This window comes from Ruegeria sp. YTSC004 (assembly GCF_059609805.1).
In genome coordinates, this window is sequence record NZ_JBXWMJ010000010.1 from 1 (window position 1) to 57,671 (window position 57,671).

The following is a 57,671-nucleotide window of genomic DNA, read 5'->3' on the forward strand; positions in this document are numbered from 1 at the left end:
GGCGCGGTGGCGGCTTGCAGCTTGATCCGCAATCCATGCAGACAACAGCCAAGCTATCGGTGCCAGAGGTCTTTGCAAGGTGTTGTCACGTTAACCTCCTGCCCACCAAAGAATGCTGATAATCAGATTTCAAGCTGCTCGAGTAAAGGACAATTCCGACAAATGTTACATTGGATGGCAGGAGAAGAATGATGGCTTCGGTGGGTCCGCGGCGCAGATTGCGCTGATACACCGAATCGTGGCGGAAATACGCAATTGGCTGAGGGCGTTTTAGTCAAACCGGAGCAACCGTAGTCGCTCAGTTTTCACGGCCCAAAGAATACGCGGGCGCTGCCAAAACCACCGCTCATCGATTGCGCAGCATCCTGTGTGATTGGATCGCGTCAATGTCGGGTTGTCGTTGTAGGTGGACATGGCGGATCGGAGGTTCAGTCATGGAGACACCAAACTTACCTGCCATTCGGGCACTTCGCCCAGTCTGTAGCAAAGGACGTGTCCTTGGTAAAAAAGCGCCCACTGAAACCAAAACATCCGAGTTCGCCTTGAGCTTGCTGGCACCCATCGCGATCTTGCACTCTGCAACATGGCAATCGACAGCAAGCTTCGCGGCTGTGATCTGGTGAAGATGAAGGGGTCGTTGTCATGTCATCGGGGCAGACCAAGGAACGCGCTTCAGTACTGCAAAGTAAGACACAGAAACCTGTGCGCTTCGAGATATCCGAGGGCACCCGTGCCTCTGTTCAGAAATGGATGAAAGATGAACTCATGATCCGTTCGGAATACCTTTGGCCTGGCAGAATCCACATCTGAACGCGTCAATATGCGCGGATTGTTCGAGACTGGGTCTCATCGACCGGCCTTATAGCAAGCGCATACGGAAGCCACTTAATGAGGCGCTCAAAAATCACCCAAACCTACAAGAAGACCGGCAACCTCAGAGCGCTTCAGCACTTGCTGGGCCATACCAAGATGGACGGTACAATCCAGTACCTCGGCGTCGAACTCGAGGGTGTCTTGGCTATCGCTGAAGCCATTGAGACTAGTGCCAATAGGTTGCATTCGTAGGCGGCCCAGACTGGACGAGCGAAGGTGCGCATATTGATTCCACGTGTTTGATCCGGCTTTAAGAGTGGATTCCACTTACTCGAGTTCTCAGGTAATACGAAACTATGGATATCGTAGTCGTTACGACCATCATCACTTCTCTTTTTGTTGTCATCGGCGTGGCGGAACCGCTGGCCGCGCGAATGCGCCTGCCTTACAGCGTTATCCTCGCCGTCCTGGGGATAGTGATCGGGCTTGGCGCGACGTTCTTTCTCGACACAGACCTGACGGATGCATTGAACCCGGGGGCGCAGGCGATCATAGATCTGCCGATCCGGTCAGACGTCTTCCTCTATGTTTTCCTGCCCACGCTGCTCTTTCAGGCGACACTCGGCATGAACCTGCGCAGGATGCTGGATGACTGGATGCCCATCCTGATGATGGCCGTTGTGGCAGTGATTGTCGCGACCCTCTCTATTGGCTATGCGCTGAGTTGGGCAAGTGCGCTGCCGCTGGCCGCCTGCCTGTTGATCGGCGCCATTGTGTCAACAACGGATCCCTCGGCAGTTGTCAGTATATTCCGGTCGATTTCGGCACCGCGCAGGCTGTCACGAATAATCGAGGGCGAAAGCCTTCTTAACGATGCTGCTGCTGTGGCTCTGTTCGGGTTATTCATGAGCTTTGTCATGCTCGGAAGACCCAATCCATTGCTAAGTGAAGCCGTGGGGCAGTTTCCGCTGTTGATCGCAGGCGGAGCACTCACTGGTTGGCTCATGGCGCGCATGGCGGTTTGGACGATGGCTTTTGTCGACCGCTGGGAAATGGCGCAGATTTCCATTTCCATCGCGCTGCCATACCTTGCCTATATCGTTGCAGAACAAAGCGTTGGGGCTTCGGGTGTCATTGCGGTGGTGGCTGCGGGGCTTACGCTCAACCTCACAGGCCCTGGTCGTTTGTCACCGGTCGCCTGGACAAATCTGCAAGAGGTTTGGGACCTTCTGGCACACTGGGCCGGCGCGCTGATTTTTATTCTTGCCGCATTGCTGATACCGCGATTGCTGGAAGAGGTGCGACCGTCTGATTTTGGCTTGCTAGTTGTGGTGGTTTTGGCCGCCATGTTCGCGCGGGCGGCAATTCTGTTCGGGTTGTTACCATTGCTGACAGCAATTGGACTATCGCCCGCTGTTGAACGCCCCTATCGCACCGCAATACTGTGGGGTGGGCTGCGTGGTGCCGTGACGCTGGCCCTGGCTCTGGCAGTCACCGAAAGCACACACATCCCGCTTGAGACGAAGCGCCTGGTCGGCATTCTGGCCACTGGCTTTACCCTGTTTACACTGATTGTTCAGGGTACAACCTTGCGCATGGTGATCACAAAACTGGGGCTCGACAGGCTTTCTCCGCTTGATACCGCCCTGTCGCGTCAGGTGGTCGCCGTCGCCTTGCAATCGGTTCGCGAGGACGTGTCCCGCACAGCAGAAAACTATAACCTGACGCACGATATCGTCAGGAACGAAGCCAAACAGTTTAGTGAACGCCTGGACGAGGCGGTAAAGGCCGCCGAGGACAGCGCGCAGATCCTTGATCGTGACCGGGTCACGCTTGGTCTTATTGCGCTGGCCGGTGCAGAGCGGGACTCTGTATTGGCCAGGATGCGGGAACGCACCATGTCATCGGTTCTGAGTGAGAAGATTTTGTCCGATGCGGATCGGCTCATTGAAGGCGCACGGACTGGCGGACGGATCGGCTATCAGCGCGCATCAAATCGGTCGGTCGTTTACGGCAGATCTTTTCGGATCGCCGTGTTTCTGCACAACCGGCTTCGAATTTCGTTCCCACTCACGCGTATCACAACGGACAGGTTCGAAAGATTGCTCATGCAACGTCTGATCCTGCAGGACCTAGATGGGTTCGTCCGCGGCCGCATCCGCCGGATCCATGGCCGCCGGGTTGCGGAATTGCTGGATGAAGTGTTGGCGCGTCGATCCGAGGCGGTTAAGACGGCGCTTGAAGGCCTGCGACTGCAATTTCCCGGTTATGCCGAAAAGCTAGAGCGACGATTCATCCAGCGAACCGCGTTGCGCCTTGAAGAACGTGAATACGCGGTCATGCGCGAAGACGGCCTTGTGGGCGAAGAACTTTATTCTGTTTTGATGCAGGAAGTGGCGACAAGACGTACGTTAACTGAAGGGCGTCCGAAGTTGGACATCACTCTTAAAGGACGGGATCTGGTCAGGCAGTTCCCACTGTTTTCCGATCTCGACAAGTCTTCGCTTAGGAAACTCAGCCGGGCGCTGCGGACCCGATATGCCAACGCGGGTGATACCATCATTTCCAAAGACGAATTCGCCCAGAGTGTATTCTTCATTGCTTCCGGGGCGGTGGAAGTGGAACTCGGCCGGCACACCTCGCGGCTGGGTCGTGGTGAAATGTTCGGGCAATTGGCCATGTTATTGAAACGGCCGCGTCGCGTAAACGTGCGGGCATTGGCACCGTCGACGCTGCTTATGCTCGACGAGGCAAGTTTCCGACGCTTGCTGCGGCGAAGCAAGGCCATGCGAAACTCTGTCAAGATGAGCGCTGACAAGCGCATGATCGACCCCGCGGTGTTGGATCTGGATGAGGCCGAGGTATCCCCTGAAAAAGGGACCAAATCTTGAGAGGCTCTCAATTGGAAGGGAGCCGCGAAATCAAAAGTGCTGGTTCATGGACACCAATCGGGTTCTGTTTTGTTGAGTGTCTACACTTGTCAGAGACTTGTTCACTCGAAAAAACCGACACTACCCTCAACAATTCGTACATTCAGCGGCAGCTCGCAGCCCGGAGCGGAAGTTGGCAACGACCAATCACCGAAGACATAGAAAATGGGCGTCGCCTACTCTGCCAATCCAGCTTGGCGCAGACCAGAGGCAATGTGTTCCCAATCTGACAAATTGCGCCACATTGGTTGAAAGCCACCGGCCAGAGCAATCAACGTGTTTTCCGGAACTGCCATCCCGCGGCTTGAAAACTCCTGACGGCGGTGTCGAACAAAGGCTTGCAACGAGGACTCCGCCTCTTTTTGTCGGCCCGAGTGCGCGTAGGCTGCCACTAGAAACGCAACAGCCAATGAGTTCAGCCGTGCTTCGCCAATCAGCTTGCTGACAGCGTCATCATATCGACCCAAAAAGAAATATACCTGTCCGATAATCCAATCGAGAGAAGGCGGGTGCAGGGGGTCAAGTCGCATGGCCTCGACAACTATTCCATGGGCCTTTTCATGCTGCCCCAACAACAGAAACCCATATCCGCACCAGGCCATCGATTCCGCTTCATTTTCGATCAATGACAGTGTCTTTTGAAACTGCGTATCGGCCTGATCCCAGAGGCCCGCGCATAGGTACGCATATCCAAGTTGGTCTTGAATATAGACGTCCTTGTTGTCCAAAGCCGCGCCCTGACGCGCGATTTCCAATGCCTGGGAGGGGGCATCGGCGTCGGCAAGACCGAGCCAAAGGTCGACGACATAGGTGTCGGCCAGATACATATAGATCCGCGCGTAATTGGGATCGATGGCCAGCGCTTTTTCAAAATATCCCTTGGCGGTGGCGTTGTCGGCGGCGTTCAACCCATCTCGGAGTGCTTTCCCTCGCAGCAAGAGTTCATATGCCTTCATCTTGTCTGTGGGCTTGTTCAAGACATTGTTGGCCACGTCGCTTTGAACGCGACCGGGAAGAACCGCGACGACGCTTTGGGTCACCTCATCCTGAACCGCAAAGATGTCTTCCAGTTCGCGGTCATAACGCTCAGCCCAGATATGTTTTCCAGAGTCAGCCGCGATCAGCTGAGCCGAAATGCGCACTCTGTTACCGACTTTTCGAACACTGCCTTCGACAAGGTATTGTACCCCCAACTTTGCCGCGATTTCACCAATCTCCAGATCTGAGTCCCGAAACCGAAACGACGAATTGCGCGCGACCACAAACAAGGTCCGAAAGCGGGACAGTCCGGTAATGATGTCTTCGGAAATACCGTCACTGAAAAACTGCTGCTCAGCATTGCCGCTTACGTTTGAAAACGGCAAAACCGCGACTGAGGGCTTATCCCGTCCAGTTTGATTTGACTCGTATTTTTTAGAACCTTCATGTGACAAATGGTATATTTTGACGGGCTTTGTTATGTTTTTGAGGTGCTGGGAACCGCCATCTTCAAAGGTTTCTTCAATCAGGTTTCCCAGGCTTTCATAAACTATAGAAGAGATGCAAACACCGCCCACTTTTGCTGCGGCTTCCAGGCGCGACGCCAGATTGACACCGTGCCCATAGACATCGCCCTCATCAACAATCACGTCGCCCAGATGCACTCCGATGCGCAGTTTTATCGCTGAGTTTTGAACCGTCAGTTCTTTCTGGATCTCGATGGCACACCGAACAGCATCCACGACTGAGGGAAACTCAACCAATGTGCCATCCCCAATCAACTTGATCACCCGGCCTTTGTATTGGCTGACTTTGGGATCAAAAACACATTCGCGATGGGTCTTGAGGTGCATCAAAGTGGCATCTTCGTCTTCGATCATCATCGAAGAGTATGCAACAACGTCAGCGGCGAGTATGGCGGCGAGTCTGCGTTCCAAAAATGACACCTTTGGTTGGGAGGTCATATTCAACTTTGGAAAAGATCATAACAACACCTTTCTGGGAACATCGCGCAAATACAGATTGCCGAGGTTTTTAGCGGATGGAGTGGGTGGCTCTTGCTCCACCGGCGTCGCGATGCGCCATACTACAGTTGTCTTGGACTGCTCGGAAAGGAGCAACCCAATGACGGTTAAAACAGCTGGACTGGATCTGGCCAAGGACGTGTTCCAGGTTCATGGAATTTCGGCCGCTGGCCGCAAGATATTTAACAAGCAGATCAGGCGCCCGAAGCTGCTTGCGTTTTTCGAGACACTTCCGCGCTGTGTTGTCGGCATGGAAGCCTGCGGCTCCGCCCACTATTGGGGCCGTGAACTCAGCAGGCTGGGCCATGACGTCCGCCTGATGCCAGCAGCCTATGTAAAACCCTATGTAAAGCGCGGCAAGACCGACGCCGCTGATGCCGATGCCCGGCGCCTGATGCGCATGCCGGGCGTCGGCCCTATTATCGCCTCCACCATCGTGGCGATCATCGGAAGTGCTAAGCAATTCAGGACCGGCCGCGACCTTGCAGCCTGGCTGGGGCTGACCCCGCTCAACAAATCCAGCGGCGGAAAGGAAAAGTTAGGCAAGATCACTAAGAAAGGCGACCGATACATCCGAAAACTCCTGATCACCGGCATGACGTCACGGGCGCTGATGGGCAGGAAGCATCCAGAGCGCCTGGATAATCTGGGTGATGCTGACAAAACAACAGGAATACCGGCAGCCGTCCGCCTGACCAGGCCGACCAGCCCAGAGATGCAAGGCATTTGATGTGATGATGCGGACCTAAGTCAACCAAAGGCCAGGACACTTCGACCAACGTCGCGACCCAAACTGAGGTCATTTAGTGGCACTTTTTCCCTTGTATTGCCCAATGGCTTGCAGGCGCGGCGAATGTCGGCAAAGTCCGCGTGTCGGGAATTGAAGAGCCTCGTTGTGAGCGGCCTATTGGGTCGTTTCTCGCCGCTGCATGTTGCAATACTACCGTTTCATTGTGTTAGCTGGTTAATGGCAACGCTGTTGGAACTTGGCAGTCGGTTCAATTCTGCGAAACATGCTTTACAAACATGCGCATATTTGACGCGCATATTTCATAGCGATAAAGTGCGTGCATAGGGAGAGCAATACAATGAACGCTCAAACGCGAAAGCCCACGAATCTGTCGCTCGATAGCGCGTTACTGTCTGAGGCCAAAGCGCTGAAGGTAAATCTGTCCCGCGCGGCCGAGGAGGGCGTGCGCGCCGCAGTCATCGCAGCAAAGTCTGAGCGTTGGAAAGCCGAAAATGCTGCAGCACTCAGAAGTTCTAATTCATATGTTGAGCGGCATGGTCTTCCGCTGGAACGTTACAGGCAGTTCTGATGCCAAAATACGACGTCTACCCTAATCCATCCGGCGATGGCTACCTTCTGGATGTCCAGACCGACCTCCTAAGCGATCTGAATACGCGTGTTGTTGTGCCGCTGCTACCGAAGTCAAACGCACCAAAACCAGCGGCACGTCTCAATCCGGTTTTTGACATTGATGGTGGGTCAGTCGTTATGGTCACACAATTCATGGCCGCAGTACCGGTTGGAATCCTCAAGTCCCAAGTATGCGACTTGAGTGACGAGTTCGATCAGATCACTGTCGCGACCGATATGCTGATGCAGGGATTCTAGCACGGTGTGACCTCAATGTTGGTCAAGTTCTCTGATCGCCACCGTTCAATTTCGAAGATGGCTGCAGCGAGCTGCACCAGATTCAAATGCCTCATACTCGGTAAAGGACGGGGCCGCATTTGCGGTTTTTAGGAATTTAGCCTCCTTGAGTTAAGATTGTGGCAGCAGGTGTCGGTACTTGGCAACTCGTTTATCAGAGACCGCCAAAGCCGGTCGGAGAAGGAATTATCAAGGATGTTCAGTCAGTTTTGATCTGTAGCCCGGGGAATGCCGGACGTCCTTTCAAAGCCTTGTTTCATAGGAGTCAACGGTGAGTTTCCAAGAAAAAAATAGACTCAATAGTCTCCTGATGTCATTTTGAGATTGTGGGCGGCATGTCTATTTTAGCATGTACTGGTTTTCCCAACCGGATTTTAGAGGGGGTATTGAGTGTGATGTGCCGCCCCACGAAACCCCAAAAACAGCGGTCAGCGTGCTCGGGTTTCTGCAGAGATTTATGATCTTCCAAAAAATTGAATCAGGAACAGGATACATGGCATGAGGCGAGTTTATTGCCGACTTCTTGGACATAGATGGCTGGTTCGTTTCGCCGGAGGTGCGTCTGTTCATCAGTGTGCGCGGTGTGGTGTCGCCGGTGATGCGTATGGCAATGAAGTTCGCTGACATTACCGCGCGATTCACATTGTCTTACCATAAACTCCATTGCATGAGTTGAAGTTGTAGCCGGGGTGGATTCACAAACGAAGCGCAATTATGCCTTGGTGTTGGTCAAAGAGAGCTATTCCGATTTCGGGCCGACATTGGCCGCAGAGAAGTTAGCTGAGCATCACGGCTTCACGTGAGACATTGCGCAATTGGATGGTGGAAGATTGAAGCTGGCTATCTCGCAAGCAGCGCCGAACATTCCATCAGCCGCGCCTGCAGCGGGAATGCCGTGGTTAGTTGACCCAGATCGACGGCTCCGATCAACATTAGTTCGAGGATCGTGGCGACCCCTGCACCCTTCTCGTCTTCATGGATGGCGCGACCAGCACCTTGATGGAACTTCGCTTCGTGAAGTCAGAAAGCACCTTCAGCTATTTCGATATGCTTGAAAGCTATCAGTATAAACATGGCCGCCCGGTGGCGTTTTACAGCGACAAACACGGTGTTCCGTGTGGCCAGAAAAGATGCCAACGGCGGCGCTGGCATGACCCAGTTCGGCCGTGCGCTAAAGGCGCTGAATATCTAGATCCTGTGTGCGAACAACTCTCAGGCCAAAGGCCGGGTTGAACGCGCCAACCGCACGCTCCAGGATCGACTCGTCAAAGAGCTGAGGCTAGCCGGTTTGAAGTGCGCTGGGAAGGTCGGGCCCTGCCCTAACGGATCTTCGAAATGGACCAACGCGTCACCCACGCCGCAGTCACTGAGAACAAGCGGTTCGGGGCTGTGCTGGCGCATATCAAGGAGATGCAGGAACAAGCTCCCCAAAACCCAAAGTGAGGACAAATTCCGAAAAGATGGGTTACAGCCCAACGGCAGTAAGCCCGGTCAGCCACCGAGAACACGGGCCAGTAGAAGGACGGCACCAGAACCTGAGTTTGTGCAAAAATAGCAGCTGCGCAGAAGACAGCGCGCCCTACAGGTAAGCTTGAAGCCAACGCCAATAACCTGATTGGCTCTGGCTTCTTCAAATTGACTGCATCTAAAATAATAATAGAGCCACCACATCAGTCACTTCGTTTTTCCCTCTCACTTCAATAGAGTAAGGTGGAATTACGTCATTGATGTCACCGGCAATGCTGTCCCACAGCGCATCCAGATTGTGCCCATGCCAGTTTGGAGCAACAAGCGCAGCCAGCAGTATCGTAAATACGTCATCAAAACTTCCTCCGCACCCCAATCCTCCAAAGATCTGGTTTTCCGAGGCAAACTGGATAGCAAGCAGACGCGATAGCTTAAAATAGCTGCAATATTCCCTGATCGTGTCGCGTTGTCGCTTGACAGGATGGCTGCATGCGGCCTGATCAATTCAGTTCGCCGAATCTATGATGAAAACGTCAACGATTTCCGGACAAAACCTTATCGCGGTGGCCTAGCTCTGCCGCACGATCGTGAACCGCTTTCTGACTAAGCACAGGACAAACCTATGATCCAAGACAACCCTGCCCTCATCGAGGCCGTACGCGGCCGGTTCGCCCATGTCGGCACCTGTCCCTTTCAAGGCGAACGCATCTTTTTTGAGAATGCGGGCGGAGCACTGACATTGAAATCCGTCGCTGAAACCTCGGCTTTTTATGCAGCAATCCCGGACAATCCGGGGCGCATAAATCCTGCAGGTCAGGGAACCCAAGGCGTCATCAACAAGGCCAAAGACGACTTGGCCGTGTTCATGAACGCATCTTCTGGGCAGTTCTTCGCAGGTGAAAGCGGAACCGAGCTGCTGTTTCGCATGATCCGCACCGCGTGTCTGGTCGCCCCCAAAGGTGCAAAAGTGATAGGTTCATCAATCGAGCACCCGGCCACCCGAAGCGCAGCACGTCGCTGGGCTGAAATCGCCGCGCTGGAGTACGTTAATGTGCCCCACGACAACGACGCCGGATTGGTTACGGTCGAGGATTATTCTGCGCTGATAACGCCAGATGTCGCAGTGGCAACGATCCTGCATGCATCGCCCGTGACAGGCATGGGCATGGACGTAGCCGCGATTTCCGCGGCGATCCGTGCTGTGGCACCGGATTGTTTGATAATCGTCGACGGCATTCAGCATGCGGCCCACGGGCAACTGGACCTGGACGCCTACAATGTCGATGGCTACGCGATTTCACCTTACAAAGTGTTTTCCCGCCACGGATACGGCATCGCCTGGATCTCCGACAAACTCAGCGCTTTGCCACATGACATGTTGATCGACGCACCCGCAACCGGGTGGGAGTTCGGGACCCGCGATACGGGATCGTATGCAACCGTATCAGACGTAGTAGCGTATTTTGACTGGCTCGGTGGCGAAGTTTCGGATGAGACCGAGCCGCGCAAACGGATCGAGGCTGCGGGCCGAGCCATTCACGCCTATGAAACCCACTTGACCGATACTGCTATCAACGGCACCGGCAATCTGCCAGGGCTGCGTGATATGGATCACGTGACCATTCTGGCAGGCGCCGATAACCCGGCACGCGAAGGGCTGGTGTCAATCGTGGTCGAGGGTCATGCATCCGAGGACGTGGTCGAGACACTGAATCAACAGGGCATTCGCACCCATACTCGAAAGGCTGACCACTATTCCGGCAACGTTCTTACACCGCTGGGCCTGTCGGATTGTATCCGCATTTCTTTTTGTCACTACAACACGGAACAAGAAATCGCGCGGTTGTTGGGGGCCATCAAAGTTATGGGCGAAAGCAGTTGACCAGATCCGATTTGGTCGTAGCAAACGGTTACATAGATGGCGGTTCTCAACCCAAACCTGCAACGGGCTTTTGCAGAGTTACGAAAAAAGCGTCGCGTTGTTCCGACACCGCGGCCGGAGTATTTCCGCATGCCGCGGCTTTTACGTTGTCCACCAGTTGCCGGTTCACGCCGTGACCCGTTGTCCCCAGATTGATTGCTTCGCGCCAAATCGCAGCATGCAAGAGATTGACCACGTATCCAGACACTTCTTTGTTGTCGTGCCTAGGTTTTCATAGAACGATTGAGCTGCCTCAATGACCTCGTAGGCGGTTTTGTCATTCCCCAGAACCCCGACCAGCGGCATCAGGTGCGGGGGTTCGAACGGGCACCCCAAAACAAAGCGGCGGGGTTTTTTTCAGCCCTGTTGCATCTATCCCAGCGTCAAACCCAAGGCTGGGCTGGCAACCAACGCATCCAGCGGGATCCAGATGATGTTGTCCTACAACCCTTCGGATTCTGACCCGCGCCCGATCCCTTGCCGGCCACCGGTAGCCAGCGCTCGTTTTCTTACCAATCGCATCAGCGTACACCCAACACAAGACGCGCTGACGTGGGGGCGTCCAAAACAGGGACCGATATGTTGCAAAGCGCGCCTGTGCCTTTCATTGCGGCCCATTGCCTTTCCGCCGCGGGCCACTCATGCTTCTTACATCAGGTCTTTCCGCAGCGCAGTTGAGACGTCATTTTCATCGCCATCGAAACATCCTTGGTCAAAACTGTCGAAGCCAGACCATAGCGCCTGGCGTTGGCGATCCGACGAGCGTTTTTCGCCCTGCCAATGTGCGACAGGGTGACAGTTGGTCCGAACACCTCATTATACGCAATCTCCGCATTGTTGTTGGCATTCACTGCGACCGTCGGCGGGTAGAAGAATCCGGCCTGTTCGCCCAGTTCGCCGCCTATCGCGATTTCGGATCGTTTCAGCCACGGCATCAATATCGGCATCGACCCGTTGGCCCGCTCATAGTGCAGACAATCCGACAAACTGCGTGCCCGATCCAAACGGATATCCCAGCAATACAACGTGGGCGTTTTTTGATGTATGTTTCGAACGCCCAGTTCAACCGGCTATGCGATATACCAGCCCTCATGCAAATCTCGGGCGATGGTATCGGATCTTCCAGATTAGTTTCCCTTGCCGGATTGGCCGCCCTGAGCTTGGCGGGAACCGATGTACCCAAATATTCGCCGAGGCGCTGCCGCCACAACATGAAACCCGGTTTTCATCAATCACCAACAGGTTTTCGACCACTTCAATAACCGAGTAAAACTCCTGAAAGCCATCAATATGTTCCTAGTGACCGGTCGCCCGCCGCGCATTCAGAAGTCCGGACCGCGCCGGCATGAATGCCCTCATGTCCAGCTTGTCAATACCACTACGATGTCGGCCACATCAACGTCACCGAAGACAACCCTTCTTTTCCCTGCACCATTGCTTGCGACACAATTGCCGCCTCTCTCGGCCAAGAAGCCTCTTGAAAACTAGGGCTTGCCATCCAATTTGTTGGTCGCGCGAAACAGATCGGCAAACACTATTGTAGCGGCCAGGTTAAGGCCGGACGAGACCGCAAAAATCACACGGGCAGTAAGGTCTGAGATGTTTGCCACCTGGTCTTCGCCTCAATTGCACTACGTAGAGATAAAGAGAGTTTCACTTCAGTCAACGCGCAAGTCAGATGTCGATAAGCCATTGCCAAAACACCGATTGGGATCTTGGTCGGCGGTATATGGACAATCTGCAACGAGATGTATTTCCACTATTGGGACATCAGTCTAGGATGCGCGCAAATACTAGCCCATTCCAAACCTGCGCAACAAAAACGAGAAGCTTCGTTCGTGAATATTAAGAACCACATGGCAGCACAGCCAAGACGTGAAATGCAATCTGCGCGCAACCAGGGGATCACATTCCTGGCGCTTGCGTTTTTGTTCAGCATCTTTGTCAACTTGTTGATGTTGACCGGACCTTTGTTCATGTTGCAGGTCTATGATCGCGTTCTTGGGTCCCGAGCGGTCGAGACCTTGGCGGCGCTGTTCTTGCTGGTCGCGTTATTGTACGGCCTTATGGCTATGCTCGATTTTGCGCGGGGTCGAATCGTGGCGCGTTTCGGCGCTCGGTTTCAGTCCCAATTGGACGAACGGGTGTTTGACGCAACCCTGCGCCGATCGCTGCACCCGCGCGCGCGCGCCGCGCCGGCAACGGCGTTGCGGGATCTGGAGTCGATCCAAAACCTGTGCTCTTCTCCAGTTCTGCTGGCCGTCATGGACATCCCTTGGACGCCTATCTTTATCGCGGCAATTTTTCTGTTCCATCCTCTGCTGGGTTGGCTGGCCGTTGGTGGTGGCTCGCTTTTAGTTGTGATCGCGTTGCTGAACCAAATACTGACTCGTCGCAAGGTCGCCTTGGCTCAATCAGCGTCGGCAAAAGCCAACATCTTTTCCGAACATGCCCGACAGGCAGCCGAGGTAGTACACTCGCAAGGCATGCAAGAGGACATCACGCGTAGATGGCAGCGTCAACGAACAGACGCCTTGCAACAAACAATCGCCGCCAGTGACTGGACCGGCAGCTTTACGTCAGTGACGAAATCGCTGCGGCTGTTTTTGCAATCTGCAATGCTGGCGCTTGGGGCTTTGCTTGTTCTGCGCAATGAATTGACCCCCGGCGCGATGATCGCAGGTTCGATCCTGCTGGGTCGTGCTTTGGCACCCGTCGAGCAGGTTGTTGGGCAATGGGCTGTCGTTGAACGCGCCCGAACGGCGTGGAACTCGTTGAGCCAGTTTCTGGATGCCACGCCGCCAGAAAAACAGCGCACCAAGTTGCCTGTGCCCCAAGCCCGGCTGACGGCCAAGGGTCTGACGGTCATCCCGCCTGGAGCGGATACTCCAACCCTCCGCAACGTCTCATTGAACCTCGAGCCCGGGCGGGCACTTGGTGTAATCGGAAAAAGCGGGTCAGGAAAGTCCACTTTGGCCAAGGCGCTTCTGGGTATTTGGCGTCCTGCAGCAGGCGAGATCCGTCTGGGAGGCGCAACGCTGGATCAGTACGATCCAACTGATCTGGGCCAACATATCGGATACCTTCCGCAAGAAGTTACGTTGTTCAACGGAACTGTCGCCGAAAACATCGCGCGTATGTCGGAAGACCCAAACCCGGAAGCCGTTGTAGCGGCCGCCAAAAAAGCCAATGCGCATGAGCTGATTCTGACGCTGGAAAAAGGCTACGATACCATTCTGGAAGGCAATGACAGTCAGCTGTCAGGCGGTCAGAAGCAGCGGATCGCGCTCTCGCGCGCGTTGTACGGAGACCCCGTTTTGTTGATTCTGGACGAACCGAACTCGGCGTTGGATGCCGATGGAACCGAGGCGCTGAACGCCGCTGTCCGCGATCTTAAGGCCGCAGGAAAGTCTACGATCATTATGACTCACCGTCCCCAAGCGATCTCGGAATGTGATGATCTTGCGGTGGTCGAACGGGGACAGGTTGTCAGATCCGGCCCAAGGGATGAGGTTTTGGGTGCAGTCGTTCAAAACGCCGGATCGATCAAGCGCAACCTCAGCAAGGCTGGCAACTGATGCAGGACAAAACAAATAGTCAGCGCCCCGTATGGCGCATAACCATCCCTGCCCTAGTCGGATTTACGGCCCTTGGCATCCTTGTTGGCGGTTTGGGTGTTTGGGCAGTCAACACGCGTTTGGCCGGGGCCATTATCTCTCAGGGCATTATCGAGGTCGAAAGCAACCGTCAGGTGATTGAACACCCCGACGGCGGCGTTGTTGGTGAGATTTATGTGCGCGATGGCGATGCCGTCACCAGCGGCGAGTTACTATTGCGATTGGATGATACGTTTCTGTCGTCCGAGAAAACCATTGTCGAAGCCCAGCTGTTCGAACTGCTGGCCCGCCGGGCACGTTTGGAAGTCGAGCGCGATGGCGCAAATGCCGAAGCTTTGGCCACCCGGTTGGCTGAGATTCAGCAACAGGAAAACATCGACCCTGATCTGATCGCCGGTCAGCAACGCCTGTTCGAGGCGCGATTGAATACATTGGACCAGCAAACTGAGCAACTGGGCAAACAGACCGTTCAAATCGAAAGCGAAATCGACGGTACCGAAGCGCAGCTTGTCTCGCTGCGGCGTCAGGTTGAATTGATCCAAACCGAACTGGACGATCAGCAAAGCTTGCTTCAGCGCGGCCTTACCCAGGCCAGCCGTGTTTCGGCCCTACAGCGTGAAGAGGCCAGCCTCACAGGGGATATCGGTCGTTTGGAAGCCGCCGCTGCGCGCCTAGGAGGCCAGATATCAGCGACCGAAATCTCGATCCTTGAGCTTGAAGCAACACGGCGAGAAGAAGCCATCACGACCCTGCGTGATATTCAGTCCCAGATTGCTGAATTGGCCGAGCGCCGTCTGTCGCTGGACACCCGCCTTTCGCGACTGGATATCCGCGCCCCAGTTTCGGGAACGGTTTACGGCAGTCAGGTCTTTGCCCTGCAGTCCGTGATCCAACCCGCGGAACCTATGATGTATCTGGTACCGCAGGATACGCCCCTGGTCGTCGCCGCGCGCGTCGATGCAATTCACGTGGACCAGTTGCATGTTGGCCAGCCCGTTTTGCTACGGTTTCCCGCATTCAATCAGCGTGAAACGCCTGAAATTGACGGACAGGTTATGAATGTCTCGGCTGATACGTTTACCGACGAAAACACCGGCCAGACGTTCTATCGCGCCGAAGTCGTTCCACAAGACGGGCAAGTTGATCGTCTGAAAGGGCAGGAACTGCTGCCCGGTATGCCAGTGGAAACGTTGATCAAGACGGACGAACGTACGCCAATGTCTTATTTGGTCAAACCACTGGCAGATTACTTCAACCGGGCGTTCCGAGAGTGACCGCCCGGTCGCACTAAGGCGCTTCGAGGTTGCCCAGCAGGATCGAGGTCATGTCGGAGGCAATCACGCCATCCACAGCCACCACATTTGCCCCGGTATCATAAGAAACGTCGGTGCGCGTGATCCCTGAAAGGTCCGCGTCACTGTCGATGAAAACCCATTCCGGGCGAACGGCAGTGGGCTGTCCGACCGCCACTTGCAGAATCGACAATGCATCGAGCGCATTCACCGAACCATCCCGGTTGAAATCTGCCGCGATCAAATTTTCCGGCGAGGCTGGACCCCATGTCGGGTCCAGACCGACCGAGATCCGCAAAACCTGCAGCGCGTCCAATGCGTTGATGTCCTTGCTCGCGGTAGAATAGGTCTTGATGACGTCGAATTCACCCTCGAAAGTGCCAGACGGTAAATTCAAATCGAACCGCCCATTGCTGTCTGAACGAACACTGATTGTGGCTCCGCCATTTGGGGTAAAGCTGATTTCTGCGTCACTGAGGCTGGGATTGGCGGTTTCTGAATTGATTGATACGTCCCCCAAAGCCCCATCGGAACTGCCCGGATCGAGCCCCCCGAAATCGCCGAAATCGACAGGAATGTGATCGGGGCCGCCAAAACCCTCGCCAAACACCTGAGCACTGGTCAGCGGACCACCAGTGGCGGAAATCACGTTTATCGTCTCGTTGAGGTACTCAATTCGGGCGCCCTGCGCCGTCGCGGTAAAGGTCAACTGTCCAGGCGTTCTGAGCAGCGGATAATCGAACATATCCAACCGGTCGATACCAGCCTGAAAGTCCGTGATCGTGGTGGTTTCCGCTCCGTATTGCATGACAAAGATGTCCGCACCCGACCCACCCGACATTGTGGTCGCGGCAGAACCGGCAATCAAAATGTCATCCCCGGCCCCAGCAATAAGGGTCGTTGGAAGAATATTGCCGCTGAGCATATCGTTACCAGCTGTACCGTTAACTGTTCCCAAGCCACTACGCACGACACCCAGTTCTGCGACATCCACCGTTAGTTGGGTCAGCCCCGCATCCTGTTGCGAAGCGACCAGAATCTGTAGCTCATCACCGACCTGCGCGACGCTGAACGAACTCACATTCTGCAAACCGCTTTGAAGCGTATCGGCAAAACTGTCCAAATGCACCAACTGTCCACCGAGCGTCATGGCGAACAAGGTTATTCCATCATCGCCACCACCCGCGACAACGAACACATGCCCGTTGACCTCGACCACAGAAAGGTCCTGAACTGACTCGAACCGTGTGTGCAGCGAATCCAGAGCATGGTCGGTTGGAATTAGACGGCCATCGGCGGCTAGTTCCATGACACTGAGAGAGCTACTTTCAGCCCCCGCGACCACCACCCAGGACTTGCCATATGCCTGTATCACTTCAACCGCTGTGGGCGTCGCGATTCCCAAAGTCGTCAGGGCCTCGCTGTTGTCTACCACTGCTATGGCTGCGGTTCCCCCGTCAACCCTGTAAGTCGAGACAGTGTTGCTGGCGCCGTCGGTCGCAATAACAAAGTTGTCTGCGCCAATGCTCAATGACTGCATCGAATCAGATCGTGCCACGATCACGCCCGAGGACGTCAATGTGCCGTCCCCATTCACGGTATAGGTGACAATCCGCCCGGTATCTTCATGCGCCATCATCAGCAGATCGCCGGACCCGGTCGACAGTTTCACCAAGGCCGAAATGTCACCGCCGCCGGTCAATATCCCGGTTTCCCGCAAGGATCCAACGGTCCCATCCGGGTTCAAATCATACCCCACCAGCCCATTTGCCGTGTCGATATCCAATACGAGCTGATCACTGCCACCAAACGAAACCGGAGTCCCCGTGCGGCCCACCTGAAACGTGATCGAACCGCTGAGATACTCGGTATCGACCAGTTGCGGAACCGCGCCATCGACAAGCTTCCAAACTGCAACACCGCCGCCGGGGCCGGTCAAACTGTACAGATACGTGGTCCCGTTAAACGTTTTTAAAGCCGTATCACGGATACCTGAATCGAGCGCTGCGCTTCCTGTTGCAACCACGCTTTCGAACTGAAGCATCATACCAAATCACCCCACGCCAAACTTGGCAATGACTGCAGGATGATCCGATGCCCGGCCCGATACCAAAGCGGAATTGTGGTGAAAACGAGGAGTTCGGTTTCAGTTTAACACAATTTTTCCTGGTCCGACCGCATGAGTCACAAACGCGAAAGACTGATGAACAAAACCTGGCCCACCCAGGCGGACACAGACATCACATGTGAGGGTAAGATGACCAAAGAACATGATCCCAAAGCCAAAACTGCAGAACCCGGATCAGACAATGGTCGCAGGGACCACATTCGCCGGTGGATTGATGGCAAAATGCGACGCTGGGTTGGGCGCGGTATTGCCGGGGGGCTTGGTTCGACGCTCATGGCGCTACCCGCCTTGGCGCAGGCAACGATAGAAGAGCTGTACGCCTATCAGTTTGCAGAAACGATTCCCGGCGTACAGTCAGTGAAGCTGCTGAAAAACGGGGATGTTCTGCTGAAGATGATTGATGGCAGTACGATGATTGTCGCCGCGGAAAACGTTCAGGTTCTGGACAGTGGCGCGATCATGATCGCCGAAAATGCCGTGAGCGAAATTGCGCAATTCAGTCTGGCCGCCGAAGCAGGTGGTGCCGCTGCGGCGGGCGGCGGCATTAGTGGCGTCGGCGCTGCATTGGGCGGATTGGGCCTGGCTGGCGCCGCCGCGGCGGGGGCCGGCGGCGGGGGTGGTGGAGACGATGGTGATTTTCACCCCTCGCCGCAGGCACCACCTCAGGTTTTGAACCTCGCGCAAGCACAATCCACTGCGCTCAGCAGCACAGAGGCGAATATCAGGGTCCCGGGTGGAACCGAAACAGTGGAACTTACGATCGGGTCTTTGGTCAAATCCGTGCCACTCAAGCCCAATGGAAGTTGGAGCATTTCGCTGACAGCTGTCGAAGCGGCCAGTCTGCCACAAGGTGTTCAGAACGTCACGGTTCGCCACTTGGACAGCGGCGGGCAAGAGCTTTCGGTCGAGACTGTATCTTACAACATCGACACAATCCCCCCTACTCTGACAATTTCCGGTTTGTCGGACGGTGTGGTTATAAATGCGGCGGAAAGCGCAACGGATCTGACCGTCTCGGGGACGACAAACGCGGAAAACGGTCAAACCGTGACGGTCACTCTGAACGGCGGCACATACTCAGGCACCGTAGCCGACGGGCAATGGGTCGTCACCGTGCCTGCCAGTGATCTTGCCGCGTTGCCGGATGGGGAAACCATTGTGTTGACCGCAGATGTTTCAGATATGGCGGGGAACCCGGCAGCACAGATCAGTGACAGCATTGAGACAGACTTTACGGCACCGACCATAACTTTGGATCCTCTCCCCGTCGACAAAATCGAATTGGTCGACGTTCAGAACGATATGGAGCTGAGCGGATCGACAACAGCAGCTGATGGCCGGACAGTTATGGTCGAATTTGGGGGGCAATCCTATTCGACGACCGCCTCTGACGGTAGTTGGAGCGTCACTATTCCATCCGCTGATCTTGCAAATCTGCCCTCAGGTACTCCTGTGTCGGTAAGGGTCGTTGTCAGCGATGAAGCAGGAAACAGTTCGGTTCCGGCAACGGCCTCGGTTCCGGTGGATCTGACTGGCCCCGCAATTTCTATATCGCCCCTGTCGGTTGGGTCCGCCTTAAACACCGTAGACGTTGGTTCGGATTTAACGGTTTCGGGAATTACCGGGAACGTAGAAGACGGCCAGCAGGTAACAGTCATGTTGGACGGTCAGAGTTACACCGGCGCAGTATCCGACAACAGCTGGTCGGTGACCATCCCAGCGGCCGACCTTGGAGCATTGGCAGACGGGGGCACATTCACCATCACCGCAAATGTATCCAATACGGACGGGCTCGCAGCCAACCAGGCGAATGCACCCGTATCCAAGGATGTCACTGCCCCAACCTTGACCATCGACGGATACTCTGATGGTGCCGTCCTAAATGCCGCTGAGCGTGATACGGACCTGACAATCACGGGATCAACTGATGCAGAGGACGGACAGACCGTAACCGTATCGTTAAACGGCCAGGATTATACTGGTACCGTCTCTGGTGGCGTCTGGAGCGCGACTGTACCCGCGGCAGATTCGACGGCACTGTCCGATGGCGCAACAATCCCGGTGATTGCAGACGTGACAGATGCCGCCGGAAACCCAGCGCTGCAGGCAAGCGGCAGTTTTGACACTGATTTCTCACCTCATTCCATCACCATCACCAATTTGTCCGACGGCCCGGTCATGAACTTGGCGGAACGCGGCACGGATCTGACGGTCTCAGGCGCATCGGATGCCCCGGACGGCACCACCATCACCGTGGAAATCGTCAGGGCAGATGGCACTGTAGACCTGAGCAATACCACTACGGTCAGTGGCGGCACCTGGACGTTGGTTTCGCCGGCGGCCGGTCTAAATGGCCTGCAAGACGATGAAATTTACAGTGTGCATGCGTCGGTCTCAGACACGGCTGGAAACAGCGCCAGCGCGAGTGCTGGGTTTAGAACAGACTTCACAGCACCGACTGTGACGATCAACCCATTGGCTGTCGGATCGGTTCTGGATGTCTCCGAAAGGGGAGGCGATCTGTCCATCTCAGGGGCGACATCGGCGGAAGAGGGGCAAACAGTCACTGTCACGTTGGATGGCCAATCGTATACGGGTGTCGCTACTGGTGGCACTTGGTCGGTCACCGTACCCGCGGCAGATCTTTCCGGATTGGCGGACAGTACAAATTTCCCCATTTCGGCAACGGTCAGTGACCTGGCCGGCAATAGCGCCAGTCCAGCTACCACAACGCTCGCTACGGATTTCCGACCGCTGTTAGACCTGAATTCTATAGGGACGAACAACTCAGTTTCACTCGGCGACGCGCAGAGTTCTGGCATTGTTGTATCTGGAACATCCGTTGGCCTCGCCGCTGGCCAAGCGGTGAATGTAACACTCAACAATAACTCTGTCGGCACCGCTACTGTCGCAGCCGATGGCACCTGGTCGCTTGCAGTTCCGGCGTCAGATTTCACAGGTATTTCAGCAGGTGATGACCTGAACTTTCAGGCTCAGGCCACGGTTTCGGGCGGCCCTGATCCTTTACCGGCAACCGGTGAGGCGACTGCGCATGTACCGGGCGCATATGTCATTGCAGAAGCGGATCAGAGTGGTTCGACTATCACGTACCAAATCTTCGCAGACGCTGACCGCGACGTTTCCAGCGGGCTAGCGATGACGATCGAGTTGGGATTTGATCCGTCAGTTGTGACCTTCGACGCCGGATCCGATGTTGGGAACGGGGCTTTCGGTCTGTATCTGTCCAACCCGGTTGGGGGCTCCGTGGTCAACTTTGCAGGTGTCGCGACCAGCTTTACGGATCTGAACCAACCGTTGGTGACATTCACCATGACCGTTCAGGACCCCAGCAAACCGGTTGAACTGTCGCTTACCACCCCGGATGGGGGGCCGACGACCGTCGTATTCGGCACTGATGGAAATGACACTTTGGTCGCCAGCGATGTGGACAGCTTTGTTCGTGGTCAGGACGGCGACGACGCCATCAATGTCTCGGACGCGGGTCGCGACGTCGTTGTGTTCGAAGCCGCCCCTGCGGCCAACGGGGTAGACACGATCACCGGCTTTTCACTCGGAGCGGCAGCGGATGTGGCAGATGCGTTGATGTTCAATGGCCTCGATCACTCTACCTTGCGCGGCGATGGCACGGGCATTGAGACATTAAATGTAGGCGGCGCGGTTGGTGCCAACACGGGCGTCATCGGCTTAACCACAGTTCTGGCCGACCTGTCGACCAATACAATTGAAACTGCAGTCGAAAGTTTGACGGGACTTCAGGCGGGTGACGAGATCTACGTACTCGCGACAGATGGAGACGATAGCGTTCTGGTCAGGGTCGACTATTCCTCCCCGACTGCAGCCACCGTTGAAACCATGGCGCAATTTTCGGGGTTAGACGATCTGAGCGGATTGAGCGCGGACAATATCCTGATCGCCGACCCGACCGGAGCAACGGCTTGATCAAAACATGGACTGCCGTTTTTCGACCGGCAGCCACTCCATACTCAAAGGATCAAACATGGCAGAGAACGGCCTGTTTCCAGTCACATATGAGCGGCACGGTGACAAATACTGGAAGCGTTTTTCATCTTACCACTTTGCGGAAACCCAGCAGGCTTGCTCAATTGTCGAGAAAGAAATTCTGCTCGTCGCGGCCACGTATCCGGTAATGTTTCGCGAAACCGGGGGGGAAATTGAACCTATAGCACTATTGTCATTGAACCCCAACGCGCCAACCCCTTTTGTGTCCGACGATGGCCGATGGCTGGCCGCCTACATCCCGTCTGGGTTGCGGTGCCCGCCATTTCAAGCGGGTTTACCGAGTAAAACGGGTTGTGATCCGCAACTTCTGGTCGATGAATCTTCTGGTCTAGTCACCGATGCTCCGAAGGACGAACCGTTCTTTACCGATGCTGGTGAGTTGACCGCTGAACTTTCAAACGTCCTAAGATTTTTCCAAGCACGAGAGGCCTCGGCCAAGGACATAAGGTCCGTGTGTAACGTCATTCAAGGGATGGGTCTTTTCGAACAAATGGCAAGCTACGATAACGTCGCGCTGCCGGCAGGGTTTCTGGTCCTGGATGCCCGACGCTTGAAGGCTCTTTCGCAGGCAGAGAAACTCGCATTGTTCGATGTCGGTGCAATTCAATTGCTGCACGCCCATCAAGTATCACTTTCGCACATTTCTTGGTTGTCGCAGGCGCAAGAGCAGCTGACGAAGCCCAAACTTCAAAGCCAATATACCGAAAATTCAGACATTTCGCGTTTCCTCACCGCCATGGCACACGCGCAAAATGACGAATTTTTCATGGCTGGTGAGGTGTGAAAATGCCTCTGATCTCCTGCAACTCTGGCCTAAAGTATCTTGCCTGTTTGTGTATTCCTTTGATGGCGGCCTGCGCACCTCCACCCGACCTTACGGTCGTAGAGGTTTCTCTGTCAGCAGGTTCTGTCGGGGCTGGCGCGCAGCCCCCCCTTCCACGTCTGACGCAAAGCGAGTTTGGTCAACGGGTGCGGGCGGCTGTCGAAACCAACCCAAACCTCGCACAAAGCGCGACACGACTGGAAATCGCAGACGCTGACGAAAATGCGGCCAAGGGTGCTTTTCTTCCTCGCGTATCAATGGGAATCAATGCGCGATCACAGCGTGTGAATTCCGATATTGCAGACTTCACCCCGTATCTGCGCGTTTCGCAACTCGTCTATGACGGAGGCGCTGCGTCGGGCGAACTGGCTGCGGCTCAGGCTCGCGTCCTCGAAAGCCGGGGCGGTCAACTGCAAACCGCTGCGGCGCTGGCCCTTGCCGCAATCGAAGCGTATGTTGTGGTCCTTGATCGACGCAAGATCCTGGAAATCTCAGCCCAGAATGTTGAGGTGCACGCCGAGATCGTGCGCCAGATCACCGAACGCAGCACGCAGGGCGTGGGCTCAAATGCAGACGTTTTGACCGCACGCTCGCGCATGGCAGACGCGCGAACGCAGCTTGCCGATGCAGAGGCTCGGACAGACAGGGCGGAGGCACAGTACCAGGAAGTCTTCGGACGCCCACCGGGGGCACTTACCGCTCCGGTCGCTGCGCCCAAATTGGCCAGAACGGATTCGCAAATCGTTTTGGACAGCCCACAAGTACGGCGTGCGAATGCCGCTTTGATCGCTGCAAAGGCCGAGCAAACTGCAGCCATTGCGCGGCGACAGCCAGGTGTAGAAATCGCGGCATTTGCAGATCGCGATGACAGCAATGATGCTAATTTCGGTGTCGACCTGTCCGTAAACTATGAACTGGACAGCACCGGTCAACGTAAGGCTGCCATAGCTGCAGCCCAAGCTCAGGTGAAAGAGGCCGAATTCGCCCGTGAGACGTTAATTCGAGAAATCCGCCGCGAGTTAGAGTTCATCCGGTCAGATCAGGACGCGGGAGCGGTTCGCCTGCAAGCGGCTCGTTTAGCTGCCCAGGCCAACGCCGAAAGCGTGGAAGCTGCGCGGGCCCAATTCACTATCGGCCGACGCAGCTTGGTCGAGATACTGGATGCACAGCGAGACTATGTGAACGCGCAGCAAAGGCTGATTTTGGCGGAACAAAGCTTCTTCCTCACAAACTACGCCGCCCTCAGCCTGACCGGGGACATTCTGGATTATCTCGGTATTTCAATTGCAAACACAGGTGAAGATTCATGGCCGCGTTGAACCCTTTGGCACCTAAACAAGAGCTTTCTCCGTTGGAAATTTGCCTGCGGCACGTCGCCTCGCATCTTGGTCGCTCAATCACGGTCGGGGCACTTCACGCTGCGCAATCCGGCACAACAGGTCATTTGAGCCAGCGAGATGCAATTGAGGTTGCCCGCCATGCCGGGTTGCAGGCGGGATTTGGGTCGCGAAGACTTGCGGATTTCGATGACACACTGGTCCCAGCAATTTTTCTGTTGGACGACAATAAAGCAGTTGTATTTCACGGGCGTACCAAGAGCGGCCGTTTTCTGATTTTCGACCCTGAGATGGGTGAAGGCATCGGTGAGGTTGAAGAAACAGTTTTAGGGAAAAGCTACACCGGCTACGCACTTTTGTTTCGGCGCAGCCACAATGAGGAAACACCAGGTCGAAACAGGACCGCATCCGGGCATTGGTTTTGGTCGGCCATGTTGGCAAACCGCTGGTCCTATGCGCAAGTGGTGCTTGCCGCAGCGGTAGCGAATTTTTTGGGTCTTTCCACATCCGTTTTCATCATGGTCGTCTATGACAGGGTTCTTCCGAATGAGGCGACGGAATCCCTTATCGCACTGACCGCAGGGGTTGGTCTTGCCCTTTCTTTCGATTTCGCCCTCAAACTCTTGCGCGCTGGCTTTATTGATCGGGCCGGGCAAAAGGCAGACATGTTTATGGGGCGGCGCGTTTTTGACCAGGTTTTGAACATCAAAATGAAATCGCGGACCGGATCGACCGGTGCTATGGCCAGCACGATCCGCGAATTTGAAACTCTGCGCGAGTTTTTTACATCGGCAACTCTGGTCGCACTCGTGGACCTGCCCTTCATCGCCCTCTTTTTACTGGTCATTCACCTCGTTGGTGGACCTCTGGCGCTGATACCTGCCCTTGCCGTTCCGATTGTTTTGATTGCGGGCCTGGCAGTGCAACCAATGTTATCGCGTTTGGCCGAAAAAAGTTTTGCGGACGGTCAGTCAAAACAATCCGTACTGGTCGAGACCGTTTCCGGTCTTGAAACCATCAAAACAACCGCAGCGGCAAAACAAATGCGGGCGCGATGGGAAGATGCTATCGAGCGGCTGTCCTCCCACGGAATCCGCAGCCGGACAGTTACCCAATTCGCATTGAACCTGACAGGATTCACGCAACAGGCGGCGCAGGTCCTGATTGTTTTCTTCGGCGTGTTCCTGATCACTGAAGGGCAGGCAAGTATGGGTGCGTTAATTGCGTCTGTAATGCTGACTGGACGCGCGCTGGCGCCACTGGGGCAGCTTGCCCAGACACTCACACGTGTGAACCAGGCGCGCAGCGCGTATCGCAATCTGAACGCTTTGATGCAGGCGGAAAATGAGCGGCCCGAAGGACGCAACTGGATCAGTCGACCACATGCAAAAGGCCGCATTTCTTTCAAAGATGTGCATTTTGCCTATCCTGAACAAGCCGATGATGCCCTTTCAGGTGTCTCATTCGACATAGAACCGGGTGAAAAAGTTGCCATTCTGGGCGCGATCGGATCCGGGAAAAGCACCATCGCGCGTTTGATGCTCGGTTTATTCGAGCCGAGGACCGGTTCGGTAATGCTGGATGGGGTCGATATCCGTCAGATTGACCCCGGCGACTTACGTCGCAATGTCGGTTCGGTTTTGCAGGACGTTTGGCTTTTTTCCGGCTCAATTCGCGAAAACATTGCCAGCGGTGCGATCCGGCCCATGGATCAAGATTTGATCAGAGCGGGCCACGTGGCCGGGGTTGAAGATTTTATCGCGCATTGCCCCAACGGCTATGACCAACAACTGGCAGAACGTGGCGAAGGAATATCGGGCGGCCAGCGTCAAGCCATCGCGCTGGCCCGCGCGCTGATTGGACGCCCACCAGTGTTGTTGTTGGATGAACCGACCAGTGCAATGGATGTGAAGACCGAAGCCGAGGTTATCAAGCGTCTGAAACAAGAAACCAAAGACACCACAATGGTTATCGTCACACATCGGACCAGCCTGCTTGATCTGGTCGACAGGGTCATTGTGGTCGAACGCGGCCGGGTCGGCGCAGACGGTCCAAAAAGCATGCTGACCCAGCGCGCGCGCGCAACAGGGAGGCATCTGAATGTCGCGGCATCCTGACCTTGCCATGATGGCAAGAGAAATGCGGGGGAAATCTCCGTTGGGGGGATCTCTCCTGTTGCTTGTTATCCTTGCCTGCCTCGTCTCCGCCGGGCTTTGGGCCTACATGACGGAACTCGACGACGTGACCCGCGTGGATGGCCGGATTGTGCCGTCGGCGGACGTGCAGCTGATTGAGGCAACAGAACCCGGAGTATTACAATACTTGCACGTCGCGGAAGGGCTGGTTGTCGACAAGGGAACGCTGTTAATGGAGTTCGACACAACGCAGATCGACAGTCAGTTGAGCCAGGAACAACAGCGCGCATTTGGATTGACGGCTCGTGCCCAACGATTGCAGGCAGAGATTGACGGCACCCAGCTTACTTTCTCAAAAAAGCTCATTGAAGGCGCGCCAGAAGTGGTCAAATCCGAAACTGCTTTGTATCAGGGCCGTCAGGCGGAACTGGCCGCTGAAATTGCCATTCTGGAGCGACAGCGTGAGCTGCGCCAGCGCGAATATGAGGAAGGGCTGGTAGACCAGGTGACAGCCGAAGAGACGCTTGGGATTCTGGCCGAAGAACGCGCCATCATTACCCCCTTGGTGGAAAAACGGATGGAGCCTGCGACAACGCTTTTGTCGCTGCGCCGCAGTTCCGCTGAATGGGAGGGTCGCAAGGTCCGTGCAGTTGCAGTGACCAACAGGTTGAAAACCGGATTGAAAGAAATCGACGATCGTATTCAAGCCGCACATAGCAGGTTCCGGAGCGCAGCGCTCACCGACCTTGCGGTCTCGACAGCCGAACTCGCGGCACTTCGGCCGTCCTTACCGGCCTTGCAAGACCGCGCGGATCGCGCACAGATCAGATCACCCGTGCGTGGAATCATAAATCGCGTTCACCGGACAACGATTGGCAGTTTGGCACGCAGCGGTGAAGAACTGATCGAGATTGTTCCATTGGACGACAGGCTTCTGGTCGAGGCCTATGTTCGCCCCGAAGATATCGCGTTTCTACACGCAGGCCAGCCCGTTAAGGTGAAAATTACGGCCTATGATTTTGCGCGTTACGGCGCGCTGGACGGTGAGATCACCCGCATAGGCGCCAACACGGTGACAAGGCCCGAACGCAATGATGAAGAGGTCTTTGTCATCGAAATCCAGACACGTCACGCTATTTTGGACGCAAGCGGCGTAGCCGTCGAGATCATCCCGGGGATGATTGCGGAAGTGGATATCTTATCAGGCAAGAAAACGGTTCTAGACTACCTTTTGCAACCCGTAATCAAGATCAAAGATCGCGCCCTGCGTGAATAATCAAGCGCTGTGTGAAACGCAGGATCAGCGATTGTACCGCGAGTTTTTTGAGTGAACAAAGTCGGCTTCTTAGAGGGCACACCTATCCCGCAATCTCGGCCAACACCCGAAATCCGGTTGTTGAATTGCTAGGGTAACTGGCGTTTTAGAACTATGTTGGCAACTTCAATTGTAGCGGTTCCTATGTGATCTGACCGTTGGCTGTTTTTCCGGCAGTGTCTGTCCGGTCAAGTTTGGTACAGGAACTTTTCCTTCCAGATCTCTTGCCCTTGATCATGATTTGGAATGGCGTTTGTGGGGTATGGCTGCTCCCGGTACGATTATGGCGGCCTTCGTTCGATCAATGTTCCATGCCCGGCACGATCAAGGGTCCGATTTCGATGACCAGCACCAGACAGATGCCTGTATGCAAAAAACAGTCGTTACGGCAGAATATCTGATACCTTGCTGAATCCCGTCAGATCGAAACCAAAGGAGATTGGATCTCTTGCTGTGTTTTTACTTTCGATCGTAAATTGCTTACCCGCCCGCATCGCAGACATCCACTCTGTTGAGACAGCGGAACGAGCAAAGCAGCCTTGAGCCTCGCAGGTCAGAAACTCCAGACGGGCGACTTCGACGTCATCGACCTTTGCGATCACCCCTTCGGAAAACAGAAGACCAAACGGCAAGGTCAGCACGGCTTCGGTCTCATCTTTCCTCGCAGGCTTCACGAACGCAACGGAGGTAAGCCTCTGGTTGTTTTCGGTCAAAACAATACTCTGGGACATTTCACAGACCAGCTCGGTTCCGTTGCCCGGATTTCCACAATTTACCGACCACGGGAGTGTGCCTTTCTCTTGCGCGGCAAGAGGGTGTGTCAAACCCAGTGAGATTCCTAGCGCGCCAAGCCAAATTTTCATACTGCCGTCCCTCATTGCTCAAAATTGTACCCCAAGGCCCAGACCAACCTGGAGAGCCTTGGTTGAGTCCCCGAACATATGGTCCAGGCTCAGATTGATAAAGCTGCTGTCATCCAACGCATACAGCCCCAATCGCGCCGAAACCAGCCCATGGGCGTCTCCGATAAAGCTGGTATTCGTAAACCCACCATCAGCTGCGCTTGCACCTGCAAAACCGGCGCTTACTGATACTGTGTCGTTCGACGAGATGATGGCGCCGGCGCGGAAGCTTACGCGTAGCTTTTGAGAGGCGCTGAGAATCTGTTCTGTCCCGATCTCAAGCGATGGGGTCAGGGAGTAGATCATCTCGCTATCATCCTGCAGGACGATCCCCGAAAGAGTTGCATCACCGTTGCTTTCTGTCGCCAGACGGGTGGCGTCAACAGCGATCTCGGGTCGCAGATAAGAACTGCCACCGGCAAATCTGTGATCATAGGCAAAACTCAACCGCAGGTTCTGCTGGTTCATCTTGTGCTTGATCGAACTGACGCCAACGGTGTTAACCACGTTTCCGTTGGGCAGCACACCACTGATCCCACCGGACCGGTCGGAGTCATAGTCTGACCAGCCGGCTGACAGCATGGCCGCGAACTCCCACGGGCCGGTGTATTTGGTCAGCGAAGCACCCAGATTGAACCGGTCACCGGTCGCATTGTACTGCGAACCATTCCGCAGGCTTATTTGGTCGTAACCCAACGCGAAACCGGCATAGAGCTCATCCCCAACCGGCAAACGGACACCGGCAGACAGGTTGGTATTGTTGATGTCCAACTCATCGTAGATACCAGTCTGCTCGCGGTCGTAGAAAGACCTTCCTCCGGAGAACCAGACACAATTGCGTGGATCGTCTCCGGCTTGGTAATCGGTAAACCGCTCGCAGTTATGCAGTGCGTTTGCGAATACCCGGGTGCCGTAGTAGGCATCAACTGCATCCGCAGCGTAGTCGGCCACAGTGAATGCACCGATTGCCGCGATGACATCAGCTTCGGAGGTCATGTTCCCGATCAGGGCGAACAACTCACCTTGCGCAGCGGAGCCCTGCCCATTCAGCACCTGGTTGATGTAGTCACCAACGGCCGCCTCGTTCGCGTTCATGTTCGCGGTCGAATAGTCCGGAGTTATCACCAGATCAATCGAACTGCCGTCCGATGTCGAGCCGTTCAAGCCAATCGAGTAATCCAACACTACTGTGTCCTGAATCGTCGTGCCCGCATCCGCAGCTGTCCCATTCGGGTCGACGATGACTAGAGGTAACGCCCGTTGAAGCGTATTGAGCCGTGGTGTCAGTGTGCCGCCCATTGTGGCGTCACCGCTGACATTAACCAGATCGCTATTGCCACCCGATGCACCCGTGGTGAGGTAATATACGTCGAAGGTCGAGGATGCCGTCGCACCAAAGGCTAGGCTTCCCGTCAGGTTCGTGGTCTGGCTGACGTTACCGGTAAAGACAAAGTCACCCGACTTAACAGTCGGCGTCATGTCCGTATTCAGACCCCAGTTCGCCCCTAAAACAAAGTCGCCATTCACTTGCATCAACCCAGAAGCGCCCAGATTAATCGTGTCCAGCGCATAAAAGGCGCCCTGTTCCTCGACGGTCAGACCGTTGGTACCCGCGCCAAGGTCCAGATTGCCCAGTGCCTTACCCGCCAACGAAATCTGTTCATTGCCGTTTCCGCCGTTCACCAACTGGTTATTCCCGGCGAGAAGCACTGTGTCCTTGGACAAAGTCAGCGCGTTGTTCGCGCCGCCGTCCACAACGATTGATGCAATTGCGTCTGCTTGCCCGGTCCCGCCCATGACGACGCCATCGAAGCCAAGCGTGATTGCACCCGCTCCGTCGCGCCCTTCGGATTGGGCCAGAACGCCGATGCCGCCTTCGCCCACGGACAGGATATTGCCATTCAGCGCCATGTCGATGGTGCCACCGGCCCCAGCACCACCCGCAGATCCACGGAAAGCCGAATCCACCATGCCACCACCACCGCCCAGTGACTGCGCCACAACACCAATCGCGTTTTCACCGGTGGTGACGATATTACCGTTTTGGGTGAACGTAATGTCGCCACCGTTACCACCATTAGCAGGCGAGAGATTCACTGTGATTTGGCTTGCATCCAAATCTGTAGAGACAAGACCGCCGCCGCCGCCTATGCTTTGGATTACGAAACCATGAGACCCAGAGCCGCTGGTGGTGATGCCCCCGATATTAGTAAGACCAACAGTTCCGCCGTCACCGGTTGAATCGTCTTGTGCACCCAAAGTTACATCCAAACGTCCTAGTCCAGCAACAACGACCTCACCGCCACCCGCACCAATGCTTTGAACACTCTGACCAAATGACCGATCACCCGTAGTGGTAATGTCTCCGTCCAGAGAGAGGTCGATATCACCGCCGTCATTGCGGAAACTTGGGTCGGAACCCAGGATCACCGAAGCAGCTTTGTTTGTATTCGCGGTGCCAGCGCTGTTCAGCACAAGCTTACCACCGCCGCCTCCGATAGACTGCGCTGCACCCGCCGAGGAAAATGCGCCGTCTGTGCCCACATCTCCGGTCCGGCTGCCGGTCACGTCGCCGCCACTGGCGTCATCCGTGTTAATCGCACCCAGACGTGCGGTGATGTCGATACCGTCACCGTCCTGAACATTGACGTTGTTCGCTGATATACCACCACCACCGCCAACGCTCTGCAGCATCAAGCCGGTCGAGCGGTCGCTTGTCGTCGCGATATTGCCTGTATGTGATTGCGCGACCTGACTGCCAGCCATGTCTGAAACTTCATCGCCACCCAAAGAGATGTCGCTGATATAGGAAGTGCCGGTTCCTCCAGCGCTGGCAGTTTCGGTTGTGAAATCGACTGATGTTTCGGAATTACCACCACCGCCATTCACGGACTGAGCGAAAATAGCCTCGCTACCTGTCCCATTCACAAGAATGTCCCCGGTCGAATTGACGGTAACGGTTCCAACGGACCCATTGGCACCCTCACGCGCACCAAGCAATTGCGAAACCGTGTAGTCCAGCGCCGAGACAAGAGGGGATGACACCGAATATCCGGCATTTCCGCCGCCGCCTCCAACAGATTGCGCAAAGATGCCAAACCCGTTTTCTGCATTCACGACAATCGCGCCTGTATGGTTGACTGTGACGTCTCCGCCATCTGAGCCGTCCCCGCCCGATCCGCCGATGGCGATCTTCGAATAAGATTTGCCCGTCATGGTGTTCTTGAGGTCATTTACATCCATCGCAACAGCCAACCCGCCATTGCCGCCACCGCCGCCAACGGATTGCGCCATGATGCCGTATGCACCCGCGCCATCAACGCGGATGTCACCGCTGTTTGTTACGACCACGTTACCGGCGATGTTGCCGCTGCCTCCGGAACCGCCAATATTCAACTGCGCGGTCGGAGAACTGCTGTCGCCCGTCTTCAGTCGCAGCGTCCCAGTGATCGAACTTCCACCATTGCCACCACCACCACCGATGGATTGGGCGAAGATACCATGCGCGGCTTCACCAGTTGTCACGATCGTCCCTGCGTTGGTCACCAAGACGTTGCCGCCCGTGCCCCCAGTACCACCCGATCCGCCAAGACCGAATTGTAGTGCCCGCCGCGTGCTGGCCTCAGCCCCGCCATAGCGCCCGTCGACCGAGATCGTAGAGCCACCATTGCCGCCGCCGCCACCGACGGACTGCGCAAGGATGCCATGGCTCTCCTTACCGGTGGTGCGGATAGTGGCATCAGCTTCATTGACGACAGTTACGGTGCTGCCAGACCCGCCAGTGCCACCCGTGCCACCAATCAGAATGGCATTTGTCGTTGCTCCGTCCGAGGACCGGCCCAGAATGATGTTGCGCACCTGTTGCGCATCGCCACCCCCACCGCCGACGGACTGCGCGTAGATGCCAATGGACTTGTCGCCCGTCGTCTGGATTAGGTCCCGATTTGTGACGGAAACCGCTGCAGACACTGCTCCGGTTCCGCCAGTGCCACCAATGGACAGCGTCGCTGTGTTCCCGATGTCTTTGCGCAAGCTGATGATGCGGTTTTCAACCAAACCACCCATACCGCCACCGCCGCCAACGGATTGAGCGAAGATGCCATGAGCCATCGTGCCCTCGGTCGTGATGATCCCATCGCTGACTACGGTCACGGTGTCCGAAGTCATGCCGTCGCCGCCTGTGCCGCCGATGTTAACCGAAATTGTCGTGCCGACCGTCGACGGATTGACCACGGCTTTGATGGTGTCGAGGTTCGATTGACCCGCCTGAACCATGCCGCCGGTGCCACCCGCGCCACCGATAGATTGCGCCATCAAACCGACGGAACGATCACCGAAAGTCGCAATTCGCGCGGTGTTGGACACGTCGACTTTGCCGCCTACACCACCTGTGCCTCCTGTGCCGCCAATGGAAAGCGCAACAGACGTACCCTTACCGGCTGAATTGCTGGCCTTGCCACCATTGCCACCGCCACCACCAACGGACTGGGCAAACACGGCGTGAGCATCCGTCCCCTCAGTAACGACTGTTCCGGCGACAACTGTCGTCACATCGCCCGCTTCGCCACCAGTGCCTCCTTCAAGCCCGACTGACAAGCTGGCTTTGTTGCCCTTGCTGTCGCCGGTCTTGGGCGTACCTATGCTGACTGATGTCGAGGACGAATTGCCGCCGCCGTTACCGATGGACTGGGCGAAGAAGCCGTATGAACGGTTACCAGCAGTGCGGACGATGCCATTCGAGCTTGCATAGACATCGCCACCGCTTCCGCCGGTACCACCGGTCCGACCGATTTGAATATTCACGTTGCCGCCATCTACAGATGTCGAGGCAGAGTTGTAGCCCGCATTGCCGCCGCCGCCGCCAACGGATTGGGCAAAAAGGCCATGAGAGTCCGCGCCGCTGGTCGTGATGTCCCCGGTATTGCGAACATCGACCGAACCGCCGATACCGCCCTCACCCGTACCGCCTCCGACAGCCAGGCCAAAGCCCTTGTTGGTCGCGTCTGAGGCCAGTTCGTACGTCATACCAAGGTTCAAAGCCGCGTTGCCGCCGCCTCCACCAATGGATTGACCAAAGACCCCGTGGCTGCCGTCCTGCAGCGTAACGATGTCACCATAGTGATCGATATCCACGGTGCCGCCGTCCCCGGCCGTTCCAGCATCACCGCCTATGGCGATAACAGCCGACACGCCGGTTTTATTGCCGGAGGAGTCGGCAGGGTTCACCTTGCCCTCCAACTCATCGAGAACGGCGTTGTAGTTGGCAATTACCGAGTCATCGACGCCCGTGTTGGTGGGCGTTTTCCGGTCAGTTGAATCGCCGGTTCCGCCATTGCTCTTGCTTCCGGTGGTTTTACTGATGCCCACAACCGCGTTGATACCGGCATCACCGCCGCCGCCGCCAATGCTTGAGGCTTCGATCCCGTGCGAACCGGCACCGTCAGTCGTGATGGTACCCGCAGCCGCAGCCGCGGATCCACGCGCAACCGTGACATCGCCTGCATCGCCGCCGCCACCGCCAAAGCCGCCGATACCCATAGCAATTGGCGAGCTGTCTTTCGTGCCGACGAAGGTCGCATTAATCCCACCGGTGCCGCCGCCGCCGCCTATGCTTTGGGCAAAGACACCGCGCGCGTGATAGCCATTTGTCGAAATGTTTCCAGATTGCGTAACTGAAACATCACCAGCATCCGCGCCGGTACCGCCGTGGCCACCCAGACCGCCCACAATGCTCAGATCGGTTTTACCGTCGGAGTTGTTAGAGTCGCCATAGTTCAGCTGTCCGGTCACGTTCAATGCGCCGTTACCACCACCGCCAGCGATGGACTGTGCCAAAACACCGTGCTTCCAGTTACCTGCCACCGAAACGGTGCCGGTATGGCCGACGGTCACATCACCCGAAACATTGCCGTCGCCGCCAAAGCCGCCGACGCCAAAGGTAACCGAAGGGATCTTGCCATCTTTGCTCAGCGCAATACCGCCCGAAACGTTCAGACCGCCGTTACCACCCCCGCCGCCAATGGATTGTGCCATCAGTCCAGCTGAACCATCGGTATCTGGTTTTTCCTCGTTAAAAACTCCCATATCGATGAACAAACGTTCGAGCCCGAAGGACGAGGCCAGCTCTTCGGTGTCGTCGACAATCGTGTCGCCGAGGAAATCGCGCAGCTTGTCTTCAAATGTTGTCGTATCGGGAATAGAGATATCGTCCGGGTTGGTTGTGACTGTGATGTCAGCCTGCGACGTGACCGTGACGTCTCCTGCCTTGCCGCCGTCACCGGCGAAACCCCCAACACCAACAATCAACGAGCTGTCGGATACGATACCACCCGACACATTCAGGCCGCCATTGCCGCCACCGCCGCCAAGGGATTGGGCCAACAGACCGGATTGGCCGGTTCCGTGCGCCCTGATCGTGCTGCCTGCGCCGATATTCACATCGACATTCCCGGCATCACCGCCGCCGCCGCCGAACCCACCGACGCCCACGACCACCGCATAGGACTTGCTGCTGTCCGTTTGGCCCGCACCTGGCTTGCCGCTGATCGCGATACCGCCGGAGACATTGGTGCCGCCATTGCCACCGCCACCGCCCAGCGATTGCGCGATAATACCGCTGGCGCCTTTGCTTTGGTCGACGGCAAATGTGCCGTCGGGTTGCCTGACCATCGGAACGGCCTGAACATTGCCGGTGTAGTCCAGATCAACATTGCTGGCATCGCCACCCGATCCGCCAAAGCCGCCAACACCAGCCGCGACCGAAAAGATTGTGTCCGACCCCGAGGGCTTTGTCAGCGCCAGAGAGCCCGAAATATTCACGCCGCCTGTGCCGCCACCACCACCGAGGCTCTGCGCAAATACGCCATGTGACCCGTCGCCAGCCGTGACTACATCACTTTCCACATCCAGTGTTACCGCCCCGGCACCGCCGCCGCCGCCGCCAAAACCGCCAAGGCCCAAAGTCACCGCCGCACCGGATTTACCTGTCAGATTAACGGCACCCGAGACGTTGAGGCCGCCATTGCCGCCGCCGCCGCCAACGGATTGCGCCATGACACCGATACTGTCCGCCCCTATTGTGACCACCGAGGTTGTGCCACTGCTATCCGTGCTGGACCGCAGGGTGCTGATCACGTCACCGGCGTTACCGGCCCCGCCCCCGAAGCCACCCACGCCCAGACTGACCGAGCCGCCATTTTCCTGACTAATGCCCAACGAGGCCGAGATATTCGTGCCGCCATTGCCGCCACCGCCACCGAGGCTCTGTGTCAGAATACCTGTGCTGCGATCGCCGACGGTGCCAACACCGCCCGTAACAGTCGACTGAACCAGGGCACCGGCATTTGCGCCGCCGCCACCAAAGCCGCCTACGCCGATACCCACGGCCGCATTGGCCGACCGAGACAGGGACAACGCGGCCGAGATGTTAGTGCCACCATTGCCGCCGCCGCCGCCAAGGCTTTGTGTCAGAATCCCGACCGAGTCGTCTCCTGTTGTTACAACACTGCCGGTAACTTGTTGCGTTACATTGTTTGCATCACCACCGTCGCCACCAAAGCCACCAACACCAATCCCGAGACCGCCTGAATAGTTGCTGGCCACCGAAATCGCGCCGGAAATATTCGTGGCACCGTTGCCGCCGCCGCCGCCGAGGCTTTGGGCAATAATACCAGCCGAGCGTGTGCCCGAAGTGCTGACATTGCCCGAGAACGTATTGTCGACGGCCCCACTGGTACCGCCGCTACCGCCAAAGCCGCCCACTCCGATTCCTGCAGCACCGGACCCTGTGCGCGCAATGCTGAGCGCACCCGAGATGTTGACGCCGCCATTGCCACCGCCTCCGCCAACAGACTGAACCAGAACGCCGGTTGCGTTTTCACCGCTGGTGGTAACGTCGCCGGTAACCGAACCAGTGGCCGCACTTGCATTACCGCCGTCACCGCCGGATCCACCGATACCAACGCCAATAGCGCCGCCGCCGGTGCCCGAAATATTCACGGCCGCAGAGACATTCAGCCCTCCGTTACCACCGCCGCCCGCGGCGGACTGGACCAAAACACCGCCCGAATTGTCGCCGGCCGTTGTGACATCACCCACAACCGTGCCGTCGGCCGTATTGGCATCACCGCCACTACCCCCGCTGCCGCCAAGCCCGACAGACGCACCACCGCTGCCGGTTCCGGCAACCGTGACTGTGGCAGAGACGTTCATGCCGCCGTTGCCGCCACCGCCGCCAAGGCTTTGAACTATGAAACCGCCGGACTCGTCCCCTTGCGTCGAAACGTTGCCGTTCAAAGAGGCCTCAGCCGTTCCTCCGTCGCCGCCCGTTCCAGATGCGCCGCCCAGACCAACGGATGCGCCACCCGATCCCGTACCTGCCGCGGCAACCGCGACTGAGATGTTCATTCCGCCATTACCACCTCCGCCGCCGACGGACTGCGCCAGCAAACCGGTCGAGGTTTCGCCCAACGTCACAAGGTTCCCGGTCACGTTTGCGGTTACCGCTGAGGCATCGCCGCCGCCGGTTCCCCGACCACCTAGCCCAACGGCTGCTGCGCCAGAACCTGTGCCCGCGCCGCCAACTGAAGCCGAGACATTGAAGCCGCCGTTACCGCCGCCGCCGCCGATGGATTGGGCAACAACCGCGCTCGATTGCGCGCCTTCGGTTTGCACACTGTTCGCAACGGTCAGACCAACGACACCGCCGGTGCCGCCGCTACCGCCAGACCCGCCCAGTCCGACACTGATCGCGCCTGACCCGGTGCCCGCACCTGCCAAGGCAGGTGAAATGTTAAAGCCACCATTGCCGCCGCCGCCACCAACGGACTGTGCCAGAATACCAACTGAAGCATCTCCCTTGGTCACTACGTTGGCCGTTGTGCTCGCGGTTACCAGGCTGCCGTCGCCGCCGCCGCCGCCTGAACCTCCTAGCCCAACCGAAACTGAACCCGCTCCGACGCCTGCACCTGACAGGGTTGGCGAGACGTTAAAGCCGCCGTTACCGCCGCCACCGCCAAGGGACTGCGCCACAAAACCGCCAGAGGCAAAGCCGTCGGTCAGAATGGTACCGTTCGACGTCAGTGTCACGTTGCCGCCATTGCCGCCAGTGTCGCCTGACCCGCCGAGCCCGACGCTGACGGCTCCGCTACCAGTTCCTGCACCTGACAGAACCGGAGAAACATTGAACCCGCCATTGCCGCCGCCGCCGCCGATGGATTGCGCCACTACGCCCGAGGACTGATCACCACGGGTTTCGACCGAATTGTTCGAAGTTGCGATGACGGTGTTGCCATCTCCCCCGCCAGCACCATCGCCGCCAAGGCCAACCGAAACTCCGCCCCCGCCAACGCCAGATCCCTGGACCGAAGCACTGACGTTGAACCCGCCATTGCCGCCGCCGCCGCCGATGGATTGGGCCAGAAACGCCGTCGCCGAGTCGCCCTGAGTCAGGATTGTCCCGCCGGAGGTCAGAGTGACCGCGCCGCCATCGCCGCCTCCAGCTCCGTCGCCGCCAAGCCCCACGCTAACTGCACCGGACCCGACACCGGCGCCTGCGCCTGTGCCCGAGACGTTGAAGCCGCCATTGCCGCCGCCGCCGCCAATGGACTGAGCGACTACGCCGGACGACCTGTCCCCAGCCGTTACGATTGCATCCGTGGTTGTCAGATTTACCGTGCCACCAGTTGCACCTGTGCCGCCGCTGCCGCCCAGCCCAACTGAAACGGCACCGCTGCCCACACCCGCGCCCGCGAGTGAGGCGCTGACATTAAAGCCTCCATTACCGCCGCCGCCGCCGACGGATTGCGCCAGAACCGCTGTCGAATCCGCACCAGTCGTGCTGACAGTTCCGGTAACCCGACCAGTCACTGAACGACCGATCCCACCGCCGGACGCGTCGCCGCCCAAGCCAACCGTAACCGCGCCGCCACCAGCGCCTGCACCGGCTACCCCGGCGGTTACGTTGAAACCGCCATTGCCGCCACCGCCGCCGATAGATTGGAATACGACACCGCTGGAATTGTCGGAAAGCGTGGTCACGTTGCCCACGACCTGTCCTTCAACAATGCCGCCATTGCCACCTGTTGCACCGCCTCCGCCAAGTCCGACACCAATCGAACCAGCGCCTGCACCGCCAGCGGCCACACCGGCCGTCACGTTGAAACCGCCGTTACCACCGCCACCGCCGATGGACTGGATCACAACACCTGTCGAGCGCAGACCTTCGGTGCGGACATCACCGTTGACAAGAACACCGGTCACGCTGCCGCCGATACCGCCGCTGCCGCCTTCGCCGCCAAGCCCGACACCAACGGTTCCTGCACCGGCTCCGCCTGCGGCCAGACCCGCGGCGACACTGAAGCCGCCATTGCCGCCACCGCCGCCGATGGACTGAACTACAACAGCACCAGAGTCATCGCCCCGCGTTGTGACGTTTGCGTCAACCTGTGCGGTTACTGCGCCGCCGTCACCGCCACCGCCGGCTTTGCCGCCAAGGCCCACACTGACAGACCCAGCAGCCGCCCCGCCAATATCGGCGCTCGCGCCGACGCTGTAGCCGCCATTGCCGCCGCCGCCACCCACGGACTGTGCGACAACACCGCTGGAAAATGCTCCCCTGGTTTCGATGTTTGTCCCGCCTGCAATCAGGGTGACGTCGCCGCCGATCCCGGCACCGCCGCCATCTCCGCCAACACCCACGTTGATCCCAATTGCCGCCACGCCGCTTGCGCTGACACCGGCTGCAATACTGCCACCGCCATTGCCGCCGCCGCCGCCAACGGACTGTGCGATCAAAGCACTCGAACTGGTTCCCGTCGTTGTGATGTCAGCCTTGGTATAGACCTGCACATCGCCGCCGTCGCCGCCACTGCCAGCCTCACCGCCGATACCAACAGAGACATTGCCGGAAAACAGCGCCGAGGCACCACCGGTTGCCGCCACAGCCAAGCCGCCATTACCACCACCGCCGCCAACGGATTGAAACAGCATACCGGTCGAGCGGTTGCCGGTTGTGACAACGGTGCCTTCAAACCCCGCAGCCGTCGGAGAGCCACTGCCGTCAAACTGGCCGACCGTGACCGTGCCGCCTTTGCCACCCGTGCTACCATCGCCGCCGACACCAACTGCCAAAGAGCCCGAAACCGGGCCGCCAGACACTGCAACAGAAACCGCATATCCACCATTGCCGCCTCCGCCGCCAACGGATTGCAGCATGACGCCAATTGCATCGTCGCCACCGGTCTGCACAGATGCAGACCCGCTGCCGCTGATTGACACATCGCCGCCGTCGCCGCCACTGCCGGCCGAGCCACCAACCGAGACCGAAGCCGCTCCAAAGGCACCGACCGCTACTGAAACAGCGCCGCCGCCATTGCCGCCACCGCCGCCGACGGATTGTGCGAACACACCAGTGGAGCGATCGCCTGAGGTTTGAATTGCAGATGGCTGACTGCTGTCGGTGTTCGACAATGTGACGTTCACGTCGCCGCCCTTGCCTCCGGACCCGCCATCGCCGCCGATGGCAACGCCCACGAATGCGCCGACCGCTCCGGAAGAACCGCCATTGCCGCCACCACCGCCGATGGACTGGGCCAGAATGCCCATCGCATCGTCTCCGGTCGTGGTAATGATCCCGTCATTGACGATGGTCACAGTTGATCCAGCGCCACCGCCGCTGCCGTTTCCGCCAACGGATACCATTCCTGCGGACGAGCCACCGTCGCCGCCACCGCCGCCAATCGACTGAGCGATGATTCCGCGCGCGCCGTCGCCCCCGGTCTGGATTTGTCCGTAGTTACTGACGCTTACTGCAGCTCCTGTGCCTCCTCTTGACCCGGTGCCACCGATTGCGACCAACCCGTATGAGTTCGCACCCGTGCCACCACTGCCGCCAATAGATTGCGCCATGACCCCATCGGCACCTTTGCCTGAGGTCAGAATGCTGCCGCTGCCCTGAACCGTCACGCTAACGGCGCTGCCGCTGCCACCATTCGATCCGACCCCGCCCAGAGACAGCGAAACCAGGCCACCACCTGTTCCGCCAGACCCACCGCCGCCGCCAATGGACTGCGCCACAATCCCGCGCGAAAAGTCTCCCTGTGTCTCAATGGCGCCAGCATGGGAAACCGTGACCGTCCCGCCGTTACCGCCGTTGTCGGCACCGCCGATCAAGGACACCAATAGGTTGCCGCTGGTCCCTGCGGACCCACCCGAACCCCCAATCGACTGTGCATAAATCCCGTTCGCATAGTCGCCGCTTGTCAGAATGCTGCCGGTTGATGTGGTATTGACTGTCACAGCTCCGCCGCTTCCGCCATAGCCGCCGTCACCTGAAGATCCTACCAGGCCCCACTGCGCGCCGCCGTTGCCACCATTGTTCGAAACGCTCAGGGCATAGATACCATCGGCGGAATCTCCGGACGTCGAAATCTCACCTCTCTGCGTGACGGTCACATTGCCGCCATCCGCTGAATGCCCGCCAGTACCACCGCCGGGGGCGGCGAACCCGCTGCCGCCATTCCCAGCCTCGCCACTTCGACTGAATGCGAAAATGCCGTAATTGCCACTGCCCGAGGTTTGGATTGTGCTGCTGCTGGACTGTGTTGCGTTGACGGTGCCGCCCTTGCCGCCATCGCCGCCATCGCGTCCGTCCCAGAAGCTCAGGTAGGAGTCACCACCATTGCCACCATCGCCGCCGACGCTGCCGACCTGCCACCCTATGTTGCTGGTGGCGTTGACATCACTGCTAAGGGTCTTTGTTTGCGTCGGACCAGTTGCGCCATTGCCGCCTGAGCTAGGCGGTACAACCAACGCGCCGTCACGGCCATTGCTCCCATCCTGACCATAGACAACTTGGTTCACGCCGTTCGGTCCCGACACATCTTCAGGTGGTGTCACCGCACCTGGAGTCCCAGAGCTGTTGAAATTGCTATTGTACTGCGACAGCGTCAATTGAGTGGACAAACCGGCCGTACCGGATGCTCCGGAATTGCTAATTTGAGCCGTTGTTCCTGAAATGGATACAATTTCGAATGCTAGCGGAGGATTGTCGGAATTGTAGATTGTGTCCCCGGCATCTTTGACTAGGAAAACGTATCCATCTGCTGTCTCTACAAATGCTGTTGTTCCGGCTGTGGGCGTCGAGGCCGGGTCGACAATCAGTGCGCTGACAGTGGTATCCATACCTGTCACCGGGTTGGCCACCGTGTCGCCTACTTTCGAGTCTGCCGTGGGCGCTGCGAATAAAGGTGTTGAAATTAAAGTATAAAAAGAAACAGCCAGCAGCAAACTTGACTTCTTGGACACCCTTGCACCCCGCATACGACTTAGTCACAACACATGGGGGGGAAACCGAGTTCGCGCAGAACGGCAACCTACAATTCGAATTTCCCCATCACATATCGGAATAAAATAAACACAAGATTAAGGCGATAATTCGAATTAAATTCGCTCTGTTGGAGTTACTCCGCGCTCATTGCCAAAATGCAACATTGAGTCTCAAATCATTACTAAAAATTTATCGGAAGTGTTTTGCACGCAAAAACCCCTTTCTGACACAATTCACGACGGAGATTCACTCTAAGAAATCAGCAGGGCAACTCGGTCGGTGCCGTCACGCTGACCGTCGTTTAGTTGCACATGTTGGCAATTGTGCATTGATGACTTCGATGAATTTTTCGTTAGTCTGCTACTTGCGCTATCGATTGCCTCGTTAGGACAACACTCACACGGTGTGGCTCTCTTTTTTGCTTCAATTCGAGCCTGCGTGAAGTAGAAGAGATGATACTACGCGTAACCAGCGCACCCTTGCGATGTCTTGAATAATAAAGTTGTTATGAATTCCTCCGAACGCAATTACCGGCTTTGGCGCGTGATCGATCAGGCTGGAGCGTTGCGCTGGCCTAAGGTGATATACAGCTTGAAACCCACACTCCGGCCCTGACTCTCGACCGGATGGGTAATGCCGATGCTACGGCACTGGAAAACTACGAGATTCTGGATGTTGGTCTGGAAGACGGACCATTAACCGAACTTCTGCGGTCCAGGGGATTGATCGTAGCGGGACGTGAGGAATAGGCAGGCGTTTTGCCCGCCTAGTCAGACGAGGACGCGACATGGCTATTGCCGATGGATGGCGCGCAAACCCAGATCAACAACTGGAGGCACGACTATTATGAAAACAGGTCATATTCTTCGCTCGGAAACTTGACGCTAAACGTAATCGTGGCCAACTAACCGAAACCCGAAAGGCCGCATGAATACCTGACCGGAAACCGGGAGAGGTCAAGGCCAACCGTGCACTAACTTTCAATTTGAACCGCTCAAGTGGCGCTGCTCCTTGCCAATTGAGCAAGCCGCAGAAACAGAGGGAGTCCGGGTGTGAACTGACTTTTTCATGCTATGTTGACGCCTCAATAAATTTGCACCCACCTACCGCGAACTCGCAGATAGGTTTCATCCAATCCCGTGGGTAAGTGGCAGCCTTTCAAGGAAATCACTCAGAAACCTGCTCGCGATTGATTAACATCAACAAGCACCAAGGCATGCGTTTACCTCTACCTCAGTCAAAAAACCGCGACACGACCGGAACAGCGCCCTGTCTTTTTGTGCGGCAAGTCGTCGTTTTGACCAGTGCTTACCATTCAACATCGCCCAAAAAAATATATCCGGCACCATAGATAGTTTTGATCAGGCGAGGGTTTTTGGGGTCTTCGCCCAGTTTGGTCCGCAATCTGGAAATTCTGACATCCATTGCACGATCGAAACTGTCGCCGGCAGCACCACCCAGGGCATCTTGCATCTGAGTGCGGCTGATCAATCGCTTGGGACTTTCCAGAAACAGCTTCAGAACTTCGCCCTCTGCATGGCTGAACGGAGTTTCGGCACCGGATCCGTCTTCTAGGATGTAGCGATCAAAGTAGGCCGTCCAGCCGTTGAAACGTGCCACGTCAGACTGTGCGGTCTGCGCCTTGGGGGATCGCAACCGCGCCCGAATGCGTGCCACAACTTCGGCCGGGTCGAACGGCTTGGTAATATAGTCATCCGCCCCCAGTTCCAGACCGGTGACGCGATCCTGTACCTGCGCACGACCAGAAATGATGATGACCGAAGCCCCCTGCTCCAATGCCAGCCGATGGACCAGTGCCAACCCATCCGTATCCGGCAGGGACAAATCAACCAGACATACGTCCGGCGTAACCCGTTTGAGCGACGCTTCGAATTCCCGCGCGCGCGCAAAGCTCTGGGTGCGAAACCCTGCTTCTTCAAGCGCGTCGGTCAGAATGCGCCGTATCTCGGGCTCATCATCGACAATGGTTACCAGCGGTTGGGTCATCAGGCAGCCTCGTCACGGATCAGGGCAGACAGTTGCGCCCGGGTGAAGGGTTTCCGCAGCACCGGCGCGCGTTTCAGCGCCTCGCGATACAACGGATCGGAATAAGGCAAGGATGTCATAAGGATACGGGGCAACGCGGGCTCCAGTTTTGCCAAAAGATCCAAACCCGTCTCCTGCCCTTCAAGGCGAATATCGGACAGCACCAAAGCAATGTCTTTGACATCTTTTGCCAGGGTGATGGCTTCGTCACAAGACGTCGCCTCAATCACTGCAAACCCGATGTCGACCAACATATCGCGGAACTGACTGCGCAGATCGTCGCTGTCTTCGACCAACAGAACCAACCCTTCCTGTACTGGCAGGGCTGCTCGGTACGGCAGTCGCAAAATGACCGATGCACCTGACGGAGTATTGCGCAAACTCAGGTCGCCGCCGGCCAGCTTGACGGTGTCGTAGACCATCGGCAGACCAAGACCCGACCCTTTGTCGCCTTTGGTTGTGAAAAACGGGTTCAACGCCTTTTCCAATGCATCTTTCGAAAACCCGGGGCCAGTGTCTGACACTGCGATTTCGGTCCATATCTCACCAATGGTATGGGCGCTGATTGTGATCTGGCCGGATTCTCCACAAGCATCCCGCGCGTTCAAAACCAGGTTCAGCAAGGCGTCCTGAACCATCCCGGGATCCAGCATCAGAGCTTTGTCCGGCAACGTATTAACCACCGACAAGCCGACCCCGCGCGGCAGGGATGGAGAGGCCAGAATGCGCAAATCCTCAAGCAATCCGCGCATGTCCGTCGCTTTGGGTTGAGGTGTCCGGTTACCCGTCATATCGGCGATGCGATTCAACAGTTGCCCACCCCTGCGCGCTGTCTGCTTGGTAGCGTCAATCAGCTCACGAGCATCTTCCGGCAAATCCATCTTTTCCAGCCTGGACTGCATGCCCAGAATAATGGTCAAAAGGTTCGAGAAATCATGCGCCAACCCGCTGGTCATTTGTGCGGCCATCGCGCGGCGACGGGTTTGTTGCAGCGCGACGCGCGCTTGCGTTTCCTCAGTGATGTCGACGGACATGATGTAAACACCACCTTCGCCATCAGGTGTGAAGGATACGCGAATGCGCCTGGAATCCTGATCCTCGGTAAATTCGAAAACAGAGGTTTCTCCGGCATAGGCCTTTTGCAGATGCGCCTGGACCCGTGTAAAAGCGGCAGAGCCCAAAGCCTTAGAAATATGCATACCCAAAATCTCGGACGGGCGACCTGGCATGACCGAGTTTAGCCGCCGGTTGGAGTAATCGTAGCAGCCTTTGGCGTCCAGATGTGCAATATGGGCCGGCATCATCTCGGTCGTCATACGGGTGCGCGCTTCGATCTCGGTCAATTGGCGTTTGGCTTCTTCCAAAGCCGAGTTTGTGGCCGCCAGTTTTCTGTTCGCTGCTGACAGCTCTTCAGCCCGGTCGAACAACTGACCAGAAAGCTCCTCGGAACGGGCGCGCAACAGCGCCTCAGCCTGTTTCGTATTGGTGATGTCTGTATAGACCGCCACCCATCCGCCTTTGGGCAAGGGGGCACCTTCAACCGAAATAACCTGACCATTGGCCCGAACGCGTTCGATGTAATGAGGTTCGAATGTCAGCGCCTGATTGACGCGCAGATCGACAGCCGCTTCGACATCATCGACATCGCCGTATTCGCCACTGGATGCGAGGTGCCGGATTGTGTCGCTGAACAAGGCGCCGGGCTGTACAAGATGGTCCGGCAGATCAAACATCGTCTGAAACGGTCGATTGCTGACCACCAGCCGAAGCTGGCTGTCATAAATTGACAGGGCCTGGCCGATCAGATTCAGACCAGCCGTCGTCATGGACTTTATCTGTTGCTCGGTTATTTCCAAATCCATCCTCCCCGCGACACATGCGTAACACTGGATCTGTTACAGGTGTAGAGGGCAAGAGCGCGACAGGTTGGAAAAACGGGTCGCACATATTTTGCGATCAATACCTGGATTTGGTCTTGGGACCATCCGCCGTAATGGAATCCAGAGACAGTGTATGATCCATATTTTTCATCCGATGGCGCAACATTTGTCTGGATAGGCGCATCAAGACCGACAAATATTCGGGATCATTCGCCTTGTTCCGCAATTCTCCACCATCCTGGTGATCAAACAGCATGGGCGGAAGGTCTGCGGCGAACTCGACCAGAGTGAAACGCTCATCCCTCAGGATGCCCAGACATGAATCGCTATTACCCGTACCCAAAACCTGCTGCCAGATCGTAGGTTGCTCTGGTTCGGCAAAATCCAACTCGCTGAAGGAATAGCTGCGCCAATCGTCAGGGATTTGCCCTTGCATCAGCGGCAGCAACGATCGACCGTCCATGGAATTTGGGATCGGCTGGCCGATCCAATCCAAAATAGTCGGCGTAATGTCGATGGATTCCGTCGGTACCGAGATCACCGACCCGGCATGCGATTGATTGTTGGGGTCCCTAATCATCAATGGCGTTTTATAGGCGGCGTCAAAGACCGCCATCTTGCCCCAGCTGTGTCGGTCGCCCAGCATCTCTCCGTGGTCCGCAGTAATGACAACCATCGTGTTGTCGTATTGGCCACTATCCTTCAGGAATTGGACGACACGCCCGATGTGATGGTCAACCTCGGTTGCGAGACCCAGATAAACCGCGCGCAGCGTTTGGATGTTTTCAAGCGTCGGCTCTACCCCTTCAAAGCCCAAAACAAAGTCACCGGCGGACGTATTGTCAATTGTCGGGCCAATAAACGGATGCATCGCCCGTTCATCCATCGGATCAGAGAACCCTGCGGGCCGAGGCAGGGTCGCTAGGTCATACATATCGTTGTAGGGTGCCGGGGCGACCAATGGCGGGTGTGGTCGAATATAGGTCAGATGGGCAAACCAGTCTTGGCCAACATAAGGCGCCATGCTGTTCAAGAACACGTCCGTCAGAAAGGCTGTATCGCTGTCTTCAGCCCGGTACATAGCCGGGTCATTCAACCGGGGTTCACCCCCATCCGGCGCGACCGGCTTGTGAACATCCCAGTAATCCTCGAACGCGTAGCCCTTTTGCATCAGATGTCCGCGCCAAGGATAGGATTCCTCCAACCGCATTTCGAGGACCTCATGAAACCCAGCCATTGGGTGTTCATAGGATTTCAGGATCGGATCGTTGTGGTCATGTACCCTAGGGTCGGCGGATGTATCCGTGTATCCAAACAGCATGGGCAGATAGCCGGCTTTGCGCATTTCGGTCGCGATGTTCGGGGTGTCATGCCGCAACGGGGTTCCATTGCGAACCGATCGGTGGTTCATCGCATATTGCCCGGTCAGGATTGACACACGCGATGGACCACAGGGGTTGGTCACCGAAAAATGCCGGTCAAACGTCACCGCCTCGTCCATGAATGCACGCAGGTTTGGCAGATCGACATGGGCCGCTAAAGCGCCGTTCAGACAGTCGGCGCGCAACTGATCTATGATGATGAACAAAACATTCTTAGCGTGCCGCATTTCGCTCTCCTTGATTCCACGTCAGTGGCGCCAGAGCGAACTCTGTCTTGGTTCGCAGAACCCCGCAACACCTGAGTCACGACCCATCGGATTTTCGCCCGGCGCGCCCATGCAACAGAAGCAACAGATTTATTTGAAATGATCTTGCGCCGGTCGGCCCAGTTGAGCGCAAAACCAACCACAACCACGACCTTCGTGTCTGGAGATGTCACTTAGACGCTATTGAGCGCCAATAAATACAACACAGTTCGCAAAAATCCGTTGCAGGTCAATGTCCTTTGCCATCACATACGCTCATGACGCAGCCAGTGATACAGTCGGACCGTGACGCCAACGGCGTTTACCTGCGGGTTTCGGGTGATTTGGTGACTCAATCCCTGGACACGGTCGAAAAGGCGTTTGAAGAGTTTAGCGCTGACAGAGACGAACTAACAGTCGATCTTTCGAAGGTCGGAGCACTGGATACCGGTGGCGCATGGCTGATTGCCGATGTTGCACGGCGCGCAAAGGCAAGTGGCGCGACCGTACATTATGAAGGGTTAAAGCCCGCCCATTCCGCTCTTTTAGACACCGTGGCGGAAAACATTCCCGACGACCCCGGTGTGGCAACTGAAAAGCGCAGTTTTACCGACTGGGTCGCAAGTGTCGGGGAACGCACCGCCCAGGCCGGAAAAGACATGCTATCCCTGCTGGGCTTCCTGGGTCTGACGCTGCATCGCCTTGTCCGTACAATTCTAATGCCGCGCCGTCTGCGCAAAGCGGCCTTGGTCTCGCAAATGGAAGAGACCGGACTCAAGGCCATCCCGATCGTTGCCCTTATGGGGTTCCTGATCGGCGTCGTACTGGCCTTTCAGGGCGCAACCCAGCTAAAGCAGTTCGGCGCCGAGATTTTCGTGGTCGAATTGATTTCGATCTCAGTTTTGCGTGAGCTCGGCATTTTGCTGACCGCAATCATCGTTGCGGGGCGTTCAGGATCGGCTTTTACCGCCTCGATTGGCTCGATGAAGGTTCAGGAAGAGATCGACGCAATGCGCACGTTGGGTTTGGACCCAATCGAGGTGTTGGTGATCCCGCGTGTTGTTGCCCTGTTGATCATGCTGCCGATCCTTGGTTTCATCGCCGACCTTGCCGCCCTTATCGGCGGCGGATTGATGAGTTGGATTGACCTGGGTGTTAGCCCGGGCATGTTCGTCACACGCCTGAAAGAGAACACCGGTATTTGGCAATTCGCCATTGGCATGATCAAGGCCCCCTTCTTTGCTTTGGTCATCGGCGTAATTGCTTGTTGGCAGGCCATGCAGGTCAAGGGGTCTGCCCAATCCGTCGGGCAACGAACCACGGCTTCGGTTGTGCAATCCATCTTTCTGGTGATCGCTTTGGATGCTTTGTTCTCGATCTTCTTTTCGGTGATGGAGGTCTGAGTTGGACGGTACGACGCTGGAACAAACTTCTAAATCCGACGCTCAACGCGAAGCGGTTATCCGCGTTCGCAATCTTACAAACCAGTTTGGGCCTCAAGTTGTACATCAGAATCTGAATCTGGATGTGTGGCGTGGTGAAGTTCTGGGGATCGTCGGCGGATCGGGAACTGGCAAATCGGTTCTGCTGCGCACGATTGTGGGCTTGAACAGACCCGCGGCGGGCAGCATCGAGGTGCTGGGTGTCGACGTATTGAATGGCCCAGAGCAGGAACGCCGCCGGATTGAGCGTCGCTGGGGCGTTGCCTTTCAGGATGGGGCATTGTTTTCCTCGCTAACGGTCTTGCAGAACGTGATGGCGCCACTGCGCGAACATACAGGGCTGAGCGAAAACCTGATGTGCGCGCTTGGTAACCTGAAGATCAGCCTTGTCGGTTTGCCGCAACTGAGTTGCGGGAAATTGCCTTCCGAATTGTCCGGCGGAATGCGCAAACGCGCCGCCCTTGCCCGCGCCTTGGCGTTGGACCCGGAAATTGTGTTTCTGGACGAGCCAACCGCGGGTCTCGACCCAATCGGCGCGGCTGCGTATGACGAGTTGATCGGCGAATTGCAGCATGCATTAGGCTTGACGGTCTTTATGGTCACGCATGACCTCGATAGTCTTTATGCCATTTGCGATAGGGTCGCAGTGCTCGCAGAAAAACGGGTTCTGGTTGAAGGTCCGATTGAAGAAATGACCAAAGTCGACCATCCTTGGGTTCAAGAGTATTTCACCGGCCCCCGGGCCCGCGCGGCGCAAGAGAAGGGTCAGGACAGGTAAAGGCTATGGAAACCCGGGCAAACTATATCCTGATCGGCGCGTTCACAATCGCGGGCATCCTTGGTGCCTTCGGGTTTTTCCTATGGCTCGCGAAATTCGAGGTGTCGCGCCAATACGCATATTACGACGTTCTGTTCGAAAACGTATCGGGCCTCTCCTCTGCGGGCGGCGTAAGCTTCAACGGCTTGCCCGTTGGTCAGGTGATTTCGTTGAACCTGGACGAGGACGATCCGTCAAAGGTGCGCGTTAAGCTTGAAGTAGATGCCGACATACCCGTCACCGAAGATACCATCGCGCAGCTACAATCTCTGGGCGTAACTGGCGTCAGTTATGTTGAGCTGACGGGTGGCAAAAGCAGCGACAAACCCTTGCCGGAAAACAGCGTAATCAAAAGCAAGCGCAGCGCGATTCAATCCTTGTTCGAAGGTGCCCCGAAAGTTCTGGATGAGGCGGTTACCCTGCTTGAGAGTCTGAATTCGGTCGTTGACGACAAGAACCGCCAATCCGTCAGCAAAATTTTGGACAACCTGGCTTCTGCATCCGGCAGGCTGGACAAAACGCTGACAGATTTCGAAAGCTTGTCCACCGACCTTGGCGGCGCTGCCAAGCAACTGGGCAACTTTACAACGCGGCTTGATAAATTGGCCGACACAGCCGAAACCACCCTGACGACAGGGACAGACACACTCAAAAGCGTAAAAACTGCATCCGAGTCCGCAACGGAAACACTGAACAGCGCCAAGACCACAATTGAATCGGCCGATCGCATAATACAGGACGACGTGAAACCCTTCATCGATCGCGCCTCGACATTGGCAGAACGCCTGACCGGCCTGTCCGACGAAGGCAGCGTTGCTTTGGCGACCGCGACCGAGACCTTTGTGAATGCAAACAAAACACTGGGGTCGATCACGGCAGCGATGGATACGGCAAACACCACATTGGCTTCTGCGGAACGCGCTTTTGACTCGGCCAATGAGGTCATCAACAAAGACGTCGGCGCAGTCATGGACGATATCCGCAATGCGGCCAATCAGGTCGCCTCGACGGTGTCTAATGTCACAAGCAAGCTGGACGAGATTTCGGCAGATATCCTCAATGCATCGCGATCGGCATCCGAGTTACTGGGGACCATCGACGGCATCGTCCAGGACAATCGGCGGCAATTGTCCGACTTCCTCCGCGTCGGCCTGCCCCAATTCACACGTTTCATAGAAGAGTCGCAACGACTGGTGATCAGCCTGGATCGGCTGGTGGACAAAGTCGAACGTGACCCAGCAAGGTTCTTACTGGGAACCCAAGCTTCGGAGTTTCGCCAATGATCAGGCTGTTTCTTTTGGTTCTGGCGTTGGTGTCGCTGGGCGCATGCACCGGGTTGGGTACGCTGAGGCAGGCCTCCAAGCCAAACGACCTGTATCTCTTGACGCCCAAAAGCACCTTTTCGTCTTCGTTACCGCGTGTGCAAAAACAAATCGTTGTACAGGAACCGACGGCTACGGCCGCGGTCAATACCGATCAGATCGCTGTTCAGCCAACCCCATTGCAGGTGCAATATCTACCGCGCGCCAGATGGGTCGACCGTGCACCGCTTATCGTACAGGCGCTGTTGGTCGAAAGCTATGAAAACAGCGGCAAGGTGGCCGCTGTTGGTCGCTCAACCGTGGGTCTGCGCGCAGATTATGTCATCGTTCCGGACCTGCGCGAATTTCAGGGGTTCGTCGTCAGCGATGTTGAGGGGACAAAAACCATTCGCGTCGAAGTGCGCATGAACATTAAGATCATTGATGAATTCGAAGACAAGATCATCGCGTCCAGTTCATTTCGGGAAGTTGTTGCCTCTGCTAGCGATGCGACGCCTGACCTTGTGAAAGCCTTTGACGATGCTTTGGGCAGGACCATGCGCGACGCCGTAGAGTGGAGCGTGCGCCGGATCAATACACATGCGGCCAACAACCAAAGATCGTATTGACGGGACACGGGCGCTGCCCAACGCAGCGCCCCATTGCCCGCTGTTACCTTGACAGTGTTTGTGCAAGCCGCATGAGCGTGGCAGCTTCGGCCCTGTACCCAAAGGGATCTTCGCCACGCGCCGCGTTCGCCAATCCGATCGCATCGTCGTAGGACCAGTTCCCCAGATACTCTGCACCGCGCAATAACTGCCCGAATCCGGCGACAGCATAGGAAAAGCGGACATCGTCTGTAGCCTCGCCCTGCAGCGCCGCAATGGGCTGTTCGATCAACTGACTTTGGTCAGATCCCGACATTTTGTAACGCAGCTTGAAAAACCCGATCTCATCCGAACCATCGCGCACCGCTTGGGCACCATAGCGCAACGGGTCGTTCAGGATGGCGTCTGAACCAACAGGCGTGACCTCGTAAATCGCCGTGACCGAATGGCCTGCTCCAATATCACCGGCGTCAACTTTGTCATTGGTGAAATCTTCTCGACGCAACGCGCGCGTCTCGTATCCGATCAGGCGATATTCGGCTATTTGTGACGGGTTGAACTCAACCTGGATTTTGACGTCGTTGGCAATTGGGAACAATGCGCCGGTCAACTGGTCTACCAGGACTTTTTGCGCCTCGCTCAGCGTGTCGATATACGCGGCCTGTCCGTTTCCGTTCTGGGCTAGTGCCTGCATCGTGGCATCATCCAGATTACCCCGGCCAAAACCCAAAACACTCAGAAACGTACCGCTGTCACGTTTATTTGCTATGAAGTCTTTCAGCGCATTAGGATCAGACAAGCCAACATTAAAGTCGCCATCCGTTGCCAGGATGACGCGCGTGACCTCGTCGTCGGCGCTCATGCTTTCGGCTACCTGATATGCCTGTTGCAACCCGGCCTGACCTGCGGTCGAACCGCCTGCCTCCAACTGGTCGAGCGCGCCGAGGATTTTGTCACGTTCCACGACCGCAGTGGGTTCCAGAACCTGCCCCGCGCTTCCGGCATAGGTCACGATCGAGACCTCGTCCTCATCTCGCAACTCTGACAGCATCAAACGGAACGATTGTTTTAACAGTGGTAGTTTGTTGGCATCATGCATCGATCCCGACGTATCGATCAGAAAGACCAGATTAAGCGGTGGTCGGTCCTCAATCTGCGGCAATGCTCCTTGGATACCGACATGCACAAGCTGAGTACCCTCATTCCAAGGCGTCGGTGTTACTGTGATCGTCGGCCGGAACGGCGCGTCCCCTTCTGGCGCGGGGTAGGAGTAAGGAAAATAATTTACCATCTCTTCGACACGGACGGCATCCTTGGGTGGAAGCTGACCGCGCATAAGAGAGGACCGGACGATCGAATACGAGGCCGTATCGACGTCAATTGAAAAGGTGGAAACAGGCTCTTCACTGGTGACTTTCAGAGGATTGGCTTCAGCGTTTGAAAACGCCTCGGTATCCGAGAGGGGCAGAATTCCCACCTCGCGTTCAACCATCATATGAGTAGCATCGCCCGAAGTGACGCCAAGTCGCGCAGTGTTTCCAGCAACCAAGCCCGAAACGCCTTGCTGAGGGGCGGCCGCTTTGGATCGCACGGGCGCGGCATACTCTTCAACAACGACCGGGGCCTCAACGACGGGTTCTTCCAATACGGCAGAATCTGCTTCGGGTGCGGGCGCAGGGCTTTCGCTGCGCGATAGGGGCTGCACAACGATGTCGCGGGATTGCGGCACGAACATAATCAGCGCAACAGCGGCAATTGCGGTTGTCGCGGTTAGGGCGCCGCGATGGGACAAAGCATTCAACATGGATTTCGCTCCTTCTGTCATGCGGGCCATTGGGCCTCGCTTAACAGTCGGACGCATCGCAGCATGCGATCCTTGGCTGTGTGCATAATTTTTCTGAGCCCGTTTTAAGTTTTGCGCCCGCCGTTCGGCATCTGGTGCCGGCGTCGCAGCATCCATCAAGGCTTTGAAGTCATCAAGATCATCGGTCATGGTGCCAATTCCTCTTGTCGCAGGGCGCGCAGACGTTTGCGAATGTCCGACATGCGCCAGGACACGGTGCCTTCGGACACGCCCAGAACTGCTGCAGCTTCGGCGTGTGTCATTTCATCCTCTAATGTCAGGGCCAGAGTATCTTGCAAATCGAGTGGCAGAGACCGCATGGCGCGCTGCAACCAATCCATTGCTTGGGCCGTCTCGGTCGCTTCTGCCCGTCGCAATTGCTCCACATCACCCCACCCTGCGGCAGCGCGACTGTGACTTGCTTGGCGACGCCGGGCGTCCTCGGCCGCGTTGACGACAACGCGATAAAGCCAGGTTGTGAACTTGGCCTGCGCCCGAAAACCCGCGATTTTGGTGGGCAACGCCGCACAGATATCCTGTGCCAGATCCTCGGCCTGATCAGCCCGTCCGGTCAGGCGAAAAGCCAGACGAAAGATCCGGTCATAGTGGCGCTGCAACAGGGTCGCAAACGCATCAGCGTCCCCGTCCGCAGCGGCCCTGGCCAAGTCCTCATCCGATGTTTTCATACGCATCACACTGAGTATGACGGATCGAAAACGTCAATCCTTGGCGATGTCGCCAAAAAAATTAAAAGTGGTCCGCCGAAGCGAGTTTCCAATCGGCCGCGTAGTCGGGCGGAATTGTGTCGGTCAACAAAACGCCTTCGTCAATAAGGGTATAGAGTTCGGCATAAGACCGTTCCCGCTCGTCTGCCGTACGACGGCGGATATCTACCGGGTGAAGGTCCGACACCTTGTCTTTGCCCATAGCGCCCAAAAGTTCGCGGAAGCTTTCCAATGTCGCATCGTGAAAGCGGTGTACGCGTTCGCGTTTTTGGGGAACATTGACCGCCCTGCCCCGTATCGGGTCCTGGGTGGCTACGCCTGATGGGCAGCGGTTCGTATTGCAATGCAGCGCCTGAATGCACCCCACGGCAAACATCATTGCGCGCGCTGCATTACACATGTCCGCCCCCAGCGCGAATTTTTCGACCATGTCGTAGCCGGTGGCTACCTTACCCGAACAGATGATCCGGATTTTGTCGCGCAAACCGACGCCACGCAGGCAGTTGTTGACGAAAATCAGCGCTTCGTTCAGCGGCATGCCCAAACGGTTGGTGAATTCGACCGGGGCAGCACCGGTACCGCCTTCGGCACCGTCAATCGTGATGAAGTCCGGCAGGATTCCTGTTTCCAGCATCGCCTTGCAAATCGCCATGAATTCGGACGGTCTGCCAATACACAGCTTGAACCCGATTGGTTTACCGCCAGACATTTCCCGCAGATGCTGTACAAAATGGATCAGACCGGTCGGGCCTTCGAAGGCAGAGTGGGTGGGCGGGGATATCACGTCCTGATGTTCGGGCACGCCACGGATTTCAGCGATCTCCTGATCCACCTTTGCGGCAGGTAACACCCCGCCATGCGATGGCTTGGCCCCCTGCGACAGCTTGATTTCAATCGCTTTGACAACGTCCTTTTTTGCCTTTTCGGCAAACAGGTCCTTGTCAAAACCACCCTCGGGCGTGCGGCAGCCGAAATAGCCTGTTCCGATCTGCCAAATGATGTCGCCACCCTCGGCCAGATGGTGCGGGGACAGGCCGCCCTCACCCGTGTTATGCGCAAATCCGCCGTCCTTGGCGCCGCCGTTCAGTGCCCGGATCGCATTGGCGCTGAGCGCCCCAAAGCTCATGGCGGAGACGTTCAGCCGCGACGCACTGTATGGCTGCGTGCATTGCGGGCCACCCAGCATGATCCGTTCTTCGCTTTCATCCACATGCTTGGGCGCAAGCGAGTGGTTAGCACGATGATATCCGACTGACAGGACGTCGTATTGCGTACCAAAGGCCTGCGTATCCACCTGTCCTTTGGCCCGCGAGTAGACAAGTGATCGTACGATCCTATTGAAAGGGCGGCCGCTTTCGTTGGTTTCCACAAAATACTGCCGGATTTCCGGGCTGACGAACTCCAGCATATACCGGAAATGCCCCAGGACCGGATAGTTGTTCAGCACGTTGTGTTTGGTCGTCAGCATGTCGTAAAGGCCGATCACGGCATATGGAATGAGCACCACCAGCAACCAATGGGCGGGCGGCCAGAAAAAACCCCACAACAGGGTCAGCGGCAGACACACATATGCAATGAAGTAATAGAGTCTGCGTACAATCATTCGTGCTCTCCCAGGGTCGCGTGCTTTCCGGCCTGCGGTAGCAGCCGAGGTGTTCGCCAAACGTGGGGCAAATCGCTGTTAGATTGCAAGCGATTGTGCCCGCCTTCACGCAAACGGGCGAAGATGTGAAATGTAGTCCGGAAATTGGTCACGGTTGATCCGGGCAACGCCAGCTATTATGCCCGAGGAAACGGGATAGGGGCAGGACGGCAGGCTGTGACACAGAAACGAACGCATGTTCGGACCACGGCATTGATGTTCGGAGCCGTGTTCATTGGCGGCGCAGTTGGGTCGCTACTGCGCGAGTTGTTCTCGGTGAATATACCGGGTGCCGGTTTTCTGACGCAGACCTTTGGCATCAATATCGTGGCCTGTTTCATACTGGGGTGGCTTTATTCGGTGCGAAACCGCGTCCATGCCCATGTTCTGCATCTTGGTGCTGTCGGCTTTTGTGGTGGCCTGTCGACCTTTTCCTCATTTGTTGCGGAATTGGAGCGGTTAGCCTTGTCCAACATCTGGATCGCAGCCTCAGCCGCCGCGTTGGAAATCGTCGCGGGACTGGCAGCAGCCATTCTGGGTGAGGCTATCGGAAGACGCTTTTCTCCACCAAGGGCGACCGAATGAGCGAATTGTTTCTGCACGCGATGTTCGGATTGGGCGGCGGTTTAGGGGCCGTTTTGCGCCACTGGATCGCACTGCGGATTGTTCATGACCTGCCGTTTTCGACCCTGATCGTAAACGTTCTGGGTAGCCTGCTGCTGGGTTTGTGGATCGGATACCTCGGAGGATCAAATGAGATGGGCGAAGAACAAAGACGCCTGGTCTTTGGCTTTTGTGGCGGCTTCACGACTTTTTCCAGTTTTGCCTATCAGTCGCTGGAACTCAGACGCGAACGGACCGTTGCGCTGGCGGCGGGCAATATATTGCTCAGCCTGGGTCTTTGCTGGGCGGCATTGGCATTTGGCTTGTTCGTAATGCGTTAATGTGCAGGCACCGACGTCTGCGTTCCAGGTTTAGGTGCTTTGCAAAAGAACAGCAGCGGAATGGTCGCCAAGGCCAAAAGCCCCAGATTGTTGAAGACGGTTAGATATGAAATCAGTTCAGCCTGCTGCGCGATCTCCTGCCCCAGAATGGCCGCCCCCTGCGCACTGTCTGGCGTCAGGTTCAGTGGCGCAAGATAAGCTTGCGCGGCCGGGTTATAGGGCGTCACATTTTGGCTGAGAACAGCCGTGTTTGTTTGAAGGCCCCGAACGACCCAAGTTCCGACCAAGGAAATTCCAACCGATGAGCCCAGCTGGCGGGTCACATTGAACAGCCCGGATGCCTCATCCTGCCGCGACTTGGAGATGCTTTCAAACGCCAATATCGACATCGGCACAAACACCAGCCCCATTCCCAGACCGCTAACCGCCCCAGGCCAGGCAAGCTCCCAAAATCCAGCATCCATGTTGAGCGCCCCCATCATGAAATTGCTGACAGCCGTCAAAAGCATACCCAGCCCGGCCAGAACACGCGGATCGAAACGCGTGACCAAAACGGCTCCGGTCAGGACCATCGACAGCCCGGCGGCGACCCCTCGCGGGATAAAAAGATGGCCCGATGTGATGACTGGATAGTCCAGCAAGTTCTGAACGAAAGTCGGCAGGATCGCGATACCTCCGAACAGGGAAATGGCAAATCCTGCGATAACCAGATTGCACAGCGCGAAATTGCGATCCGCGAAAAACCGCAAGTCGACAACCGGCTTTTCCGTGGTCAGCACATGGATGATAAACCCAACCGCGCCCAAAACCGACGCGATGAGGGCAACCTGAATGACCCGTGATGACAGCCAGTCCTTGGTCTCTCCCTGATCCAGAACAAATTGCAGGCAGCCTATGCCAATGGCCAGAAGGGCAAGGCCTTTCCAATCGATGCGAACCTCTTCGGTTTCGTCGTCTGGCAACTCTCCGGCCAACAAAAGCAACGCCATCGCGGCTACCGGCAGGTTCACGAAGAACACCATTCGCCACGAGAAGTATTCGGTCAGGATTGCTCCTACCGTGGGACCCAACACCGGGGCCACGACGAC

General features: G+C 56.7%; 34 protein-coding genes and 2 pseudogenes (1 of these 36 running past the window's edge). 21 read left to right on the top strand and 15 right to left on the bottom strand.

What is annotated here, in order from left to right; translation table 11 throughout:
- Nucleotides 1-888 precede the first annotated feature (888 nt).
- Nucleotides 889-1,065, top strand: a complete 177-nt coding sequence (locus AC2FFP_RS17250; protein WP_496769323.1) for a hypothetical protein — start codon at nucleotides 889-891, stop codon at nucleotides 1,063-1,065.
- A 104-nt stretch (nucleotides 1,066-1,169) separates the two neighbouring features.
- Nucleotides 1,170-3,704, top strand: a complete 2,535-nt coding sequence (locus AC2FFP_RS17255; RefSeq protein ID WP_496769321.1) for a cation:proton antiporter — start codon at nucleotides 1,170-1,172, stop codon at nucleotides 3,702-3,704.
- Between the two features lie 215 nt (nucleotides 3,705-3,919).
- On the opposite strand, the gene AC2FFP_RS17260 is transcribed toward AC2FFP_RS17255, so the two are convergent.
- Nucleotides 3,920-5,659, bottom strand: coding sequence for an adenylate/guanylate cyclase domain-containing protein (locus AC2FFP_RS17260; RefSeq protein ID WP_496881279.1), 1,740 nt, complete (start codon nucleotides 5,657-5,659; stop codon nucleotides 3,920-3,922).
- A 187-nt stretch (nucleotides 5,660-5,846) separates the two neighbouring features.
- Between AC2FFP_RS17260 and AC2FFP_RS17265 the strand changes: the two genes are divergently transcribed.
- From AC2FFP_RS17265 to AC2FFP_RS17280, 4 genes and pseudogenes are all read left to right on the top strand, one after another.
- Nucleotides 5,847-6,476, top strand: coding sequence for a transposase (locus AC2FFP_RS17265; RefSeq protein ID WP_496769319.1), 630 nt, complete (start codon nucleotides 5,847-5,849; stop codon nucleotides 6,474-6,476).
- A 358-nt stretch (nucleotides 6,477-6,834) separates the two neighbouring features.
- On the top strand, nucleotides 6,835-7,065 hold the full coding sequence (locus tag AC2FFP_RS17270) for a type II toxin-antitoxin system CcdA family antitoxin (RefSeq protein ID WP_496725008.1): 231 nt from the start codon (nucleotides 6,835-6,837) through the stop codon (nucleotides 7,063-7,065).
- Nucleotides 7,065-7,364, top strand: a complete 300-nt coding sequence (locus AC2FFP_RS17275) for a CcdB family protein (protein ID WP_496881280.1) — start codon at nucleotides 7,065-7,067, stop codon at nucleotides 7,362-7,364. The genes AC2FFP_RS17270 and AC2FFP_RS17275 overlap by 1 nt, the downstream gene beginning before the upstream one ends.
- Nucleotides 7,365-8,110: 746 nt before the next feature.
- Nucleotides 8,111-8,688, top strand: a pseudogene (locus AC2FFP_RS17280) (ISNCY family transposase); the annotation flags it as partial.
- A gap of 360 nt (nucleotides 8,689-9,048) precedes the next feature.
- On the opposite strand, the gene AC2FFP_RS17285 reads toward AC2FFP_RS17280, so the two are convergent.
- The gene (locus AC2FFP_RS17285) at nucleotides 9,049-9,246 is read right to left on the bottom strand and encodes a barstar family protein (RefSeq protein WP_496740319.1); all 198 of its coding nucleotides are present in this window, start codon (nucleotides 9,244-9,246) and stop codon (nucleotides 9,049-9,051) included.
- Between the two features lie 246 nt (nucleotides 9,247-9,492).
- Here AC2FFP_RS17285 and AC2FFP_RS17290 point away from each other — a divergent pair, with 246 nt between their 5' ends.
- A complete protein-coding gene (locus AC2FFP_RS17290; RefSeq protein WP_496881281.1) occupies nucleotides 9,493-10,752 on the top strand; it encodes an aminotransferase class V-fold PLP-dependent enzyme in 1,260 nt (419 codons plus the stop codon).
- 165 nt (nucleotides 10,753-10,917) lie between these two features.
- Here the strand turns inward: AC2FFP_RS17290 and AC2FFP_RS17295 are convergent.
- The 3 genes and pseudogenes from AC2FFP_RS17295 to AC2FFP_RS17305 form a co-directional block, all read right to left on the bottom strand.
- Nucleotides 10,918-11,136 (bottom strand): annotated as a pseudogene (locus tag AC2FFP_RS17295) (3-hydroxyacyl-CoA dehydrogenase NAD-binding domain-containing protein); the annotation flags it as partial.
- 308 nt (nucleotides 11,137-11,444) lie between these two features.
- The gene (locus AC2FFP_RS17300) at nucleotides 11,445-11,795 is read right to left on the bottom strand and encodes an aldehyde dehydrogenase family protein (protein ID WP_496881282.1); all 351 of its coding nucleotides are present in this window, start codon (nucleotides 11,793-11,795) and stop codon (nucleotides 11,445-11,447) included.
- 480 nt (nucleotides 11,796-12,275) lie between these two features.
- Complete coding sequence (locus AC2FFP_RS17305) at nucleotides 12,276-12,401, bottom strand: hypothetical protein (protein WP_496769309.1); 126 nt, start codon at nucleotides 12,399-12,401, stop codon at nucleotides 12,276-12,278.
- Between the two features lie 270 nt (nucleotides 12,402-12,671).
- Between AC2FFP_RS17305 and AC2FFP_RS17310 the strand changes: the two genes are divergently transcribed.
- Both AC2FFP_RS17310 and AC2FFP_RS17315 read left to right on the top strand, forming a co-directional pair.
- Complete coding sequence (locus tag AC2FFP_RS17310; protein ID WP_496769329.1) at nucleotides 12,672-14,369, top strand: type I secretion system permease/ATPase; 1,698 nt, start codon at nucleotides 12,672-12,674, stop codon at nucleotides 14,367-14,369.
- Nucleotides 14,369-15,682 (top strand): HlyD family type I secretion periplasmic adaptor subunit, encoded by a 1,314-nt coding sequence (locus tag AC2FFP_RS17315; protein WP_496769307.1) that lies wholly within the window; start codon nucleotides 14,369-14,371, stop codon nucleotides 15,680-15,682. Before AC2FFP_RS17310 ends, AC2FFP_RS17315 begins: the two co-directional genes overlap by 1 nt.
- A 13-nt stretch (nucleotides 15,683-15,695) precedes the next feature.
- On the opposite strand, the gene AC2FFP_RS17320 is transcribed toward AC2FFP_RS17315, so the two are convergent.
- A complete protein-coding gene (locus AC2FFP_RS17320) occupies nucleotides 15,696-17,747 on the bottom strand; it encodes a dockerin type I domain-containing protein (RefSeq protein ID WP_496881283.1) in 2,052 nt (683 codons plus the stop codon).
- A gap of 132 nt (nucleotides 17,748-17,879) precedes the next feature.
- Here AC2FFP_RS17320 and AC2FFP_RS17325 point away from each other — a divergent pair, with 132 nt between their 5' ends.
- The 5 genes from AC2FFP_RS17325 to AC2FFP_RS17345 are packed head-to-tail and all read left to right on the top strand — an operon-like array spanning nucleotide 17,880 to nucleotide 27,440.
- Complete coding sequence (locus AC2FFP_RS17325; protein ID WP_496881284.1) at nucleotides 17,880-21,788, top strand: Ig-like domain-containing protein; 3,909 nt, start codon at nucleotides 17,880-17,882, stop codon at nucleotides 21,786-21,788.
- 58 nt (nucleotides 21,789-21,846) lie between these two features.
- Nucleotides 21,847-22,653 (top strand): SapC family protein, encoded by an 807-nt coding sequence (locus AC2FFP_RS17330; protein ID WP_496845094.1) that lies wholly within the window; start codon nucleotides 21,847-21,849, stop codon nucleotides 22,651-22,653.
- Between the two features lie 2 nt (nucleotides 22,654-22,655).
- Nucleotides 22,656-24,011 carry a TolC family protein gene (locus AC2FFP_RS17335; RefSeq protein WP_496881285.1) on the top strand — a complete coding sequence of 452 codons (1,356 nt, stop codon included), beginning with the start codon at nucleotides 22,656-22,658 and terminating at the stop codon, nucleotides 24,009-24,011.
- Complete coding sequence (locus AC2FFP_RS17340) at nucleotides 23,999-26,146, top strand: type I secretion system permease/ATPase (protein WP_496769298.1); 2,148 nt, start codon at nucleotides 23,999-24,001, stop codon at nucleotides 26,144-26,146. The genes AC2FFP_RS17335 and AC2FFP_RS17340 overlap by 13 nt, the downstream gene beginning before the upstream one ends.
- Nucleotides 26,147-26,168: 22 nt before the next feature.
- A complete protein-coding gene (locus AC2FFP_RS17345) occupies nucleotides 26,169-27,440 on the top strand; it encodes an HlyD family type I secretion periplasmic adaptor subunit (RefSeq protein ID WP_496845143.1) in 1,272 nt (423 codons plus the stop codon).
- A gap of 422 nt (nucleotides 27,441-27,862) precedes the next feature.
- Here the strand turns inward: AC2FFP_RS17345 and AC2FFP_RS17350 are convergent, their stop codons facing one another.
- Nucleotides 27,863-28,342, bottom strand: coding sequence for an invasion associated locus B family protein (locus tag AC2FFP_RS17350; RefSeq protein WP_496769293.1), 480 nt, complete (start codon nucleotides 28,340-28,342; stop codon nucleotides 27,863-27,865).
- Between the two features lie 18 nt (nucleotides 28,343-28,360).
- Nucleotides 28,361-41,563, bottom strand: coding sequence for a hypothetical protein (locus tag AC2FFP_RS17355; protein WP_496881286.1), 13,203 nt, complete (start codon nucleotides 41,561-41,563; stop codon nucleotides 28,361-28,363).
- A 771-nt stretch (nucleotides 41,564-42,334) separates the two neighbouring features.
- Here AC2FFP_RS17355 and AC2FFP_RS17360 point away from each other — a divergent pair.
- Nucleotides 42,335-42,457, top strand: coding sequence for a hypothetical protein (locus tag AC2FFP_RS17360; protein ID WP_496725038.1), 123 nt, complete (start codon nucleotides 42,335-42,337; stop codon nucleotides 42,455-42,457).
- A gap of 559 nt (nucleotides 42,458-43,016) precedes the next feature.
- On the opposite strand, the gene AC2FFP_RS17365 is transcribed toward AC2FFP_RS17360, so the two are convergent.
- The 3 genes from AC2FFP_RS17365 to AC2FFP_RS17375 all read right to left on the bottom strand — a co-directional run bounded on the left by AC2FFP_RS17365 (nucleotide 43,017) and on the right by AC2FFP_RS17375 (nucleotide 47,243).
- Nucleotides 43,017-43,715 carry a response regulator transcription factor gene (locus AC2FFP_RS17365; protein ID WP_496725040.1) on the bottom strand — a complete coding sequence of 233 codons (699 nt, stop codon included), beginning with the start codon at nucleotides 43,713-43,715 and terminating at the stop codon, nucleotides 43,017-43,019.
- Nucleotides 43,715-45,580, bottom strand: a complete 1,866-nt coding sequence (locus tag AC2FFP_RS17370) for a PAS-domain containing protein (protein WP_496845096.1) — start codon at nucleotides 45,578-45,580, stop codon at nucleotides 43,715-43,717. The genes AC2FFP_RS17365 and AC2FFP_RS17370 overlap by 1 nt, the downstream gene beginning before the upstream one ends.
- Nucleotides 45,581-45,710: 130 nt before the next feature.
- Entirely contained in the window at nucleotides 45,711-47,243 is a 1,533-nt protein-coding gene (locus AC2FFP_RS17375; RefSeq protein WP_496769285.1) for a sulfatase-like hydrolase/transferase, read from the bottom strand.
- A gap of 296 nt (nucleotides 47,244-47,539) precedes the next feature.
- On the opposite strand from AC2FFP_RS17375, the gene AC2FFP_RS17380 reads away from it, so the two are divergent.
- Genes AC2FFP_RS17380 through AC2FFP_RS17395 form a run of 4 tightly spaced genes read left to right on the top strand, consistent with a single transcriptional unit; the run spans nucleotide 47,540 to nucleotide 51,450 of the window.
- Nucleotides 47,540-48,664 carry an ABC transporter permease gene (locus AC2FFP_RS17380; RefSeq protein ID WP_496725046.1) on the top strand — a complete coding sequence of 375 codons (1,125 nt, stop codon included), beginning with the start codon at nucleotides 47,540-47,542 and terminating at the stop codon, nucleotides 48,662-48,664.
- Nucleotide 48,665: 1 nt separating this feature from the next.
- A complete protein-coding gene (locus AC2FFP_RS17385) occupies nucleotides 48,666-49,481 on the top strand; it encodes an ABC transporter ATP-binding protein (RefSeq protein ID WP_472725066.1) in 816 nt (271 codons plus the stop codon).
- Nucleotides 49,482-49,486: 5 nt separating this feature from the next.
- Entirely contained in the window at nucleotides 49,487-50,803 is a 1,317-nt protein-coding gene (locus AC2FFP_RS17390) for an MlaD family protein (protein WP_496769283.1), read from the top strand.
- The gene (locus AC2FFP_RS17395; RefSeq protein ID WP_496740334.1) at nucleotides 50,800-51,450 is read left to right on the top strand and encodes an ABC-type transport auxiliary lipoprotein family protein; all 651 of its coding nucleotides are present in this window, start codon (nucleotides 50,800-50,802) and stop codon (nucleotides 51,448-51,450) included. The genes AC2FFP_RS17390 and AC2FFP_RS17395 overlap by 4 nt, the downstream gene beginning before the upstream one ends.
- 43 nt (nucleotides 51,451-51,493) lie before the next feature.
- On the opposite strand, the gene AC2FFP_RS17400 is transcribed toward AC2FFP_RS17395, so the two are convergent.
- The 3 genes from AC2FFP_RS17400 to AC2FFP_RS17410 all read right to left on the bottom strand — a co-directional run bounded on the left by AC2FFP_RS17400 (nucleotide 51,494) and on the right by AC2FFP_RS17410 (nucleotide 55,600).
- The gene (locus tag AC2FFP_RS17400; RefSeq protein ID WP_496845097.1) at nucleotides 51,494-53,422 is read right to left on the bottom strand and encodes a vWA domain-containing protein; all 1,929 of its coding nucleotides are present in this window, start codon (nucleotides 53,420-53,422) and stop codon (nucleotides 51,494-51,496) included.
- Nucleotides 53,419-53,958, bottom strand: a complete 540-nt coding sequence (locus tag AC2FFP_RS17405) for an RNA polymerase sigma factor (RefSeq protein ID WP_496845144.1) — start codon at nucleotides 53,956-53,958, stop codon at nucleotides 53,419-53,421. The genes AC2FFP_RS17400 and AC2FFP_RS17405 overlap by 4 nt, the downstream gene beginning before the upstream one ends.
- A gap of 61 nt (nucleotides 53,959-54,019) precedes the next feature.
- Nucleotides 54,020-55,600, bottom strand: a complete 1,581-nt coding sequence (locus tag AC2FFP_RS17410; RefSeq protein ID WP_496845098.1) for an FMN-binding glutamate synthase family protein — start codon at nucleotides 55,598-55,600, stop codon at nucleotides 54,020-54,022.
- Nucleotides 55,601-55,816: 216 nt separating this feature from the next.
- On the opposite strand from AC2FFP_RS17410, the gene AC2FFP_RS17415 reads away from it, so the two are divergent.
- Both AC2FFP_RS17415 and AC2FFP_RS17420 read left to right on the top strand, forming a co-directional pair.
- A complete protein-coding gene (locus AC2FFP_RS17415; RefSeq protein WP_496769275.1) occupies nucleotides 55,817-56,224 on the top strand; it encodes a fluoride efflux transporter FluC in 408 nt (135 codons plus the stop codon).
- Nucleotides 56,221-56,583: a fluoride efflux transporter FluC gene (locus AC2FFP_RS17420; protein ID WP_496769273.1), complete on the top strand. Its 363-nt coding sequence runs from the start codon at nucleotides 56,221-56,223 to the stop codon at nucleotides 56,581-56,583. Before AC2FFP_RS17415 ends, AC2FFP_RS17420 begins: the two co-directional genes overlap by 4 nt.
- Here the strand turns inward: AC2FFP_RS17420 and AC2FFP_RS17425 are convergent.
- Nucleotides 56,580-57,671 carry the 3' portion of a DHA2 family efflux MFS transporter permease subunit gene (locus AC2FFP_RS17425; RefSeq protein ID WP_496769271.1) on the bottom strand. 432 nt of this gene lie beyond the right edge of the window, so the window shows 1,092 of its 1,524 coding nt (coding positions 433-1,524); its start codon lies off the right edge, out of view; its stop codon occupies nucleotides 56,580-56,582. The genes AC2FFP_RS17420 and AC2FFP_RS17425 overlap by 4 nt on opposite strands.

What these genes read in the sequence shown, in the direction of transcription:
- AC2FFP_RS17250 (WP_496769323.1), top strand. Translation starts at nt 889, where the DNA reads ATGAGGCGCTCAAAAATCACCCAAACCTACAAGAAGACCGGCAACCTC.
- AC2FFP_RS17255 (WP_496769321.1), top strand. Translation starts at nt 1,170, where the DNA reads ATGGATATCGTAGTCGTTACGACCATCATCACTTCTCTTTTTGTTGTC.
- AC2FFP_RS17265 (WP_496769319.1), top strand. Translation starts at nt 5,847, where the DNA reads ATGACGGTTAAAACAGCTGGACTGGATCTGGCCAAGGACGTGTTCCAG.
- AC2FFP_RS17270 (WP_496725008.1), top strand. Translation starts at nt 6,835, where the DNA reads ATGAACGCTCAAACGCGAAAGCCCACGAATCTGTCGCTCGATAGCGCG.
- AC2FFP_RS17275 (WP_496881280.1), top strand. Translation starts at nt 7,065, where the DNA reads ATGCCAAAATACGACGTCTACCCTAATCCATCCGGCGATGGCTACCTT.
- AC2FFP_RS17290 (WP_496881281.1), top strand. Translation starts at nt 9,493, where the DNA reads ATGATCCAAGACAACCCTGCCCTCATCGAGGCCGTACGCGGCCGGTTC.
- AC2FFP_RS17310 (WP_496769329.1), top strand. Translation starts at nt 12,672, where the DNA reads ATGCAATCTGCGCGCAACCAGGGGATCACATTCCTGGCGCTTGCGTTT.
- AC2FFP_RS17315 (WP_496769307.1), top strand. Translation starts at nt 14,369, where the DNA reads ATGCAGGACAAAACAAATAGTCAGCGCCCCGTATGGCGCATAACCATC.
- AC2FFP_RS17320 (WP_496881283.1), bottom strand. Translation starts at nt 17,747, where the DNA reads ATGATGCTTCAGTTCGAAAGCGTGGTTGCAACAGGAAGCGCAGCGCTC.
- AC2FFP_RS17325 (WP_496881284.1), top strand. Translation starts at nt 17,880, where the DNA reads ATGAGTCACAAACGCGAAAGACTGATGAACAAAACCTGGCCCACCCAG.
- AC2FFP_RS17330 (WP_496845094.1), top strand. Translation starts at nt 21,847, where the DNA reads ATGGCAGAGAACGGCCTGTTTCCAGTCACATATGAGCGGCACGGTGAC.
- AC2FFP_RS17335 (WP_496881285.1), top strand. Translation starts at nt 22,656, where the DNA reads ATGCCTCTGATCTCCTGCAACTCTGGCCTAAAGTATCTTGCCTGTTTG.
- AC2FFP_RS17340 (WP_496769298.1), top strand. Translation starts at nt 23,999, where the DNA reads ATGGCCGCGTTGAACCCTTTGGCACCTAAACAAGAGCTTTCTCCGTTG.
- AC2FFP_RS17345 (WP_496845143.1), top strand. Translation starts at nt 26,169, where the DNA reads ATGCGGGGGAAATCTCCGTTGGGGGGATCTCTCCTGTTGCTTGTTATC.
- AC2FFP_RS17350 (WP_496769293.1), bottom strand. Translation starts at nt 28,342, where the DNA reads ATGAAAATTTGGCTTGGCGCGCTAGGAATCTCACTGGGTTTGACACAC.
- AC2FFP_RS17355 (WP_496881286.1), bottom strand. Translation starts at nt 41,563, where the DNA reads ATGGATACCACTGTCAGCGCACTGATTGTCGACCCGGCCTCGACGCCC.
- AC2FFP_RS17360 (WP_496725038.1), top strand. Translation starts at nt 42,335, where the DNA reads ATGGGTAATGCCGATGCTACGGCACTGGAAAACTACGAGATTCTGGAT.
- AC2FFP_RS17365 (WP_496725040.1), bottom strand. Translation starts at nt 43,715, where the DNA reads ATGACCCAACCGCTGGTAACCATTGTCGATGATGAGCCCGAGATACGG.
- AC2FFP_RS17370 (WP_496845096.1), bottom strand. Translation starts at nt 45,580, where the DNA reads ATGACGACGGCTGGTCTGAATCTGATCGGCCAGGCCCTGTCAATTTAT.
- AC2FFP_RS17375 (WP_496769285.1), bottom strand. Translation starts at nt 47,243, where the DNA reads ATGCGGCACGCTAAGAATGTTTTGTTCATCATCATAGATCAGTTGCGC.
- AC2FFP_RS17380 (WP_496725046.1), top strand. Translation starts at nt 47,540, where the DNA reads ATGACGCAGCCAGTGATACAGTCGGACCGTGACGCCAACGGCGTTTAC.
- AC2FFP_RS17390 (WP_496769283.1), top strand. Translation starts at nt 49,487, where the DNA reads ATGGAAACCCGGGCAAACTATATCCTGATCGGCGCGTTCACAATCGCG.
- AC2FFP_RS17395 (WP_496740334.1), top strand. Translation starts at nt 50,800, where the DNA reads ATGATCAGGCTGTTTCTTTTGGTTCTGGCGTTGGTGTCGCTGGGCGCA.
- AC2FFP_RS17400 (WP_496845097.1), bottom strand. Translation starts at nt 53,422, where the DNA reads ATGACCGATGATCTTGATGACTTCAAAGCCTTGATGGATGCTGCGACG.
- AC2FFP_RS17405 (WP_496845144.1), bottom strand. Translation starts at nt 53,958, where the DNA reads ATGAAAACATCGGATGAGGACTTGGCCAGGGCCGCTGCGGACGGGGAC.
- AC2FFP_RS17410 (WP_496845098.1), bottom strand. Translation starts at nt 55,600, where the DNA reads ATGATTGTACGCAGACTCTATTACTTCATTGCATATGTGTGTCTGCCG.
- AC2FFP_RS17420 (WP_496769273.1), top strand. Translation starts at nt 56,221, where the DNA reads ATGAGCGAATTGTTTCTGCACGCGATGTTCGGATTGGGCGGCGGTTTA.